Source organism: Variovorax sp. E3, from assembly GCF_016082275.1.
Taxonomy (GTDB): Bacteria; Pseudomonadota; Gammaproteobacteria; order Burkholderiales; family Burkholderiaceae_C; genus Variovorax.
This window is the reverse complement of the sequence record NZ_MOWM01000050.1, coordinates 1-46,115: the sequence shown is the minus strand read 5'-3', so window position 1 is coordinate 46,115 and position 46,115 is coordinate 1. Positions and strand designations below refer to the sequence as shown.

At 69.3% G+C, this 46,115-nt stretch carries 35 protein-coding genes and 7 pseudogenes; 9 read left to right on the top strand and 33 right to left on the bottom strand.

Annotation, left to right across the window (positions count from 1 at the left end; translation table 11 throughout):
- Positions 1–334 precede the first annotated feature (334 nt).
- Both mltB and BMG07_RS18730 read left to right on the top strand, forming a co-directional pair.
- Positions 335–1,294, top strand: a complete 960-nt coding sequence (gene mltB, locus BMG07_RS18735) for a lytic murein transglycosylase B (RefSeq protein ID WP_374221297.1) — start codon at positions 335–337, stop codon at positions 1,292–1,294.
- A gap of 5 nt (positions 1,295–1,299) precedes the next feature.
- On the top strand, positions 1,300–1,920 hold the full coding sequence (locus BMG07_RS18730; RefSeq protein ID WP_198085824.1) for an N-methyl-D-aspartate receptor NMDAR2C subunit: 621 nt from the start codon (positions 1,300–1,302) through the stop codon (positions 1,918–1,920).
- A 12-nt stretch (positions 1,921–1,932) separates the two neighbouring features.
- Here BMG07_RS18730 and BMG07_RS18725 read toward each other — a convergent pair whose 3' ends face one another.
- From BMG07_RS18725 to BMG07_RS18685, 10 genes are all read right to left on the bottom strand, one after another.
- Positions 1,933–2,421 carry a hypothetical protein gene (locus BMG07_RS18725; RefSeq protein ID WP_198085823.1) on the bottom strand — a complete coding sequence of 163 codons (489 nt, stop codon included), beginning with the start codon at positions 2,419–2,421 and terminating at the stop codon, positions 1,933–1,935.
- On the bottom strand, positions 2,418–3,488 hold the full coding sequence (locus BMG07_RS18720) for a beta-ketoacyl synthase N-terminal-like domain-containing protein (protein ID WP_198085822.1): 1,071 nt from the start codon (positions 3,486–3,488) through the stop codon (positions 2,418–2,420). The genes BMG07_RS18725 and BMG07_RS18720 overlap by 4 nt, the downstream gene beginning before the upstream one ends.
- Positions 3,485–3,760 (bottom strand): acyl carrier protein, encoded by a 276-nt coding sequence (locus BMG07_RS18715; protein ID WP_198085821.1) that lies wholly within the window; start codon positions 3,758–3,760, stop codon positions 3,485–3,487. Before BMG07_RS18715 ends, BMG07_RS18720 begins: the two co-directional genes overlap by 4 nt.
- A complete protein-coding gene (locus BMG07_RS18710) occupies positions 3,757–4,914 on the bottom strand; it encodes an ABC transporter permease (protein WP_198085820.1) in 1,158 nt (385 codons plus the stop codon). Before BMG07_RS18710 ends, BMG07_RS18715 begins: the two co-directional genes overlap by 4 nt.
- A gap of 6 nt (positions 4,915–4,920) precedes the next feature.
- Positions 4,921–5,829 carry an ABC transporter ATP-binding protein gene (locus tag BMG07_RS18705; protein ID WP_198085819.1) on the bottom strand — a complete coding sequence of 303 codons (909 nt, stop codon included), beginning with the start codon at positions 5,827–5,829 and terminating at the stop codon, positions 4,921–4,923.
- Positions 5,830–6,146: 317 nt separating this feature from the next.
- Positions 6,147–7,127 (bottom strand): BtrH N-terminal domain-containing protein, encoded by a 981-nt coding sequence (locus BMG07_RS18700; RefSeq protein ID WP_198085818.1) that lies wholly within the window; start codon positions 7,125–7,127, stop codon positions 6,147–6,149.
- Positions 7,124–7,519 (bottom strand): hypothetical protein, encoded by a 396-nt coding sequence (locus BMG07_RS18695; protein ID WP_198085817.1) that lies wholly within the window; start codon positions 7,517–7,519, stop codon positions 7,124–7,126. The genes BMG07_RS18700 and BMG07_RS18695 overlap by 4 nt, the downstream gene beginning before the upstream one ends.
- 2 nt (positions 7,520–7,521) lie before the next feature.
- Complete coding sequence (locus tag BMG07_RS42390) at positions 7,522–7,875, bottom strand: 3-oxoacyl-[acyl-carrier-protein] synthase III C-terminal domain-containing protein (protein ID WP_307867005.1); 354 nt, start codon at positions 7,873–7,875, stop codon at positions 7,522–7,524.
- Entirely contained in the window at positions 7,797–8,657 is an 861-nt protein-coding gene (locus tag BMG07_RS18690; protein WP_269759146.1) for a hypothetical protein, read from the bottom strand. The genes BMG07_RS42390 and BMG07_RS18690 overlap by 79 nt, the downstream gene beginning before the upstream one ends.
- On the bottom strand, positions 8,647–9,657 hold the full coding sequence (locus BMG07_RS18685) for a dialkylrecorsinol condensing enzyme (protein ID WP_374221296.1): 1,011 nt from the start codon (positions 9,655–9,657) through the stop codon (positions 8,647–8,649). Before BMG07_RS18685 ends, BMG07_RS18690 begins: the two co-directional genes overlap by 11 nt.
- 140 nt (positions 9,658–9,797) lie before the next feature.
- On the opposite strand from BMG07_RS18685, the gene BMG07_RS18680 reads away from it, so the two are divergent.
- Positions 9,798–10,532 (top strand): tetratricopeptide repeat protein, encoded by a 735-nt coding sequence (locus tag BMG07_RS18680; RefSeq protein WP_198085816.1) that lies wholly within the window; start codon positions 9,798–9,800, stop codon positions 10,530–10,532.
- 6 nt (positions 10,533–10,538) lie between these two features.
- Here BMG07_RS18680 and BMG07_RS18675 read toward each other — a convergent pair whose 3' ends face one another.
- From BMG07_RS18675 to glpD, 8 genes and pseudogenes are all read right to left on the bottom strand, one after another.
- Complete coding sequence (locus BMG07_RS18675; protein WP_198085815.1) at positions 10,539–11,246, bottom strand: hypothetical protein; 708 nt, start codon at positions 11,244–11,246, stop codon at positions 10,539–10,541.
- A 53-nt stretch (positions 11,247–11,299) separates the two neighbouring features.
- Positions 11,300–13,030, bottom strand: a complete 1,731-nt coding sequence (locus BMG07_RS18670) for an ABC transporter substrate-binding protein (protein ID WP_198085814.1) — start codon at positions 13,028–13,030, stop codon at positions 11,300–11,302.
- Between the two features lie 93 nt (positions 13,031–13,123).
- A complete protein-coding gene (locus BMG07_RS18665; protein WP_198085813.1) occupies positions 13,124–13,432 on the bottom strand; it encodes a DUF2160 domain-containing protein in 309 nt (102 codons plus the stop codon).
- A gap of 12 nt (positions 13,433–13,444) precedes the next feature.
- Positions 13,445–14,256: pseudogene (locus BMG07_RS18660) on the bottom strand (carbohydrate ABC transporter permease).
- Positions 14,253–15,143, bottom strand: coding sequence for a carbohydrate ABC transporter permease (locus BMG07_RS18655; RefSeq protein WP_198085812.1), 891 nt, complete (start codon positions 15,141–15,143; stop codon positions 14,253–14,255). Before BMG07_RS18655 ends, BMG07_RS18660 begins: the two are co-directional and overlap by 4 nt.
- 84 nt (positions 15,144–15,227) lie before the next feature.
- Positions 15,228–16,297 (bottom strand): annotated as a pseudogene (locus BMG07_RS18650) (ABC transporter ATP-binding protein).
- 1 nt (position 16,298) lies between these two features.
- Positions 16,299–17,372: an ABC transporter ATP-binding protein gene (locus BMG07_RS18645; RefSeq protein ID WP_198085811.1), complete on the bottom strand. Its 1,074-nt coding sequence runs from the start codon at positions 17,370–17,372 to the stop codon at positions 16,299–16,301.
- Positions 17,373–17,400: 28 nt separating this feature from the next.
- Positions 17,401–19,050, bottom strand: a complete 1,650-nt coding sequence (gene glpD / locus BMG07_RS18640) for a glycerol-3-phosphate dehydrogenase (RefSeq protein WP_198085810.1) — start codon at positions 19,048–19,050, stop codon at positions 17,401–17,403.
- Positions 19,051–19,172: 122 nt separating this feature from the next.
- Between glpD and BMG07_RS18635 the strand changes: the two genes are divergently transcribed.
- Both BMG07_RS18635 and glpK read left to right on the top strand, forming a co-directional pair.
- Positions 19,173–19,943, top strand: a complete 771-nt coding sequence (locus BMG07_RS18635) for a DeoR/GlpR family DNA-binding transcription regulator (protein ID WP_198085809.1) — start codon at positions 19,173–19,175, stop codon at positions 19,941–19,943.
- A gap of 25 nt (positions 19,944–19,968) precedes the next feature.
- Positions 19,969–21,465 carry a glycerol kinase GlpK gene (glpK, locus tag BMG07_RS18630; RefSeq protein WP_198085808.1) on the top strand — a complete coding sequence of 499 codons (1,497 nt, stop codon included), beginning with the start codon at positions 19,969–19,971 and terminating at the stop codon, positions 21,463–21,465.
- Positions 21,466–21,496: 31 nt separating this feature from the next.
- Here the strand turns inward: glpK and BMG07_RS18625 are convergent, their stop codons facing one another.
- Positions 21,497–21,928: an SH3 domain-containing protein gene (locus tag BMG07_RS18625; RefSeq protein WP_269759144.1), complete on the bottom strand. Its 432-nt coding sequence runs from the start codon at positions 21,926–21,928 to the stop codon at positions 21,497–21,499.
- Between the two features lie 268 nt (positions 21,929–22,196).
- Here BMG07_RS18625 and BMG07_RS18620 point away from each other — a divergent pair, with 268 nt between their 5' ends.
- Positions 22,197–23,864 carry a sulfatase-like hydrolase/transferase gene (locus BMG07_RS18620; RefSeq protein ID WP_198085806.1) on the top strand — a complete coding sequence of 556 codons (1,668 nt, stop codon included), beginning with the start codon at positions 22,197–22,199 and terminating at the stop codon, positions 23,862–23,864.
- Between the two features lie 3 nt (positions 23,865–23,867).
- Here BMG07_RS18620 and BMG07_RS18615 read toward each other — a convergent pair whose 3' ends face one another.
- From BMG07_RS18615 to BMG07_RS18590, 6 genes are all read right to left on the bottom strand, one after another.
- On the bottom strand, positions 23,868–24,410 hold the full coding sequence (locus tag BMG07_RS18615) for a hypothetical protein (protein WP_198085805.1): 543 nt from the start codon (positions 24,408–24,410) through the stop codon (positions 23,868–23,870).
- Entirely contained in the window at positions 24,400–24,939 is a 540-nt protein-coding gene (locus BMG07_RS18610; RefSeq protein ID WP_269759142.1) for a 2OG-Fe(II) oxygenase, read from the bottom strand. The genes BMG07_RS18615 and BMG07_RS18610 overlap by 11 nt, the downstream gene beginning before the upstream one ends.
- Before the next feature lie 35 nt (positions 24,940–24,974).
- The gene (locus BMG07_RS18605; RefSeq protein ID WP_108139233.1) at positions 24,975–25,931 is read right to left on the bottom strand and encodes an alpha-E domain-containing protein; all 957 of its coding nucleotides are present in this window, start codon (positions 25,929–25,931) and stop codon (positions 24,975–24,977) included.
- Between the two features lie 14 nt (positions 25,932–25,945).
- On the bottom strand, positions 25,946–27,439 hold the full coding sequence (locus tag BMG07_RS18600; protein WP_198085804.1) for a circularly permuted type 2 ATP-grasp protein: 1,494 nt from the start codon (positions 27,437–27,439) through the stop codon (positions 25,946–25,948).
- A 56-nt stretch (positions 27,440–27,495) separates the two neighbouring features.
- The gene (locus BMG07_RS18595) at positions 27,496–28,398 is read right to left on the bottom strand and encodes an oxepin-CoA hydrolase, alternative type (RefSeq protein ID WP_198085803.1); all 903 of its coding nucleotides are present in this window, start codon (positions 28,396–28,398) and stop codon (positions 27,496–27,498) included.
- A gap of 152 nt (positions 28,399–28,550) precedes the next feature.
- Positions 28,551–30,635 (bottom strand): acetate--CoA ligase family protein, encoded by a 2,085-nt coding sequence (locus BMG07_RS18590; RefSeq protein ID WP_198085826.1) that lies wholly within the window; start codon positions 30,633–30,635, stop codon positions 28,551–28,553.
- Between BMG07_RS18590 and BMG07_RS44170 the strand changes: the two genes are divergently transcribed.
- Positions 30,634–30,777, top strand: a complete 144-nt coding sequence (locus BMG07_RS44170) for a hypothetical protein (protein ID WP_307867006.1) — start codon at positions 30,634–30,636, stop codon at positions 30,775–30,777. The genes BMG07_RS18590 and BMG07_RS44170 overlap by 2 nt on opposite strands.
- Here BMG07_RS44170 and BMG07_RS18585 read toward each other — a convergent pair.
- The 8 genes and pseudogenes from BMG07_RS18585 to BMG07_RS18550 form a co-directional block, all read right to left on the bottom strand.
- Positions 30,769–31,467, bottom strand: a pseudogene (locus BMG07_RS18585) (oxepin-CoA hydrolase, alternative type); the annotation flags it as partial. The gene BMG07_RS44170 and the pseudogene BMG07_RS18585 sit on opposite strands and share 9 nt — an antisense overlap.
- 2 nt (positions 31,468–31,469) lie before the next feature.
- Positions 31,470–32,479, bottom strand: a pseudogene (locus tag BMG07_RS18580) (tripartite tricarboxylate transporter substrate binding protein).
- A gap of 30 nt (positions 32,480–32,509) precedes the next feature.
- Positions 32,510–33,391: a MaoC/PaaZ C-terminal domain-containing protein gene (locus tag BMG07_RS18575; RefSeq protein ID WP_198085802.1), complete on the bottom strand. Its 882-nt coding sequence runs from the start codon at positions 33,389–33,391 to the stop codon at positions 32,510–32,512.
- 4 nt (positions 33,392–33,395) lie between these two features.
- Positions 33,396–34,306: pseudogene (locus BMG07_RS18570) on the bottom strand (tripartite tricarboxylate transporter substrate binding protein).
- A 135-nt stretch (positions 34,307–34,441) separates the two neighbouring features.
- Positions 34,442–34,831: a Zn-ribbon domain-containing OB-fold protein gene (locus tag BMG07_RS18565; protein ID WP_198085801.1), complete on the bottom strand. Its 390-nt coding sequence runs from the start codon at positions 34,829–34,831 to the stop codon at positions 34,442–34,444.
- Positions 34,828–35,985 carry a thiolase family protein gene (locus BMG07_RS18560; protein WP_198085800.1) on the bottom strand — a complete coding sequence of 386 codons (1,158 nt, stop codon included), beginning with the start codon at positions 35,983–35,985 and terminating at the stop codon, positions 34,828–34,830. Before BMG07_RS18560 ends, BMG07_RS18565 begins: the two co-directional genes overlap by 4 nt.
- A 2-nt stretch (positions 35,986–35,987) precedes the next feature.
- Positions 35,988–36,842, bottom strand: coding sequence for an IclR family transcriptional regulator (locus BMG07_RS18555; RefSeq protein ID WP_269759141.1), 855 nt, complete (start codon positions 36,840–36,842; stop codon positions 35,988–35,990).
- A 149-nt stretch (positions 36,843–36,991) separates the two neighbouring features.
- Positions 36,992–39,441 (bottom strand): annotated as a pseudogene (locus tag BMG07_RS18550) (DNA internalization-related competence protein ComEC/Rec2).
- Between the two features lie 141 nt (positions 39,442–39,582).
- Here BMG07_RS18550 and BMG07_RS18545 point away from each other — a divergent pair.
- Together BMG07_RS18545 and BMG07_RS18540 are read left to right on the top strand one after the other, a co-directional pair.
- Complete coding sequence (locus BMG07_RS18545; RefSeq protein WP_198085799.1) at positions 39,583–43,107, top strand: DUF2126 domain-containing protein; 3,525 nt, start codon at positions 39,583–39,585, stop codon at positions 43,105–43,107.
- 64 nt (positions 43,108–43,171) lie between these two features.
- A pseudogene (locus BMG07_RS18540) lies at positions 43,172–45,938 on the top strand (circularly permuted type 2 ATP-grasp protein).
- Positions 45,939–46,115 lie beyond the last annotated feature (177 nt).

The window sequence follows — 46,115 nt, the reverse complement described above, 5'->3', positions numbered from 1 at the left end:
GGCCCCGCCGCGCACGCCGTGCGCGACTGGCTGCTGAAGCTCGAGGCGCAGCGCTACGCACCGGCCACGCCGGGCTCCCTGTCCGCGCTGCGCGCCGAGTTCCGCCGCCTCGCATGGCCCGCCGCCAAGCCGCGCGGCTGAAACCACATGTGTCCCCGGGAAAGGCCCGAGCGGGCGGACGGCACAATGGGCCCATGCGATTTTTCTTCCCACGCCATCCCGCGCCGCCGCGGCAGCCGCCCTTCTCGCCGCCTGCTGCGCCTGGTCCACGGGGGCTGTAGCACAGAAGTCTTCCAATGCACGCGGCGCGGCGGTCACGCCGGTGCGCGGCAGCGTGCCCTACGCCACGCGCGACGACGCCATGCAGTTCGCCGACGACGTGGCCGCGCGCCGCGGCCTCGACCGCGAATGGGTGCGCGCCACCATCGGCGCCGCGCGCTTCCTGCCCAACGTGCCGCGGCTCATGCTGCCGGGCCCGGTCGGCACCGTGAAGAACTGGCAGACCTACCGCAGCCGCTTCATCGACCCCGTGCGCATCGCGGCCGGCGTGCGCTTCTGGCGCGCCAATGCCGACACGCTGGCACGCGCCGAGCAGGTGTACGGCGTGCCGGCGGAAATCATCGTCGGCATCATCGGCGTGGAGACCATCTACGGCCGCAACATGGGCAACTTCCGCGTGATCGACGCGCTGGCCACGCTCTCGTTCGACTTCCCCCAGGGCCACCCGCGCGCGGCCGAGCGCCAGGCCTTCTTTCGGGGCGAGCTCGAGAGCTTCCTGAGCATCGAGAGCCGCACCGCCGACGACCCGCTCACGCCGCTGGGCAGCTATGCCGGCGCCATGGGCATGCCGCAGTTCATGCCCAGCAGCATGGCCAAGTACGCGGTCGACTTCGACGGCGACGGCCGCATCGACCTCGTCAACAACCCGGCCGACGTGATCGGCTCGGTGGCCAACTACTTCAAGGCCTTCGGTTGGCAACCGGGCGTGCCCGCCATCTACCCCGTCCATTTCGAGGAAGCCCGGCTGCAGAAGGCGATCTTGCTGGCGCCCGACATCCTGCCCACCTTCAGCGCCGACAGCTTCGTGGCCGCCGGTGCGGTGCCCGAAGGCGACGGCATCAAGCACAAGGGCCTGTTCGCGCTGATCGAACTGCAGAACGGCGCCGACGCACCGCCGACCTACGTGGCCGGCACGCGCAACTTCTACGTGATCACGCGCTACAACTGGAGCAGCTACTACGCCATGTCGGTGCTCGACCTCGGCCAAGAGGTCAAGGCCGCGATGGAGCAGTGAGCGCCATGACGCCCGAGGCCCTGCGCGAGAACTGGAACGCGGCCTGGCATGCGCTGGGCGTCGCTTCGCCTGATGCGGCGCTGTGCGACGAGCTGCAGCGCCGCTATGGCGAGCCGCAACGCCACTATCACACGATGCAGCACCTGGGCGAATGCCTTGCCTGGTTCGAGCGCGAGAAGGCACAGGCCGAGCGCCCCGCCGAAGTCGCGCTCGCGCTGTGGTTCCATGACGCCATCTACGACGTGCACACGCACGACAACGAAGCGCGCAGTGCCGACTGGGCGCGGCAGGCCTTGCTGGAAGCAGGCGTGAACACGAACGCGGCCGAGCGGGTGCACGCGCTCGTCATGGCCACGCGCCACGATGCGGTGCCCGAGGGCCGCGATGCCGAACTGCTGATCGACATCGACCTGTCGATCCTCGGCGCCGCACGTGCGCGCTTCGACGAATACGAGCGCCAGGTGCATGCCGAATACGCGTTCGTGCCTGAAGAGATACGCCTGCCGCGCCGCCGCGAGATTCTTCAGCGCTTTCTCGACCGCAAGGCCATCTACGCCACGCCGCGCATGCATGCGCAGCTCGAAGCGCAGGCGCGCACCAACCTGCAGCGTTCGATCGCCGGCTGAACGACGGCGGCGTCAGGCCGGCACCAGCCGCCACCACTCGGTGCACTGCGGCTCGTCGTCACGCGCTTCCTCGACGGTGCCGAACAACAGCCCGCCGCGCCCGGCGCCGAGCTGCGACAAGGCCCGCAGCCGCTGCGCGTCGCGGCACAGCATGAAGCTCGCGTCGCCCTGCCATTCGAGGCAGCGGCCGACCTCGGCCAGCATCAGCGCGGGCTGGCTCTGCATGAAGGTGAAGGGCATGGGCAGCCCCGCATCGAGCTGCGTGAGACCGGCCTGCGTGGCGCCCCATGCGCCGCGCAGGCTCGCCACGCGCAAGCGCGCATTGGCAGGCAACGCGGCCTCGCCCGCCGCGTCGAGGCAGCAGCGTGCGCCGTACATCGCGAGCTCGGTCCACAGGCCGACACGGCGCGGCCTTCTGCCGATGCGGCGTGCGAGGTCATCGCGCCACTCGGCCGGCGGCGGATGCGCCACGAAGTGCGCGGCGGTGCGCCATGCCGTCATGCCGCGCAGTCCTTCAGCACCAGCGACGCATGCCCACCGCCGAAGCCCACCACGTTGAGCAGGACGTGGCGCAGCTTTCGCGGCGCCTGCGCGCTCAGCGCAATGCCCAGCGATGCGTCGAGCGGATAGTCCACCACCGGCCACGCGTCGCCTTCGATGCAGCCGACCAGCAAGGCCAGCTCCGCCGCCCCCGCCGCACCGAGCGTGTGGCCGATCGCAGACTTGAGCGACACCAGCGGCGGCAGCGGGTCGAACACCTGCTTCAGCGCCTCCACCTCGATGGCGTCGTTGACCGGGCTGCCGGCCGCCTGCACCTTGATGAGGTCGATGTCGCCCGGTTGCAGTCCGCTTTGCGCCAGCGCGGCGCGGCACATCGCATGCACGGCCGTGGCCTCGGTGCCCGAGGGGTTGCGCCCGTCGACCACGTTGGCGCCGCCCGTGACCTGCCAGCGCGCGGGGCGTGACTGCAGCCGCAGCGCGGCCACGGCCTCACCGAGCACCAGCCCCTTGCGCGCCGCGCCGAAGGGCTGCGCGCAGTCGGGCGCCAGCAGCTGCATGGCGCCGAAGCCGGCGGCCGTGAAGCGATTGTCCAGCTCGGCGCCGATCACCAATGCGTCTTCGGCCTCGCCACCGCGAATCAGGTCGGCGGCGGCCAGCACGGCGTTGAGCGCCGAGGTGCAGGCCGTCGAGACGGTGAACACCGGCCCTTGCCAGTCGAGCGCGCCGGCCACGACTTCGGCGAAGTCCTGCAGATCGCCGCCGAGCCGCTGCGCTTGCGCCGTGTGCTCCATGAAGCCGATGTCGAGCGACGACGACGCCACGAACAGCGGCGCGGTGCGCGCGCCCCAGTCGCCGGTCTGCGCGACCACGTTGCGCACCGTGCGGCGCAGGCGCTGCGTCCAGTCGCCCTCTTGCTGCGGCAGCGTGTAGACGGGCCACCGCACATCGGCCGTGACGGACACGGGCGTCGGCGCCACGCCGCCGCGCCGCAGCGCTGCCAGCGCGCGCGGCATGTCCTCGCCCAGCGCACAGGCCAGCCCGATGCCGGCCAGGTACACCTCGCTCATGCCTTGCCCGCTTGCGCTAGGTGTTCGGCCAGATGCGCGACGGACGTCAGCGCGCGCCGCGTCTCCTTGCTGTCGGGCATGCGCACGCCGAAGCGCTGCTGGATCGTCATCGACACCTGCAGCGCATCGAGCGAATCGAGGTCGAGCCGCGCCTCGGGGCCGAACAAGGGCTCGTCGTCGCCGAGGCCGCCAGTGGGCGCTTCTTTCTCGACGGACTCGAGCACCATCGCCTTGAGGCTGGCAATGAATTCAGGGGTGACGGTGGTGCTCATGGGACGCGCCTGCGAAACAGAAAAACAGCGACGACGAACATCACCGCCGCGAACACCACCAGCCGCCCGATCTGCGGCAGCGCATCGGCCACGCCGCCGCCGCGCAGCAGCACGGTGAGCAGCGCCTCAAGCCCCCAGTTCATCGGCGAGACCTCGACCAGCCGCTGCATGAAGCCCGGCATCACGAACTTCGGCACCATGATGCCGCCGGCCGCGGCCATCAGCACATTGACCATCGGCCCGATGGTCGCGGCCTGCGCATGGCTGCGCACCAGGCAGGCCAGCGCCAGCGACAGGCTCACCGCCGCAAGGCTCACGGCCGCGAGCGACAGCAGCAGCGCCCCCCAGTGAATGCCCGCGAGCGACAGCGCGTCGCCGCCGATCAGCGGCATGAACCAGATGCCCGCCGCGAGCATCAGCACCGCCTGCAGCGCGTTCACGCCGAGGTACGGCAGCGCCTTCGACGCGAGCAGCATGGTGCGCGACACGCCCAGGCTCTGCAGCCGGCCGAGCGCGCCCGAGCTGCGCTCCTGCACGAACAGGCTCGACAGCGACGCGACGACGAAGAACATGCCGAAGACCAGCCACGCGGGCACGTTCTGCTGCACCGAGGTCGGGCGCGGGCCGGCGGTGGAAAAACGCTCGGCGCGCACCATCGCCTGAATCGAGGCGTCGGCCGCCGGGCTGGCCGTGCCCGGCACCGCCAGCGCCAGCCGCGCCTTCAGTTCGCCCGACGCGCCGATGAGTTCGGCGCGCAGCGCGTTGAACAGGTTGGCGTCGATGCCGGGCTCGGTCAGCAACTGGATGCGCGCCTGCGTCGACAGCGCGGCCGACTCCAGCTCTTCCGACAGGCCCGGCTCCAGCACGATCACGTACTTGAGCGAGCCGTTGCGCAGCCGCGCCTGCCAGTCGTCGCCCAGCGGCTGCGGCGCGCCGTGGTTGCGTTGCCAGAGCTGCTTGAGCCACTGCGCGGGCGTGGCCGTGTCGCGCATGTGGATGGCGTAGCTCAGCTCGGCCAGCGGCGGGCGGTAGATGTCCTTCAGCGTGAGCGACATCAGCACGATGAAGACCATCGGCATGAGGAACAGCGCGGCCAGCCCGTGCATGTCGCGCACGAGGGCGAGCAGTTCTTTCTTGATGAGCGCGAGGAGCATGGGAAATCAGTCGCGCAGCGAGCGGTGGGTGAGCGCCATGAAGAGCTGCTCGAGGTCGTGGCGGCCGAACTCGGCGTGGCGCACTTCGATGCCGTCCGCTTCGAGCGCGGCCAGCACCGGGCCGGGGCCGATGCCGCGGTCCAGGTGAATGCGCCAGTGCACGCCCCCCTGCTCCACCGTGCCGAAGCGCGAGAGCATGCCGGCATCGAGCCCGTCGGCCGCCAGCGTGAGCAGCATCGCGCTCTTGGACAGCAGGTCGTCGAGCGCGCCTTCGCGCAGCACGTGGCCCCGGTCGAGAATGGCGACACGGTCCGCAATGGCCTCGATCTCTTCCATGTAGTGCGAGGCGTAGATGACGGCGGCGCCCTGTTGCGCGAGGCTCTTGATGGCGTCGAGGATGAAGGCGCGCGACTGCGGGTCGACACCCACGGTGGGCTCGTCGAACAGCATCAGCTCGGGTTCGGGCAGCAGGGCAATGGCGAGGTTCAGGCGTCGTTTGAGGCCGCCCGACAGCCGCTCGGCACGCACGCCGGCAAACTGCTCCAGTTGCGCGAACTCCGTACAAGTCGCGATGCGCTCTTTCTTCCGTGCGCCGGACAGGCCGCCGGCCGCAGCGAAGCACGCCAGGTTTTCCGCGACGGTGAGCATCGGATAGAAGGCCTGCTCCTGCGGCGCCACGGCAATGCGTGTCGGGGTCTTGGCCCGCACCTGTTGCAGCGGCTGTCCGTCGATGCGAATCTCGCCCGCCTGCACGGCCAGCGCGCCCGACAGATGCGAGATCAGCGTGGTCTTGCCAGCGCCGTTCGGCCCCAGCAGGCCGAGCACGCAGCCCCTTGGCACTGTCAGCGACACGTTGGCCAGCGCGGCCGCATCAGCGTGCGGATAGCGGTAACTGAGCTTGTGCAGCTCAAGCATTGGGGCACCTGGGCTCGCTGTTCAGGGCGCGTGCACAGGACACCGGGTGTCTCCCTCCGCGAATGTCCCCCGGGCTTCGCCCTCCTCCTTTATTTCGCTGCGGGAGACACCCAGTGCCCTGCGCACCTGGGCACGCTGCTGGCTCGCAGTCGATCAACGTCCGCACCTCACAACGCTCACGTCGGCGGTGTGCTCTGCGCAGCGAAATAAAGGAGGAGCCCGAAGGGCGGGGGACATTCGCGGAGCAGAGCACACCGTCGGCGGGAGCGCGCCCCGAATGCCCCATGCAGCACCGAATCGAAAAGCAGGCCGTCATTTCAGGCAACAGCCGCCTTCAGGTCGCGAAAGAAATTCTCTTCCTGCTGCGCCTGCTCACGCAGCTTCACGGCCAGCGCCGCCGGGTCCACCGCCTCGCGCCCCTTCACCATGCGCGCCGCCTTGAGCGCGAACGCGCGCCAGCCGTCGCCGATCGCGATCAGCCGTTCGGACATCTGCTGCAGCTGCGGCTTGTCGAGCAATTGCGCGGCCTCTTGCAGGAAGCCCGCGTAGATGAAACGGAAGCCCGCGCCACCGGTGCCGATTTCTTCCTGCATCCGCACCAGGTGGCCGATGAAGTCGACACTGCGCGGGTCGGTCGGCGACAGCTTCTGCATGCGCTTGGCCAAGGTGCGCATGCCGCGCACGCCGACGATCGGAATCGGCGCCAGCATGTTGCGTACCGTCTTGCGGATGGCCTTGACGACCGAGGTCGCGTCGACCGCCTTGCGGTCGATGGCCTGCGGGTAGTACATCAGCCCCTTGGGCGCGAGCACGCCCTTGGCGAAACGCGCGCGCGCCAGGTCGTCGCTCGGGCAGCGCACGGGCGCCTCGAACACCGGGTCGCTGATCAGGTAGTCGTCGCCGTCCTTGCCGTACACCAGCAGGTTGTGCGCGTTGAAGTGAAAGCGCATGTTCGGCGGAAAGTACGGCAGCCAGTACACCGAGGTCTGCAGGCCCACCAGTTGGCCCTCGGCCAGCAGCGCGTCGAGCCGCTGCTGCCCGGCCTCGGGGCTGCGGAAGGTCTCGAAGCGAAAGCGCGCGGCCATCGGCGCCAAGAGGCCCTTGATGATGGCCTTGGGCGGCATGCGGTACGAGATGAGCGGCAGGCCCGACAGCTTGATGAAGGGCAGGTACGCGAACGAAATGGCGGACGACAGGCCCAGCGCCATGCTCTCGCTCATCGGCGCGCCGTGGTGGCGCATCAGGCTCGAGATGACGCCGCTTTCGCAATGCGCCGCCTGTTGGTGTTCGAATTTCACGGCAGGCCTTGTAAGGTGGAAACGGGCAGGCCCAGCGCTTCGCTGTAGCGTGCGAGCTGCGCCGGCGACAGCGCGGCGAAATGGCGCGGCTGCAGGTGGCGCCGCACGCGCCATTGCCAGAAGCCGCTGGTCTGCGAGAGCAGCGCCACGTCCATGCGGCGCTCGTACATCCAGTATTCGAGCGGCGACGCCAGGCCGGCCTTCACGCGCTGCTTCGCGGCCTGCGCCTGCTCGACCAGCACGTCGACCGCATGGCTGGTGACGATTTCTTCCGCCTCCCAGCCGCGCGAGGTGGTGGTGACGACGCGGCCCTGCGCGTCGCGGGCGTACATCAGCTTGGAATGGCCGTCGAGGGTGGCGTTGCCCTCCTGCGGGACCGCGTCCAGATCCATGGCTACACCGCCTCCATGTAGATGAAGCCGCTGGAGAAACGGCCGCTCTCGGGCACGAACATCAGCAGCTTCTGGCCGGGCTTCACGCGGCCCGAGCGGAACAGCTCGTCCAGCATGATGTACGGCGACGCCGAGCCCGTGTTGCCCTTGCTCGCGAGGTTGCTGAACCAGCGCTCGCGCGGAATCGGCAGGCCCAGCGCCTCGAGGCACTGGCTCACCGGCTCGACGAAATACTGCGATGACAGGTGCGGCAGGAACCAGTCGATGTCCGCCGCCTTCAGCCCGCGCCGCTCGATGATGGCCGCGAGCGGCTCGCCCAGCGTGGCGCGCACGATGTTGTCGTTGAGCAGGCGCACGTCCTGCTTGACTGCGAAGGTCGACTCGCTCTGCCATTCGGCCGGCGACTTGCGGCCCCAGCCGTCGAGGCCGCCCTCGGCGTTTTTCTCGGCACCGGCGTACATGCACACCGGCAGCTCGTGCGCGGCAGACGACAGGTCGATCCAGTCGACGCGCAGCGACAGCGGGCCGCGCGGCTCGCGCTCCAGCAGCACGGCACCGGCGCCGTCGGACAGCATCCAGCGCAAAAAGTCTTTCTCGAGGCCAGCTCGGGCCGGGCCTCGAGCGCTTCGAGCTTGTGCTCCAGCTCGGCCTCGAAGCGCGAGCCGCGCATCACGGCCGACGCCAGCTCGGAGCCCGTGGCCACCGCGCGCCGCGCGTCGCCCGCGCGCACCGACAGCCACGCGTGCTTGAGCGCCGTGGCGCCGGCCAGGCAGATGCCCGCGCAGGCCACCACTTCGAGGCGCGGCCAGCCGAGCTCGCCGTGCACCATCACCGCATGGTTGGGCATGAGCTGGTCGGGCAGCGAGGTGCCGGTGACGAGGCAGTCAACCGGCCCCAGGTCGTCGCCCAGCGCGCGGATCGCCGACGCGGTGAGCTGTGCGTTGCTCATGGCCAGCGCGCCGGTGGCGCGGTCGATGGCGTAGTGGCGCGACTGGATGCCGTTGCTGCGCAGAATCAGCCGCCGCGCGCGCGAGGCCTTGCCGCCGATGCGGCCGAGCACGTCCTCGATGTCTTCGTTGCTGACCGGGGCAAAGGGCAGGAAGGCGGCGGTGCGGGTCAGGAAGACATCAGTCGTCATAGAGATGGGAGCGGTCCGTGGCGGAGCCCGACGGGCACTCGAATTGGGCGGTCATTCTAGTCAGCCACCCTCTCAGCAACGGCCGCAGCAGCGCCTGCAAGCTCAGGCTCACGGGCACCACCGTGATGATCAGTACCAGCAGAAACAGAACGTACAGCAGCAGCAAGGGCTTGCGCTGCCAGGCGCCGGGCGCGCCGGCCGCCATGATGAGCTTGCCCCAGAGAAAGAAACTGCGCGTGCCGGCCTTCTCGCTGATGAGCAGCCGGGCGTTCGCTTGTACCGCCCCGAGACCGGCCAGCAGCGGCTGCGTGCCGCGCTCCTGGTCGTTGTGCAGTGCGTCACGCAGGGCGCGGCCGAAACGGGCGCTGCCGCGGATCTGCTCGCTGCTCAGCCCCGCGTCGGGCATGCCCCAGAAGCCGCGCTTGCGGCCCCAGATCAGCCAGGCCGGGGTGGTGAAGAAGGTGGCGAGCGTGGGGCCGGGGTCGGTCAGCACCACGTTGTCGATCAGGCGCGCGCCCACGTCGTCGAGCATGCCCTTGAGCTTTTCGTGCGCCATGAGCCACATGTTGCGGCAGCCGATGACGGTGACCACCGGCTTGCCCTCGAGCAGGCGCGCCGCCACCGGGTGCTTCAAAAATGCGGTCACGGGCTGCGACGGCGCCAGGAACCACACCTGGTAGGGCAGGATGACAAGGTCGAATTCTTCATCGCCCGTGAGCGACAGCGGCGCAAGCGGCTGCGGCTTCATGTGGGCCGACTCCGGAAAGGCGTCGAAGAAGGTCAGGAAGGGCCAGGGAAACGGATGGGGCCGCAGCGGGCGCAGTGTTTCCTCATGCAACCGGATCGACGGGTCGGCGCGCAGCGGTGCCACGATCTGCTCGGCCACCTGGTCGAGCTGGCCGGACTGCGAGTAGCGCAGGACCAGCACGCGCTTGATGTTGCGGGGAGCGGCGACGGGGTCTAGGGGACGAGAAAAGCTGGAGGTCACTGGCGGTGGCATTTCGAGGGCCGTCGAATGTAAGCGAAGCAAGCGCCAAAAGCATCTGCCATAGGTCATGTCGTCGCATCAATCTGACGGTCGTTGTGTGCACTACGGCCGACGGGAGACGCTACATTCATTGCACCGCGCCACCTCACGCCATGCCTGCCCCGCCCGCCTCCGTCGAACAGCTGCTCGAACTCGCGATCCGCCTCGTCAACGCGGGTCAGGCGTCGCATGCGCGACAGCTGTGCGAACACGCGCGCACGCAATACCCGCCCCACCCGGCGGTACTTCAGCTTCTGGCGCGGTTGCAGATGGCGGACGGTGCGCTGGCCGAAGCCGACGCGGCCATCGCCGAAAGCCTTGCGCTGCGCCCCGGCCACGGCCCCACGCTGCTGCTGGCGGGCGACGTGGCCCGGGCCGCCGGCGACCTGCCGCAGGCCCTTCGACACCACGCGCAGGCCGTGGCGCTGCTGCCCGGGCGCGAAGAGCCGCTGCTCGCGCTGGGCCTGACGCTCAAGGCCGCCGGCCGCGCCGCCGATGCGGCGCATGCACTGCGGCAGGCCGCGGCCCTGGCGCCCGCGCACGGCGGCCTCTGGTTCGAGCTGTCGCTGCTGCTGCAAGACCTGGGCGACTTCAACGGTGCGGCCGATGCGCTGCGGCAGGTGCTGCGCGTGTCGCCGCCGCGCGCCGAAGTCGAGGTCAACCTGGGCATCGTGCTGCAAGAGGCCGGCCACATGGACGAGGCCATGAACGCCTACGGGCGCGCCTACCGGCTGAACGCGGAGACCTTCGGGCGCATCGCGCATGCGCTGTCGACCGCGCCGACCGGGCGCCTGTGGCTCGACCTCGAAGACCTGCGCGCGGCGTTGCTGGCGGCCGCGCCCGCCTGAGCAGGCTCAGCCCGCGCCGCGCTTGCTGCGGAATCCCTTGCGGTAGACGCCGGGGCCGCCCATGATTTTTTCGGCGAGCTGCGCATAGCCCTGCACCTGCGCGCCGGACATGGGCTCGCAAGACAGTGCCAGCGGCGCGCGCGGCACCGGATAGCACTGCGCCACCGGCGTGCCGCGCGGCAGCACGCCGTTGAAACCGTCATCGGTCCAGATGGCGGGAAAGTTGATGCCGACCTCGTTGAAGCGGTCGGCGTCGACCAGCCCCGTGACGAGCCGGAACGGCAGGTCGTCGCGATTCACCGGATGCACCGCCATCAGCGACCACCCTTCGTCGATCTCGACGGTCCAGAAACTGTTGAACTTGATGGCCGACCGCGCGCCATGCGCCAGCGGCGAGCCCGCGATCTGCTCGGGCACATGAAAACTCAGCGGCGCGCGCGGATGCCCCGGCACCGACAGCGCCGGCAGCGGCCAGTCCCAGCTGAAGCGCCCCGACTCCACCCGCACGTCGCAAGGCAGCAGCACCATGAAGCCGTGCGTCATCGCATCGACGAACGGCGGGCACTGCTTGACCGTGCGAATGCTGCGCTGATGCACCGCCGACGGCGCCCGGGGCGCCATCTGCCGCAACCAGTCGGGCAGCGCGGCCTTGGCCGGCACCGGGCGCGGCAGCAGGTCGAACAGGGCGGGATCGCAGCGGAATCGGATGTTCATGGGCCGCCCATTGTCTTTGCTCCCTCCCCCTTTCGGGGAAGGGAGCGAGGGCCTTACCTGACCCGACCTTCCTTCCAGGCGGTCAGCAGCTTGTCGTAGGCCACGGTCTCACCCTTCGGCTTCTCGTTGGCCAGCTTCTTCCACGGGGCATGGTCGCTGCTCAGCCACTTGTTCGGGTCGCCCTTGGCATTGAGCTTGGGCGGGCAGCTGGCCATGCCCGCGCGCTGCAGGCGGCCCATCACGTCGTCCATCTCGTTGGCCAGGTTGTCCATGGCGGCCTGCGGCGTCTTCTCGCCTGTCACGGCCACGGCCACGTTCTTCCACCACAGCTGCGCGAGCTTGGGGTAGTCGGGCACGTTGTTGCCGGTCGGGGTCCAGGCCACGCGCGCGGGGCTGCGGTAGAACTCGATCAGGCCGCCGTACTTGGCCGCGTTCTTGGTGAAGTAGTCGGAGCGGATGTCGCTGTCGCGAATGAACGTGAGGCCGACGATCGACTTCTTCAGCGAGGTGGTCTTGGAGGTCACGAACTGCGCGTAGAGCCAGGCGGCAGCGGCGCGGTCGGGGTCGTTGGACTTCAGGAAAGTCCACGAGCCCACGTCCTGGTAGCCGTTCTGCATGCCGTCCTTCCAGTACGGACCGTGCGGGCCGGGCGCCATGCGCCACTTGGGCGTGCCGTCGGCGTTCACCACGGGCAGGCCCTGCTTGATCATGTCCGCCGTGAAGGCCGTGTACCAGAACACCTGCTGCGCGATCTGCCCTTGCGCCGGCACCGGGCCCGACTCGCCGAAGGTCATGCCCATGGCTTCCTTGGGCGCGTACTTCTTCATCCAGTCGATGTACTTGGTGAGCGCGTAGACGGCCGCGGGCGAGTTGGTCGCACCGCCGCGCGACACGGCCGCGCCCACGGGCGTGCACTTGTCGTCGGCCACGCGGATGCCCCACTCGTCGATCGGCAGGCCGTTGGGAATGCCCTTGTCGGCGGCGCCGGCCATCGACAGCCACGCGTCGGTGAAGCGCCAGCCCAGCGACGGGTCTTTCTTGCCGTAGTCCATGTGGCCGTAGATCGGCTTGCCGTCGATGGTCTTCACGTCTTCGCTGAAGAAGGCGGCGATGTCCTCGTAGGCCGACCAGTTGATCGGCACGCCCAGGTCGTAGCCGTACTTGGCCTTGAACTTGTCCTGCAGGTCCTTGCGCGCGAACAGGTCGGCGCGAAACCAGTACAGGTTGGCGAACTGCTGGTCGGGCAGCTGGTACATCTTCTTGTCGGGCGCCGTGGTGAAGCTGGTGCCGATGAAGTCCTTCAGGTCCAGGCCCGGGTTGGTGTAGTCCTTCCACGCGCCGTTCATCTGGTCGGTCAGCGCGAGCGCCGTGCCGTAGCGGTAGTGCGTGCCGATGTGGTCCGAGTCGTTGATCCAGCCGTCGTAGATCGACTTGCCCGACTGCATCGAGGTCTGCAGCTTCTCGACCACGTCACCCTCCTGGATGATGTCGTGCTTGACCTTGATGCCCGTGATCTCCTCGAAGGCCTTGGCCAGCGTCTTCGATTCGTACTCGTGCACGGTCAGCGTCTCGGACACGACCGAGATTTCCTTCACTCCCTTGCCCTGCAATTTCTTGGCCGCGTCCATGAACCACTTCATTTCCTCCATCTGCTTGTCCTTGGACAAGGTAGACGGCTGGAATTCACTGTCGATCCATTTTTTGGCTTCGGCCTCGCCAGCCCAAGCGCCGTGCGTGGCGAACATCGCCGCCGCCATTGCCAGTGCCGTGTAGCGCATCTTCATGACTGTGTCTCCTCGGTTGGTGCTTCCCCGGTGTTGTCTGATCGCGGCTCCGGGGAGGCGGAGAGCCGGACGCCTGTCGAAGAACCGGTGCGATCAGCCCTTGCGCATGACCAGCGCAAGGACCGCCATCGAAATCACGAAGCTGATCCAGATCGAAGGCTCGGCTTCCAGGCTCATCCACTCCTGGAACTTGCCCGCCAGGCCGACGAAGGCCAGGTTGATGTAGGCAGCCGACAGCAGCCCGATGAAGAGCCGGTCGCCGCGCGTGGTCTCGATCGGCAGCCAGCCGCGCCGCATGGTGGTGGGCGACTTGAACTCCCACACGGTCATGCCGACCAGCATCAGCGCGATGCACGCGAAGAACACGGCCACCGGGGTGGTCCAAACCATCCAGTTGAACATGTGGTTCCCTCCTTAGACACGGCCCATCGCGAAACCCTTCGCGATGTAGTGACGCACGAACCAGATGACGATGCGCCCGGCACGATGGTGAGCACGCCGGCCGCGGCCAGCGTGGCCCAGTCCATGCCCGAGGCGCTCACGGTGCGCGTCATGGTCGCCACGATCGGCTTGGCGTTGACGCTGGTGAGCGTGCGCGCCAGCAGCAGCTCGACCCAGCTGAACATGAAGCAGAAGAACGCCGCCACGCCCACGCCGGCCTTGATGAGCGGCAGGAAGATGCGCACGAAGAAGCGCGGGAACGAGTAGCCGTCGATGTAGGCCGTCTCGTCGATCTCGCGCGGAATGCCGCTCATGAAGCCTTCGAGGATCCACACCGCCAGCGGCACGTTGAACAGCAGGTGCGCCAGCGCCACGCCCAGGTGGGTGTCCATGAGGCCGACGGTGGTGTACAGCTGGAAGAACGGCAGCAGGAACACGGCGGGCGGCGTCATGCGGTTGGTCAGCAGCCAGAAGAACACGTGCTTGTCGCCCAGGAACGAGTAGCGCGAGAACGCATAGGCCGCGGGCAGCGCCACGGTGAGCGAGATGACCGTGTTGATGGCCACGTAGATCAGGCTGTTGATGTAGCCCGAGTACCACGACTCGTCGGTGAAGATGCGCGCGTAGTTGGCCCACGTGAAGTGCTGCGGGAAGAACGAGAAATGCGACAGGATTTCCTCGTTCGTCTTGAAGCTCATGTTGATCATCCAGTAGATGGGCAACAGGGCGAACAGGATGTACAGCACCAGGAAGATGCTGCGCTTGTGGAATCGCTTGTCGTTCATTTCTCCACCTCGGCTTCTTGTGTTCCCACTCGCTGCATCCAGTTGTAGAGCACGAAGCAGAACAGCAGGATGATCAGGAAGTAGATCAGCGAGAACGCGGCCGCCGGCCCCAGGTCGAACTGCCCGACAGCCTTTTGCGTGAGGTACTGGCTCAGGAACGTGGTCGCGTTGCCGGGCCCACCGCCCGTCAGCACGAAGGGCTCCGTGTAGATCATGAAGCTGTCCATGAAGCGCAGCAGCACCGCGATCATCAGCACGCCGCGCATCTTGGGCAGCTGGATGTAGCGGAACACCGCGAACTTGCTCGCGCCGTCGATGCGCGCGGCCTGGTAGTACGCATCGGGAATGGAGCGCAGGCCCGCAAAGCACAGCAGCGCCACCAGCGGCGTCCAGTGCCACACGTCCATCACCAGCACGGTGATCCATGCGTCGGAAGCGCTGCCCGTGTAGTTGTATTCGATGCCCATGGCCTGCAGCGCATGGCCGAACAGGCCGATGTCGGTGCGCCCGTAGATCTGCCAGATGGTGCCCACCACGTTCCAGGGGATCAGCAGCGACAGCGCCACCACCACCAGCACCGCCGACGACTTCCAGCCCTTGGCCGGCATCGACAGCGCGAGCGCGATGCCCAGCGGAATCTCGACCAGCAGCACCGACAGCGAGAAGCCCAGCTGGCGCAGCAGCGCCTCGTGCAACTCGTCGTCGCGCATCACCGCGGCGAACCACTCGGTGCCCACGAACACGCGGCGGTCGGGCGAGATGATGTCCTGCACCGAATAATTGACCACCGTCATCAGCGGCACGATGGCCGAGAAGGCAACGCAGACCAGCACCGGCAGGATCAGCCACCAGGCTTTTTGATTGATCGGTTTGTTCGTGGCGTTCATGGGTTGGCTCCGTCCCCCACCCCCGCCCTCCCCCGGAAGGGAGGGAGAAAGACAGGGGAGCGGGGTTGAACGGAATCAGGTTGTTCATGCGACCAGCTCCTCGTCCTTGTAGTAGCAGGTGTGCGTGTCCAGCACGCGCAGCCACACGGTGTCGCCCACCAACGGCGGCTTGTCGTCGGAATGCAGCCGCACCTTCAGCGGGCTGCCGTCGGCCTCCACGCCCAGCATCACGTGCGTGCCCACGTCCTGCACCTGCTTGACCACCGCCGGCACCGCGCCGGCGGCGCCCGCGCTCGACAGGCGCAGGTACTCGGGGCGGATGCCGATCTTCAGCGGCCCCTGCGGCAGTTCGCGCGTGGGCACCAGCGGCGTGCCCGCCACTTCGATGGTGCCGTGGGCGCTTTGCGCCGACAGGAAGTTCATGCCCGGCGAACCGATGAAGTGGCCGACGAAGGTGTGGGCCGGCCGCTCGAACAGCGCCTCGGCGCTGCCCACCTGCACGGCCTTGCCGCGCGTCATGACCACCACCTCTTCGGCGAAGGTGAGCGCCTCGACCTGGTCGTGCGTGACGTAGATCAGCGTGAGCTTCAGCTCGCGGTGAATCTGCTTGAGCTTGCGGCGCAGCTGCCACTTCAGGTGCGGGTCGATCACGGTGAGCGGCTCGTCGAACAGCACCGCCGACACGTCGCTGCGCACCAGCCCGCGGCCCAGCGAGATCTTCTGCTTGGCGTCGGCCGCCAGGCCCGCCGCGCGCTGGTTGAGCTGGCCGCTCATGTCGAGCATCTCGGCGATCTCGCGACGCGCTTCTTGATCTGGTCGGCCGGCATCTTGCGGTTGCGCAGCGGAAACGCCAGGTTCTCGGCCACGGTCATGGTGTCGTAGATCACCGGGAACTGGAACACCTGCGCGATGTTGCGCTCCTGCGGCGTGGCCTGCGTCATGTCGCGGCCGTCGAAGCTCACCGTGCCCTGCGAGGGCACCAGCAGGCCCGAGATGATGTTGAGCATGGTCGTCTTGCCGCAGCCCGAGGGGCCGAGCAAGGCATACGCGCCGCCGTCCCGGAAGCTCATCTTCAGCGGCAGCAGCGCGTAGTCGCTGTCCTGCGTGGGGTTGGCGCGGTAGGCGTGCGCCAGGTCCAGGTCGATGCGGGCCATGTCAGTTTCCTTTGCGCCACGCGGGCGCGAGGGCCAGCTTTTCGCCGGCATCGAACACATAGGCTTGCGCCGCGCTGAAGTACAGCGTGATCGAAGCGCCCAGCTCGAAGCGGTGCACGCCGGTGAGCTGCGCCACCAGTTCGCCCACCGCGGTCTCGACGTGCACGAAGGTGTCGGAGCCTGAAATCTCGGCCAGCTCCACCTTGCCGGGCAAGGCGATGTCGCCCTCCCCCGCGTTGACGTTCAGGGCGCTCGCGCGCAGGCCGATCGTGACCGCGCCCGCCGCGCCTTCGGGCACGGCCAGCGCCAGCACGGGACCGCCGGCCAGTTGCACCTTGCCAGCGGCGGCCGTGGCGGCCAGCAGGTTCATCGGCGGGTCGCTGAAGGCGCGCGCCACGCGCAGCGACTGCGGCGCATGGAACACCTCGGCGGTCGGGCCGTATTGCAGCAGCTCGCCGGCATCCATCACGGCCGTGTAGCCGCCCAGCAGCAGCGCTTCGCCGGGTTCGGTGGTGGCGTAGATGACGGTCGAGTCGCCGCTGGCGAAGAGTTGCGTGAGCTCTTCGCGCAATCCCTCGCGCAGCTTGTAGTCGAGGTTGACCAAGGGCTCGTCGAGCAGCATCAGCGGCGCGTTCTTGGCGAGCGCGCGCGCCAGCGCCACGCGCTGCTGCTGGCCGCCCGACAGCTCGGCCGGGTAGCGGTCCAGGAACATGCCGATGTGCAGCTTGTCGGCCAGCGCCTTCACCCGCGCCTCGATGTTCTGCTCGCCGCGCAGCTTGAGCGGCGAGGCGATGTTGTCGGCCACCTTGAGCGAGGGGTAATTGATGAACTGCTGGTACACCATGGCCACGTTGCGCTCGCGCACCGGCATGCCGGTGACGTCCTGCCCGTCGACCAGCACCTTGCCGGTGGTGGGGGTGTCCAGCCCCGCCATCAGGCGCATGAGGCTGGTCTTGCCGGCCTGCGTGGCGCCCAGCAGCACCGTGACGGCGCCGCCGCGGGGTGCAATGCTCTGCTCGTAGAGCCAGGTTTGCGCGCCCACTTTCTTGGTGACGCGCTCCAGAGTCAGCTGCATTGTCTCGCCCCCTTTTTTATTCAGATGTTCAGTTGTTCTTCGGGTGGGTCTGCAGCCAGAGCGCGACCTGTTCGCGCTGCGGGGCCGTGTAGTGCAGCCCCAGCTTGGACCTGCGCCAGAGCACGTCTTCCGCGCTCACGGCCCACTCGTTGTCCTGCAGGAAGCGCAGTTCGCGCTCGAACAGGCCCGGCGCCACTTCGGCCCCCAGGTCGGCAAAGGACCTGGCGTCGCCCAGCACGTCCGCGATGCGCGCGCCGTAGGCCCGCGCCAGCCGCCGCGCGAGCTGGCCGTAGAGCCAGGGGTGCTTGGCCTGCACGGCCGACACGAAGCGCTCGAAGTCGTCGTCGGGGCGCCGGGCCGCGCCGATCCAGCCCGACAGGTCGCCGCCCGCCAGGAAGGCGCCGTCGGTCCAGGCCGGGCGCTGCGCGTTCGACTGGCCCAGCATCTTGCCGACCTCGTCGGCCGCGTCCTCGGCCAGCTTGCGGAAGGTGGTGATCTTGCCGCCCCACACCGACAGCAGCGGCGCGGCGGTGGTGTTCGACTCGAGCATGTAGTCGCGCGTGACCGCCGACGGGTCGCCCGAGGCGTCGTCCAGCAGCGGGCGCACGCCCGAATAGGTCCACACCACGTCGGCCGGCACGATGGGCTTGTCGAAGTAGCGGCTGGCCTGGGTGCAGAGGTAGTCGATCTCTTCCTGTGCGATGCGCGCGGCGCCCGGGTCGTCGCCGCTGAGCTCGATGTCGGTGGTGCCGATCAGCGTGAACTCGTCCTGGTAGGGAATGGCGAAGATGATCCGCTTGTCGGGGTTCTGGAAGATGTAGGCGTGGTCGTGCTCGAACAGGCGCGGCACCACGATATGGCTGCCCTTGACCAGCCGCAGGCTCTTGGTGGCCAGCGCCTCGCCCTTGGCCGACTGCGCCACGCCGCGCAGGAAGGATTCGGCCCACGGCCCCGCCGCGTTGACCACGGCGCGGGCGCGCAGCGTGCGCTTCGTGCCGTCGGGGCCCAGCAGGTCGGCGGTCCAGCCGTCGGCGTCGCGCTGGGCTCGCACGCAGCGCGTGCGCGTCAGCACCTCGGCGCCGCGCGCCTTGGCGTCGAGCGCGTTGAGCACCACCAGGCGCGCGTCGTCGACCCAGCCGTCCGAGTAGATGAAGCCGCGCTTGTACTGGTCCTTCAGCGGCTTGCCGGCCGCGTGGCGGCGCAGGTCGACGCTGCGCGAGCCGGGCAGCACCTCGCGCCTGGCCAGATGGTCGTACATGAACAGGCCGATGCGGATCATCCAGGCCGGGCGCATCGACGGGTCGTGCGGCATCACGAAGCGCAGCGGCCACATGATGTGCGGCGCGCTCTTGAGCAAAACTTCTCTCTCCTGCAGCGCCTTGCGCACCAGCGAGAACTCGTAATATTCGAGGTATCGCAATCCACCGTGGATCAGCTTGGTGGACGACGACGAGGTGTGCGAGGCAAGATCGTCCTTTTCGCACAGCACCACGCGCCAGCCACGGCCCGCGAGGTCGCGTGCGATGCCGCAGCCGTTGATGCCGCCGCCGACGATCAGCACGTCGCAATCGGCAGCTGGCGCAGGCGAATGGAGGGAAGAATCGCTCACTGGAATAGGTTCCATTGATCCGTGACTTTGGTCACCAACGGCGGCCATTGTATTTTCGAGATTTTTCATTTAGCTTCCTTTTAGCGCGATTTTCCTCCGAGTTTTCCCTTACCCGGATTCGTTTTCTTTCGTTTTAAAGTGACGCGCACTGTACCCTCAGTCGCAGTCTTCCTGCTCTCCACGACGCCCCTGTGAACTCCAACCCGCGACAGATCAATCTCCTGGAGACCGTGCGCACGCGCGGCTCCGTCACCGTCGAACAACTGGCCGACATGCTCGGCGTGACGCTGCAGACCGTGCGGCGCGACGTGCAGCGGCTGGCCGACGAAGGATTGCTGACCCGCTTTCACGGCGGCGTGCGGGTGCCCAGCTCGACCACCGAGAACATCGGCTACCAGCAGCGCGAGACCCTGCACGCCGAGGGCAAGGCGCGCATCGCCCGCCGCGTGGCCGAGCTGGTGCCCAACGACTGCTCGCTGATCCTGAACATCGGCACCACCACCGAGGCCATCGCCAAGGCGCTGATGCGCCACACCGGCCTGCGCGTGATCACCAACAACCTGAACGTGGCCACCATCCTGAGCGGCAACACCTCGTGCGAGGTGATCGTGGCGGGCGGCTCGGTGCGCCCGCGCGACCGGGCCGTGGTGGGCGAGGCCACCATCGACTTCATCCGCCAGTTCAAGGTCGACATCGCGCTGATCGGCGTGTCGAGCATCGAGGCCGACGGCTCGCTGCGCGACTTCGACCTGCGCGAGGTGAAGGTGGCGCAAACCATCATCGCGCAGGCGCGCGAGGTGTGGCTGGCGGCCGACGCCAGCAAGTTCAACCGGCCCGCGATGATCCAACTGGGCACGCTCTCGCAGATCGACCAGCTGTTCACCGACGCGGAGCCGCCGGCGCCCTTCCCCGACCTGCTGCTCGCGGCGCAGGTGCGGCTCGAGATCGCGCGCGAGAACTGACGGCCAGAAAAAAACCGGAGACCGGATGACGACCTACCTGCTCGCCCTGGACCAGGGCACCTCCAGCTCGCGCAGCATCGTGTTCGACCGCGAGGGCCACATCGTCGCCATCGCGCAGAAGGAGCTCACGCAGATCTACCCGCAGCCCGGCTGGGTCGAGCACGACCCGATGGAAATCTGGCGCAGCCAGCTCGCCACCGCGCGCGAGGTGCTGGCCAAGGCCAAGCTGCAGGCCGCCGACATCCACGCCATCGGCATCACCAACCAGCGCGAGACCACGGTGCTGTGGAACCGCCAAACGGGCCAGCCGGTGCACCACGCCATCGTCTGGCAGGACCGCCGCGCCGAGCCGCTGTGCGCGCGGCTGCGCGACGAAGGCATGACCGACACCATCCGCGAGAAGACCGGACTGGTGATCGACGCCTATTTTTCCGGCACCAAGCTGCGCTGGCTGCTCGACAACGTGCCCGGCGCGCGTGCGCAGGCCGAGCGCGGCGAGCTGGCCTTCGGCACGGTCGACAGCTGGCTCATGTGGCAGCTCACCGGCGGCAAGGCGCACGTGACCGACGTGAGCAACGCCTCGCGCACCATGCTCTTCAACGTGCACGACAACGCATGGGACGCCGACCTGCTCAAGGCGCTCGACATTCCCGCCGCGCTGCTGCCGAAGGTGCAGCCCTCGAGCTCGCACTTCGCCGACACCGACGCCGCGTTGCTGGGCCATGCGCTGCCCATTGGCGGCGTGGCCGGCGACCAGCAGAGCGCCCTCTTCGGCCAGGCCTGCTTCGAGGCCGGCATGGCCAAGAACACCTACGGCACCGGCTGCTTTTTGCTGATGCACACGGGCGGCGCGTTCCAGCCCTCGCACAACGGCCTGCTCGTGACCAGCGCCGCGCAGGCCGATGCCACGCCGCAGTACGCCATGGAAGGCAGCGTGTTCGTCGGCGGCGCGGTGGTGCAGTGGCTGCGCGACGGCCTGAAGGCCATCAAGGGCAGCGCCGAAGTGCAGTCGCTGGCCGAGAGCGTGCCCGACGCGGGCGGCGTGATGATGGTGCCGGCCTTCACCGGCCTGGGCGCGCCCTACTGGGACGCCGACGCGCGCGGCACGATCACCGGGCTGACGCGCGGCACCACGGTCGCGCACATCGCGCGCGCCGCGCTCGAAAGCATCGCCTACCAGAGCGCCGCGCTGCTGCAGGCCATGAGCCGCGACGCGGTGGCCGCGGGCGGCAAGCCCGTGGCCGAGCTGCGCGTGGACGGCGGCGCGAGCGTGAACGACCTGCTGATGCAGTTCCAGGCCGACCTGCTGGGCATTCCAGTGGTGCGGCCCGAAGTCATCGAGACCACAGCGCTCGGTGCCGCGTACCTCGCGGGGCTGTCGACGGGCGTCTACAGCGACGCGCGCCAGCTGTCGAAGCTCTGGAAGATCGAGCGCCGCTTTCTCCCGACCATGGGCCGCGCCCAGGCCGAGGAATCGATGGCGCGCTGGGAACGCGCCGTGCGCCAGGCCACGGCGACCTGAGCGTTCTCGTTCTACCTGCGCGGCGGCGGGGCTACCAGCCCCAGGTCAGCCGCTTCTGAACCCAGCCGGTGGTGCCGCCTTCGTGCCGCACCTTGATCCAGTCGCCACGGCGCTCCAGGGTGCGCAGCACGTCGCCGTAGCCGGCCTTCTTCATGACGGGACTGCGGGGGTTCGGCGCGCGCCGCAGGTTGGCCACCTGCGCCTTCACGACGTGGTGCGGCGTCTTGTTGGTCATCGAGCGGAACACCCAAGCCTTGTCGCCCTCGAAGTCGCTGACGCGGAGCCAGTCGCCCTTGCGGCCGATCACCTTGAACGGATAGCCCTTGCTGACGGTCCAGTGCGTCTCGTAGCGCGGGCCGGGGCCGGTGCGCATGTTCAGCGTCTTGACGGCCACGCTGACCATTTGCTGCTGATGCTGCTGCGGTTGATGTTGCCGCGCGGCAAAGGCGGACGGCAGGGCCATCCACGAGAGTGCGAAAGCAAGCAGGAGGGCGGACCATCGGCTGAATCTGACCATGGGGCGGAGGTTCCTTTTCTACAAAGAAGGGGTTGAGAGAATTCCCCGGCAATGCCGGCGAGCCCGTCTGGGCACCCGACGGCGAATAAGTTCCGTGGGGGATATCCCTGTGGCCGCATGCACCTCGAATGCACCTCGCGGCCATCGGGGCACTGGGGGCGGCGGTGCATGCCGCGGGGCAGAATCCGCTCGCCCCTCCCCTCGCGTTGCCAGCTTGACCACCCTTCCCCCCGAAGCCTCTGCGTCGCGCAGCGCATCCCGCCGCCGTGCGCTGCTTGCCTGCGGCGTGGTCGGCGCCACGCTGCTGGCACTGATTGCGCTGGGCCACGACGGCCGACGCACCGCGCAGCTCGCGGTGCTGGCGTCGCCGATGGTGCTGTGGCTCGCATGGCCGCTGCGCAGCGCGCGCATACAGCGCCTGCGCACGGCCCTCGTGTGGCTCTGGGCCATGGGCTTCGCGCTCGACGGCGCGGTGCGCGCCTACCTGCTCGACACCTACCAGGCCGCGCCCGACAGCGCCATGGTGCTGGGCGCGGCCGCCAACACCAACGCACGCGAAAGCTCCGAATACCTGTGGATGCACTGGCGCTCGGCGGTCATCTGGTGCGCCGCGCTGGTGGTGGCCGGCGTGCTGGTGGGCATGTTCGCGCGACGCGGCGCGGTGGCCGCCGCTGATGCATCGCGCGTTCGCGCAAGGCCGCCGGTCTGGGCCACGACGCTGATCGCGCTGCTGCTGCTCGTGGCCTGCGCGGCCTACGCGAGCAAGCCGTGGCGCCGGCTGCACCCCGCGATCTTCTGGACCCAGTGGGTCGGCTCGCTGCACACGCTGCAGGCCGCCTGGGCCGACCAGCAGAAGCAGCGCGACCGCCTGACGGCGCAGGCCCGGGCCATCGCGCCCGTCATCACGCAGGCCGGGCCGTCGACGGTGGTGCTGGTGATCACCGACAGCATCAACCGCGACAACATGGGCCTGTACGGCTACGGCCGCCCGACCACGCCGCGCCTGCAGGCGCACAAGGCGCAGACCGGCGAACAGATGGCCGTGCTGAAGAACGCATGGTCGGTGGACGCGAGCACCCTGCCCGCGTTGCGCAACATGTTCCACTTCGGCCTGCCCGACGCCGAGAACCCGCCGCACGTGCTGGCGCTGGCGCGCGCGGCGGGCTACAAGGTCTGGTGGATCAGCAACCACGACGACCTGGCCATCGAGCAGCAGCACGCGCGCTTGGCCGACGTGGTCGACATGGTCAACCGCACGCCGGGCCGCGCCAGCGCGTCACTCGACGGCGAGATCCTCGACTGCGTGCAAGAGGCGCTGGCCGACACCAGCACCGACCGCAAGCTCATCGTGGTCCACCTGATGGGCGCGCACCCGCACTACAGCCTGCGCTTTCCGGCGAATGCCAATCCCTTCGACGACGACGTGGACGCGGTCGAGAACGGCCTCGTGAAAGACGGCCGCTCGGCCTGGGTGCGACGCTTTCGCCAGGAGTACGACGCCGCGCTGCTGTACCACGACTTCGTGGTGTCCGAGTTGCTGCAGCAGACGCGCAGCGCGGGCAAGCCCGGCGAGTACCGCGCGTGGATGTACCTGTCGGACCATGGGCAGGAAGTGGGCCACGTCAGCGACCGCGCCGGCCACAGCCCGTCGACCGCCTCGGGCTATCGCATTCCGGCCGTGGTGTGGCGCAACCAGCAGCCGCTGCCCGGCACGGCGGCGCAGCAGCAACAGCCGTTTCGCGCGGACTGGACAGGCTGGACGCTGATGGACCTGCTGCGCATCGAGTGGAGCGGGCAGAAGCCCGAGCGCGACGTGCTGGGGGGTGCCTACCGGTGGCAGGCGCCGGAGATTCCGGTGGCGGTGGAGTCGTTCTCGCGCTGAGCGCTATCGAGTGTCGTCGACATCGGCTTGTCTGATCGGGCCGCCGAATGCTCCGTGCTTGTCTCCAGCGCCAACAGCCAAAATATGTCTGACCCTGGAAATGCGCTCCTGATCTTCGCTACCCAACAGGGAAGAAAGACCGTTCAGCACATCCAATTCGTTGCTGCCGAAATTCTCGACACTTTCAGAGGGTGATACGCCCGCTTCCTTGCAGGCATACAAGGCGGCAAGACCCATCGAGAGAAAGACGGCGGCCATGGCATGGGAAGCCACCGATCCTTCTGCATACAACGTGGACCTGAAAGGCAGGTTGATCTCACCGTCGATGTATTCACACAGATGAATCGGGCTGACTTCGCGCCCTTCCACCCAGCGCCACGCCAACTCCAGGCCCGCGAACACGAGTCCTTGATCTTCGTCGTTCAGACGGGCGTCGAGCAGAAATCTCCGTGCGATCAGCAGACCAACGGCCGTGCTCTCTCTCGGTGAGAAATCTCGCTGCGTTACGGGTGGCCAGGCGCCCGGGCCGCCGATGTCACTCTCCATACAACACATCCGAACGCAGCACGTACTTCACGCCCGCCTCCACCGCCGCGCCCTCATGCCACGTGTCGTGGACAAAGAGCAGTGCAGCGCCAGCCTCGGGCTTCACGCGGAACTCGCGAAAGTCGGTCTCCCCACCGGTGAAGCCGTCGTTCAAGTAGACCAGCAGCGTGAGCTGGCTCGTGAGCCCGTCCTCATGCCAAGGCCCGTCCTTGTGCATCTTGAAGCGCTGGCCGGGCGTGTATTTGTAGAAGCGCAGATCCTTCGGCAAGCCCTTGGGCGATTGGGCCGCCAGTTCGGGCAAGGCCACCTCGCCCAGCCGCTGCCACAGCAGGTCGACCCAATAGGGCGAAGGCAGCATCGCGCGCTCGTTGTTTCGGATGGCGGGCATGGGCTTCGGGCCGTCTGCCGTGCGCACGCCGGCGGAGGCAAAGCCCTCGGCCTCGGCCAGTGCGATCAGTTGCTCACACTCCTCGGGCTCGAGGAAACCCTGAATCGAGAAGGCGCGGGCCGAATGCGCGACAAGCCGCATGCGTCCGCGTTCTCGCTGGCCCGTCAATCAGTCTGTCAGTGCGCCGGAACCAGGAAGTCCTGGCTGATGCGCCCGCCCAGTTCGTTCACGCGATCGAGGAACTGCGTGAGGTAGGCGTGCAAACCCGTGGCCAGGATCTCGTCGACCCGCGCGTACTGCAGGTCGGCCAGCAGCTTGCCGGCGCGGCGCTGCGTTTCGGCGCTCTGTTCGTTCTGCACCTTCGCCAGGTTGTTGACCACCTCGACCAGGCTCGCGTGCAGCGAGCGCGGCATGTCCGCGCGAAGAATCAGCAGCTCGGCCACGCGCTCGGGCTTGATGACGTCGCGGTACACCTTGCGGTAGACCTCGAAGGCCGAGACGCTGCGCAAGATCGCGCTCCAGTGATAGAAGTCGTATTCCTGGTCTTCCTCGGTGGCGGCGCCGAAGAACTCGCTGTTGAGCGCGTGGAACTTCACGTCGACCAGCCGCGCCGTGTTGTCGGCGCGCTCCAGGAAGGTGCCCAGGCGCGAGAAGTAGAAGGCCTCGTCCTGCAGCATGGTGCCCAGCGTCACGCCGCGCGACAGGTGCGAGCGGAACTTGACCCACTCGAAGAACTGGCCCGGGTCGCGCTCGAAGTCGCCCGAGCGCAGCATGCGGTTCACTTCGAGCCAGGTGGTGTTCTGCGTTTCCCACGCTTCGGTGGTGAGCGCGCCGCGCACGGCACGCGCGTTTTCGCGCGCGGCCTTCAGGCAGGAGACGATCGACGAGGCGTTGCTCTCGTCCTTGACCATGAACTCCATCACCTCCTTGGGTGCGATCTGGTCGTACTTCTGGTTGTACCAGGGCAGCAGCTCGCTGATGGACAGCACGCCCTGCCAGCCGTACTTGGCGACTTCGGCGGACTGCGGCAGCAGCGAGGTCTGGTAGTTGACGTCCAGCATGCGCGCCGTGTTCTCGGCGCGCTCGGTGTAGCGGGACATCCAGTAGAGATGGTCGGCGGTGCGAGACAGCATCGTGGGTGCTCCTACTACGATTGGCTTTGCGACTGCGCGGGCGCCTTGGGCTTGGGCGCGCGGTCGGCTTCGAGAATCCAGGTGTCCTTGGTGCCGCCGCCCTGCGACGAGTTGACCACCAGCGAGCCCTCCTTCAGCGCCACGCGCGTGAGGCCGCCGGGCACCATCTGCACTTCGCTGCCCGAGAGCACGAACGGGCGCAGGTCGATGTGGCGCGGCGCGATGCCGGCGTCCACGAAGGTGGGCGAGGTCGACAGGCTCAGCGTGGGCTGGGCGATGTAGCCGTCGGGCTTGGCGATCACGGCCTTCTTGAAGTCCTCGATCTCGGCCTGCGTGGCGGCCGGGCCGATCAGCATGCCGTAGCCGCCGGCGCCGTGCACCTCCTTCACGACCAGGTCCTTCATGTTGTCGAGCGTGTACTGCAGCTCGTCCTTGTTGCGGCACATGTAGGTCGGCACGTTCTTCAGGATCGGCTTTTCGCCGAGGTAGAACTCGATCATCTTCGGCACGTAGGGGTAGATCGACTTGTCGTCGGCCACGCCGGTGCCCACGGCATTGCAGATCACGACGTTGCCCGCGCGGTAGGCGCGCATCAGGCCGGCGCAGCCCAGCGTGGACGTGGGGCGGAACACCTCGGGGTCGAGGAAGTCGTCGTCCACGCGGCGGTAGATGACGTCGACGCGCTTGGGCCCGCGCGTGGTGCGCATGTAGACGAAGTCGTCCTTGATCAGCAGGTCTTGCCCCTCGACCAGCTCGATGCCCATCTGCTGCGCCAGGAAGGCATGCTCGAAGTAGGCGCTGTTGTACATGCCGGGCGTGAGCACCACCACCGTGGGCTCGGCCGTGGCCGGCGGCGCGCTGGCGCGCAGGGTCTCGAGCAGCAGGTCGGGGTAATGGGCGACCGGCGCGATGCGGTTCTGGTTGAACAGCTCGGGGAAGAGCCGCATCATCATCTTGCGGTTTTCGAGCATGTAGCTCACGCCGCTGGGCACGCGCAGGTTGTCTTCGAGCACGTAGTACTCGCCGTTGCCGTCGGCATCGGGGGCGCGCACGATGTCGATGCCCGAGATGTTCGAGTAGACGTTGTGCGGCACGTTGACGCCCATCATTTCGGGTCGGAACTGCGCGTTGTTCAGGATCTGCTCAGCCGGAATGATGCCGGCCTTGATGATTTCCTGGTCGTGATAGACGTCATGCAGGAAGCGGTTGAGCGCCGTGACGCGCTGCACCAGCCCCTTTTCCATGCTGTCCCACTCGTGGGCGGGAATGATGCGAGGCAGCAGGTCGAACGGAATGAGCCGCTCGGTGCCGGAGCCGTCTTCGTCCTTCGCGCCGTAGACGGCGAAGGTGATACCGACCCGGCGGAAAATCATTTCCGCCTCTTCGCGCCGCGAACGCATCACCTCACCGGGTTGCTTCGCGAGCCATTGGTCGTAGCGCTTGTAGTGCTGTCGGATCGCAGCCCCCGCATAGGGCAACTGCTCATACATCTCATCGAATTTGTGCATGGAACGACCAATCTCCTTGAGCCATAGCTTAGCAAGTTCAGGGCCAGTAGAACCCCTTATGCGAAGCCCGCGGACGGGTCGGAGGTCTTTTTTTCGCGACTACTGCACGGGCCTTCGCCGGCCGGCGGCTGGGGCTTCTTGCGGGGCGAAAGAAATTCCTTGATGCGCTCCCCGCTCTCGTCGCTGTAAAGACTGGCGACGAAGGACTCGCGCTCGGCGTCGAGTTGCTCGCGCCGGCTGCGGCCCCGGGCCGAATGCACCAGCTGCTTGATGCGCGCCTGCACCTCGAAGGGCCCGCGCGACAGTTGCTGCGCCCACTCGAGCGCCGTGGCGCAGGCACTGCCGCGCGGCACCACCTTGTTGACCACGCCCCAGTCGTGCAGCCGCTTCGCGCTGCAGGGCGTGCCGTCGAGCAGCATTTCCAGCGCGGCCTGCGGCGGCAGGCCGCGCATGAGCGAATCGGTGCCGCCGCCGTCGGGCGTGAGGCCGACGTTGACGTACGACATGGCGAAGCGGGCGTCTTCGGCCGCCACGATCAGGTCGCAGGCCAGGCACAGCGAGAAGCCGCCGCCCACGGCCGCGCCCTCGACCGCCGCGATGACGGGCTGGGGCGCCTCCTGGATCGCCATGATCCATTCGTGCAGCGCGTCGATGTGGCCGTACTGCTCGGCCTCCGGCAGCTTGCGTTGCCGCACCAGCCGGCGCAGGTCGCCGCCGCCGCTGAAGTGCTCGCCCTCCCCGCACAGCACCACGGCGCGCACCGTGCGAAAGCCCGAGCTGGCCCGCAGCGCCTTGGCCGCGGCGCGATAGACCGAGGGGTTGAGCGCGTTGCGCGCGGCGGGGTTGCTCAGGGTCAGCACCAGCACCGGGCCTTCGCGGTGCATCTTGAGCCGCGCCCCCGCGGCGCCGTGGGCGCCGGACGCGCTCGTGCTCGTGATGGCCGGAACGGCGGTCGTCATGGCGTAGGCCCGAATGGCCGGCCCCACCGGAAGCTGCTGCGGTCGTGCATGGTGTCCCCTTCGTGTTGTTTCAAGACGATACAACGCATCGGACACGCATGGACGCGACCTGCAAGGGGCCTTTCGGCCTACTTTTAACAATTAATTCACAGTTAGGCCGCGCGCTCGACCAGCGCGTCCACCACCATCGCGCCCTCGCCCCGGGTGCCGACCATCACCGGGTTGACGTCGATCGACGCGATCCGGCCGGGCGCGGACGCCATCAGTCGACCCACCGCGACCACCACCTCTGCCAGCGCGTCGACATCGAGCGGCGGCTCGCCGCGCACGCCTTCGAGCAGCGGCGCGATGCGCAGCGTCTTCAGCGCCGCTTTCACGTCGGCGGCCGCGAAGGGCGGCAGCAGCACGGCCACGTCCTGCAGCGCCTCGACGTACTTGCCGCCGTCACCCACCACCACGACCGGCCCGAACACCGGGTCTTGCCGCGCGCCGACCATGAACTCGTGGCGCCCCTTGTGCATGGCCGCGACGATCACGCCCTCGCGTGCCGCGCCCAGTTCCGCCAGCTTGGCCCACTGCGCGTCGAACAGCGCGCCGGCGGCCTCGGCGCTCTCCACGCGCAGCGCCACCAGGCCGTGCTCCGACTTGTGCGGCACGTCGGCCGAGCAGGCCTTCACGACCGCCGGCCCGCCGACCACGCCCCAGGCATCGCGCGCCTCGGCCGCCGAGCGGCACAGCCGGTGCGCCACCACGGGCACGCCATGCGCCGCCAGCAGGTCCAGGCTCTGCGCCTCGTTGAGAAAACGCCCGCTGCCCTCGGGCAACGAAGGCGGCTGCGCTGGCGGCCACGGCGCATGCGACTGCCGCATCAGCGCCGTGTGCGAAGCCAGTTGCGCCAGCACGCCCAGGGCTTGCGTCTCGTTGGCGAAGGTCGGAATGCCCCGCGCCTTGAACGGTGCCGCCACCGATTCCTGCCATGCGGCCACCACCACCGGCTTGCCCGTTGCGGCCTCGAACTTCGCGGTGTCGGCCGCGAAGGCCTCGACGTCGTAGCCCGCGCCCGCCACCGGGATGTTGATGAAGAACAGGTCGGCCGCGGGGTCCTGCGCCACGGCGGGCAGCACGTCGCCGAACAGGCCGCTGTTCGACAGCAGCGCCGCCGTGATGTCGATCGGGTTCGTCGCCGTGGCAAAGCCCGGCAGCCGGTCGGCCACGCCCTGCCGCGTTTGGGCCGACAGCGCCGCAAGCGGCAGGCCGAATTCTTCGGACGCGTCCGCGCCCATCACGCAGCTCGCGCCCGAATTGCTGATGACCACCAGCCGCCGCCCCTCGGGCCGCCAGCCCTTCAGGTACGCCTCTGCCGCGAGCGCCTGTGCATGCGGGTCGCGCACGCGCCAGATGCCGTGATGCCTGAAGAAGGCGTCGACCGCGCGGTCTTCGTTGGCCAGCGAGCCGGTGTGCGACGACGCGGCCTTCTGCCCGCTCTCCGAGCGCCCCGCCTTCACCGCGATGATCGGCAGGTCGCGCTCACGCGCATAGGCCGCCGTGCGCGCCAGCAGCTCGGGGTTGGCGATGTTCTCGAGGTACAGCAGCAGCAGCTTCACGTCGGGGTCGTGCGCCACGGCCCAGGCCAGGTCGGACACGGTCACGTCGGCCTCGTTGCCCGTGGCATGCACATGCCGCACGCCCAGGCCGCGCCCGCGCAGGAGGCCGTATGCCATCGCGCTCATGCCGCCGCTCTGGCTCACCACGCCGATGGGCCCGTCGGCCGGCGGCACCTCGACGAACATGGTCGAGAAGCCCGCGATGGCGCCGTTGCCGAAGTTGGCCAGGCCCTGCGTGTTGGGCCCGTACAGCCGCATGCCGGCGGCGCGTGCCCGCGCGGTCATGGCCTGCTGCACTTCGCGCCCCTCTTCGCCGGCCTCGCCGAAGCCCGAGGCGATGACCACCGCCGACTTCACGCCGCGCGCCGCGCACTCGTCCACCGCGGCCACGGCCTTGTCGCCGCCGACGATCACCAGCGCGAGGTCGGGCGCTTCGGGCAGCGCCGCGAGCGAGGCGTAGCTCTTGAGGCCCTGCACTTCGTCGCGCCCCGGATTGATCGGGTAGATGCGCCCGGCAAAGCCGTGCTTTTGCATGTAGTGGATCGGCCGCCCGCCGATCTTGTGGATGTTCTCGGACGCGCCGATGACGGCGACGGATTGCGGGTTGAGCGCGGATTCGAGCAGGTCGGACATGGACTCTTTCTTCATCATCATCTTCTTCAGGATTTCGGACGCTGGCGCGCGGACAGGAAGGCTTCGATGCCCGCGCCGCATTCGTCGCTGTAGAGGCTTCGACAAAGCCGTCGCGCTCGGCGTCGAGCTGTTCGCGGCGTGAGCGGCCGCGCGCGGCATGCACCAGTTGCTTGATGCGCGCCTGCGCGTCGAAGGGGCCGGCGGCCAGTCGTTGCGCCCACGCGAGCGCCGTGGCCAGGGCCTCGCCGTGCGGCACGACGCGGTTCACCACGCCCCACTCGCGCAGGCGGTTCGCACTGCACACGCCGCCATCGAGCAGCAGCTCCAGCGCGGCCTGCGGCGGCAGCGCGCGGGCCAGCGAATCGGCGCCGCCGCCGTCGGGCGACAGCGCGAGCTTGACGTAAGACATGACGAACTTCGCGTCCTCGGCCGCCACGATCAGGTCGCAGCCCAGGCACAGCGAAAACCCACCGCCGGCCGCCGCGCCTTCGACCGCCGCAATCACCGGCTGCGGCGCATCGTGCATCGCCATCACCCAGTCGTGCAGCGCGTCGAGGTGCGCCATCTGTTCTTCACGCGGACGCCGGCGCTGGTCGGCCAGCCGCTTGACGTCGCCGCCGCCGCAGAAGTGCTCGCCCTCGCCGGTCAGCACGATGGCGCGAACGGTCTTGTCGAGCGCCGCCTCGCGCAGCAGCGTTGTGGCCGTGCGGTAGAGCGACGGGTGCATGGCGTTGCGCGCGGCCGGGTTGCTGATCGTCAGCACCAGCACCGCACCCTCGCGCCGCGACAGCAGCCGCGCGGCCGTGGGTGCTTGTTCTTGCTGCGGGCTCATCGTCAGTCCACCTGGATGTTGGCGGTGCGCACCACCTGGGTCCACTTCGCGATCTCGGCGTGCAGCGTCTTGCCGAAGGCCTCGGGCGTGCCGGGCGCGGCCTCCGCGCGACCTCGAAGAGCCGCTGCTTGACCTGCGGATCGCTCAGCGCGCGGCCGATGTCGGCACTGAGCCGCTGCACGATGTCCTTCGGCGTGCCGGCCGGCGCCATGAACGCGGCCCACGAGTAGGCCTCGTAGCCCGGCAGGCCCGACTCGGCCACGGTCGGCACGTCGGGCAGCAGCACCGAGCGGCGCGCGCTCGCCACGGCAATGGCGCGCACCTTGCCGCCCTTGATCTGCGGAATGGCCGTGGGCGCGTCGGCGAACATCAGCTGCACCTGGCCGCCGAGCAAATCGGTCATGGCCGGCGCGCTGCCCTTGTACGGCACGTGCAGCAGCTTGGTGCCCGCCTGCATGTTGAAGAGTTCACCCGCCAGGTGCGTGCCGCCGCCGTTGCCGGCCGAGCCGAAGCTCAGCTTGCCGGGCGACTTCTTGTCGAGTGCGATGAGCTCGGCCACGTTGCGCGCCGGCACCGACGGATGCGCCACCAGCACCACCGGGAACATCGCGCCGAAGCTCAGCGGCACGAAGTCGCGCTCGATGTCGTAGGCCAGCTTGGGCCGCAGGCTCGGCAGCACCGAGTGGTGGATGCTGCACACCAGCACGTTGTAGCCGTCGGCCGGCGAACGCGCGACGTTCTCGGCGCCGACGATGCCGCCCGCGCCCGCCCGGTTGTCGACGATGGCCTGCTGCCCCCACAGCTCGGTGAGCTTCTGCGCCACCGCGCGGCCCGTGGTGTCGACCGGCCCGCCGGCCGGGAACGGCACGACGAAGCGCACCGGCCGGCTCGGGTACGGCTGCTGCGCAAGCGTTGGCAGCGCCAGCGTGGCCGCCGCGGCCGCGCCGCCGGCAAGGCACAGGCGGCGCGTGAACAGCGGGCCGCGTTGCGTTTCGATGTCCTGCTTTTTCATTCGGATGTCTCCTGGCTGGATTTCTTGAGATCAGGCGTCGATGCGCGCGTGGCCGTGGTCGAGCACGGTGCGGTCGCGCGCGGGCACGCGGGCCCGGAAGTACAGGTCGTGCGGGCCTTCGCGATGCATTTCGACGCGCAGCGTCTCGCCCGGGAACACCGGCGCCGAGAAGCGCGCGAACAGGCTCTTCAGGCGCGCGGGGTCGTTGCCGCAAGCGTGGGCCAGCACCGCATGGCCCGCGATGCCCCAGGTACACAGGCCGTGAAGAATCGGCCGCTCGAAGCCGGCGGCGCGCGCCACCTCGGGGTCGGAATGCAGCGGGTTGCGGTCGGCGCACAGGCGGTAGAGCAAGGCCTGCTGCGGCAGCGTGGGAATGTCGACCACCATGTCGGGCGCGCGCTGCGGCACGGGCCTGGACGCCTCGGGCGCCGCGTCGCCCGGCACGGCCTCGGTCGCGAAGCCGCCGTTGCCGCGCGCGAAGGTCGTGTGCGTCACGGTCGCCAACGGCTCGCCGCTGGCCTGGTCGAACAGGACCTTGTCGTAGGTGACGGTGGCGCCGCGCCCCGGGCCCTTGTCGACGATGCGCGTCACGCGGTGGCGCGCCACCACCGTGCCGGACGCGGGCAGCGGCCGGTGCCACACCACCTTTTCTTCGCCATGCACGATCTGCGCGAAGTCGATGCCGGTGGCCGGGTCCTGCATCCACGAGCCCGGAAAACCCAGCACCACCGCGAGCGTGGGCAGCGCCAGCGGCATGCCGGCCACGGTGTCGTTGACGAACTTCAGCTGCGCCGCGTCGGTCGGGTCGCGGCCCAGGCCCAGTGCGAGCGCATAGCGCAGCGTGTCGTCGGTGCCGTAGCTGTGAACGATATCGGCGAAGGCCCAGGCCTTCAGCTTCACGGGGTCGATCATGGCGTCAGTCCAGCGTGGCGCCCGAGACCTTGACCACCTGCGCCCATTTCAGCACTTCGGCGTTCATGAAGTCGCCGAAAGCCTCGGGCGTGTTCCATGTCGCGGCAAAGCCTTGCGCGTCGAACTTGTCCTTCACCTCGGGCAGGGCCAGCGCTTTCTTCAGCTCGGCGTTCAGGCGCGCGATCACCTCGGGTGGCGTGCCGGCAGGTGCGAGCAGGCCGTTCCAGGCGATGGCCTCGTAGCCCGGCAGGCCCGACTCCGCCACGGTCGGAATGTCGGGTGCGGCGGGCGAGCGCCTGGCGCTGGTCACGGCCAGTGCCTTGAGCTTGCCGCCCTTCACGTGCGGCATGGCCGAGAGCATGGTGTCGAACATCAGCTGCGCCTGGCCGCCCATCACGTCGTCAGCGCGGGGGCGCTGCCCTTGTACGGGATGTGCGTCATCTTCACGCCCGCCATCGAGGCGAACAGCTCGGCCGACAGGTGCGTCGACTGGCCGTTGCCCGACGACGCGAAGTTCAATTGCCCCGGCTTGGCCTTGGCCAGCGCGATCAGCTCGCCGACGTTCTTCGCGGGCAGCTCGGGGTTGGCGACGATGACGAGCGGGCCGCTGGTGAGCAGCGAGACCGGCGTCAGGTCCTTGGTGAGCTTGTAGCCCAGGTTCTTGAACAGCGAGGGGTTGATGGCATGCGCCGTGGTCGCGACCACCAGCGTGTAGCCGTCGGGCGCGCTGCGCGCCACGAACTCGGCGCCGGTGTTGCCGCCCGCGCCGGGCCGGTTGTCGACGATGAACTGCTGGCCCGTCTGCTCCGACAGCTTCTGCGCGACCACGCGTGCAACGATGTCGGTCGGCCCGCCCGGCGGGTACGGCACGACCAGCTTCACGGGCTTGTTGGGGTAGCCCTGTGCATGGGCCATGGGAACGGCCGCGAGGCAGACCGCGGCGCCCAGCGCGCTCAACAGCTGCCGCCGGACGGAAGATCGGAACGAACGCATGCTTTGTCTCCTGCTTTGTGGTTGTCTTGATTGCGGTGGCGAATGCGGGGCGGGCGCTCAGCCTGGCGCTGGCGCGAAACGCACGAGCACATGACCCGCGTGCGCGAAGTAGCCGGCGCTCACGCGGTCGCCGATGCGCACGCCGGGCTCGGCATGCGCCATGAGGCGCGGCCCCTCGTCGAGCGTGACCAGCACCAGCGTGTACGGCGCGAGCGCGCGGAACTCGTCGGACGGCGCGCGCGAGACCACGGTGACGGCGTGCACCGTTGCGGTGCCGCGCGCGGTCTGCCATGCCAGGCGCGTGCTGCCGCAGTGCGCGCAGGCGTAGTGCGCCAGCGTCTGGGCATGGCCGCAATCGCTGCACGACTGGAAGCGCAATTCGCGATCCGCCAGCCCTTCGACGAAAGGCGCAGCCAATGCGCTGGAGGCGGCAGGCGCGCTGCTCATGCCGACACCTCGCGCGACAGGATCAGGCTCACGTGCGAGGACATGACGCCGCCGTCCGCATGCACGAACGCGTGCCGTGGCCGCCGCGACAACTGCCGCGCGCCGGCCTGCCCCGTCATCTGGCGGAAGGCCTCGACCGTGTGCGCCATGCCGCCCGCCACGCCGCAATGGCCGAAGGACAGCAGGCCGCCGTGGGTGTTGAGCGGCAGCGGGCCGTCGGGGCGGAAGTCGCCGTTGCGCACGCGCTGCGCGGCGCCACCGCGCGGCGCAAAGCCGATTTCTTCGAGCAGCATGGCCAGGGTGATGGTGAAGGAGTCGTAGATGCCCAGGCAGTCGATGTCCTCGACGCGCAGGCCCGCTTCGTCGAAGGCGCGCCGGGCCGCTTCGCCCGCGCCGCACTGCATGACGTCGGCCATTGCGCTCAGGTGCTGATGGCGGTGCGCCTGCCCTGCCCCGGCCATCGCGACGCTCGCCTCGCCGTGGGGCGACGCGGACACGACCAGCGCCATCGCGCCGTCGGAAATGGGGCAGCAGTCGAGCAGCTTGAGCGGCGCGGCAATCGGCTTGGAGGCGAGCACGTCGTCGAGCGAGATCGCCGTTTTCAGGTGCGCGTCGGGGTGGCCCGCTGCGTTGGCCCGCATCAGCACCGCGAGCTCGGCCAGGTCGGCTTCGCGCGTGCCGGTCTCGTGCATGTAGCGCGAGGCGAGCAGGCCGTAGTAGGCCGGCACCGAGGCGCCGTTGGGCACTTCGAAATCGGCGTCGCCCACCTGCGCGAGCGTCTGGATGGCGCTGTCGCGCGACTGGCCGCTGAGGCGGTTCTCGCCGGCCACCACCAGCACGTTGCGACAGCGCCCGGCGCGCACCAGGTCGCGCGCCAGCATCAGCATCGCGGAACCGGTGGCGCCGCCCAGTTGCAGGCTGTGCGCGTAGGCGGGCTTGAGCGAGAAGCGCTCGCAGAACAGCGTGGACAGCATCAGGTGCGGCAGCGTGGTCGCGTAGCCGCAGAGCACGCCGTCGATGTCGGCGCGGCGCAGGCCGGCCGTGTCCAGCGCCTGTTGCGCGGCTTCGGCCATCAGGTCGAGCGCGCCGCGGCCTTCGTGGCGGCCGAAGGCGGTGTTGCCGGCGCCGGTGAGGTACGTAGGGGAGTCGGTCATGGTCATTCAGTGAACGGCGGCGCGGCGGCCCGCGCCGCGCGAGGCTTGCGTGCTCTGGTGGGCGGCGCCGCTCCACAGCACTTCACAGGTGGCGCATTCGCGCTTGAGCGCTTGGCGAGCTCGACCTCGCGCGAGGTGATGCGGTCGTTGAGCGCCGCGATGCTGATGGCCGCAACGGGCCGGCCGTCGGCGCCGAGGATGGGCGCGGCGATGCCGCCCATGCGCTCGACCACCACGTCGAGCAGCACCGCGTAGCCGCGCTCGCGGGCTTCGAGCGCGTGGGTCTCGAGCAGCTTGGGCGTGATGCGCGGATAGCGCTTGAGCTGCGGCGCGATGACGGCGAGCGCGGCCTGCCGCTCGGCTTCGGGCATCCACGCGAGCAGCGCGAGGCTGCCCGCGCCCACGCCGAGCGGGCGGCGGCTGCCGACCGACAGGTAATTGGCGCGGATCGGAAAGCGCCCCTCCTCCACGTCGACGCACAGCGACTCGATGCCGCTGGGAATCGACAGGATCACGCTGTCCTCGAAGTGGCCCGTGAGGCGCAACAGGCTCGGGCGCACCAGCGGGCGCGGGTCGAAGCGGGCCAGCGCGGCGGCGCCGAGCACCAGCAGTTCGGCGCCCAGGCTGTAGTGCTTGGTCTGCGCGTCGCGCACCACGAAGCCGTCGCGCATTAGCACTTCGACCAGGCGCAGCACCGTGGTCTTGTCCAGGCCGGTGGCCACGGCGATGTCGGTGAGGCGGGTCACGCCGGGGTCGGACAGCGCGCGCAGGATGCGGCAGGCGCGCTCGACCGACGAGGTCGGCTCGGTCGTGCTGTTGGCCAGCACGGAGGTCGCGGAGCGGGGGCGGAGGGCCATCGGTCTTGTCTCTTTGTTTCATTCAACGGAACCGCTATTGCAGCGCTATTGAAGGACTGGCGCCATGGCCGGTCAAGCAAACGCCAAAAAGTTACTGCCAGCGAAACTTTTTGAGGGAAAACCCGAAATGGCCCCGCGGCCGCGCGGCGTCAGGGCAGGCGGTGCTGCCAGTAGCGGGCCTGGCGCGCGCGTTCGCAGGCGACCTCGGCGGGGTGCGCGCTGGTCCAGTGCGCGGCGCCGCAGCGGGTGTTCTCGACCAGTTGCACATCGCGCTCGCCATACCGCGCCGTCACCTCGGCGGCAGGGTGGCCGAAGCGGTTGCGGTAGCCGGCCTGCACGAAGGCGATGCGCGGCTGCACCGCGTCGAGGAAGGCCGCGCTCGACGAGGTCTTGCTGCCATGGTGCGGCGCCAGCAGCACGTCGGCGCGCAGCGACTGCGGCACGCGCGCGACCAGCGCGGCCTCTTGCAGCCGCTCGATGTCGCCGGCCAGCAGCGCGGTCGCGCGCCGTTGCCGATGCGCAGCACGCACGACACGGCATTGGGCTTGGCGGTGAAGGTCTGGTAGTCGTCCGCCGAGGGGTGCAGCACCTCGAAGCGCACGCCGTCCCAGGTCCAGTGCTGCCCCGCTTCGCAACGCCGCGCGGGGCGCAAGGCCTGCAGCGGGTGCGTGGCCTCGATGGAACTGAGCAGCGTCGCCTCGGGCTGCATCGCGAGCACGGCCGGCGCGCCGCCCGTGTGGTCGATGTCGCGATGGCTCAGCACCAGCAGGTCGAGCCGCTCGTCGTGGGCGCGCAGCAGCGGCACGAGCACGCGGTGGCCCGCATCGCTTTCGAGGCTGTAGCGCGGGCCGGTGTCGTACAGCAGGCTGTGCGTGGCGGTGCGCACCAGCACGGCGTTGCCCTGCCCGATGTCGGCGGCAAGCAGCTCGAACTCGCCCACGGTGGGGCGCGGTGCCTGCCACAGCAGCACGGGCAGCAGCAGCGGCACGCCGAGCGCGCGCAGGGACCACGGCAGGCGCATCGCGAGCAGCGCGCCGCCCGCCACGCCGCAGGCCGCCATCCACGGCGGCGGCGCGGCCATCGACAGCGTGGCGAAGGGTAAGCCCGCGCACCATTGCAGCAGCACGGCCAGCACATGCACCGCCCACCCGGCCGCGTCCCACGACGGTGCGACGGCCACGCCGAGCATGGCCAGCGGCGTGACGACCAGCGTGACCCACGGAATCGCGACCGCATTGGCCAGCAGCCCGACCAGCGACACCTGCTGGAACAGAAGGAGGCTCAGCGGCGTGAGCGCCAGTGTGATGACCCACTGCTCGCGAAAGAACCCGAACAGCCGCGAAGACGCGCCCGCGCGCGGCGCGCCGGGCACCGACGCATCGGTGGCGAACAGCACGCCCACCGCCACGAAGCTCAGCCAGAAGCCGGCCTGCATCAGCGCCCATGGATCGACCGCGACCACCACCGCGGCGGTCAGCAGCCACACATGCGGCCACGGCCAGCGCCGGCCCGTGAGGCGCAGCAGCGCAACCGTCGCGAGCATCCACACCGTGCGCTGCGACGGCACGCCCCCGCCGCTGAAGAGCGCATAGAGCCCGGCCAGCAGCACGCCGCCGACCAGCGCGGCCTGCGGCGCGGGAACACGCAGCATGAGACGCGCGCTGCGCCGCCACAGCCAGCCGACGGCATGCGCCGCGAGCCACGCGAACATGGTCACGTGCAGGCCCGAGATCGACATCAGGTGCGCCACGCCCGTTGCGCGGAACACGTCCCAGCCCGCGCGGTCGATGGCGCTCTGGTCGCCCGTGACCAGCGCCGCGATCACGCCGGCCCGCGCGCGGTCGGGCACGCGCTCGAACACCGCGTCGCGAACCGCTTCGCGCGCGCGCTCGACCGGGTGCAGCCAGGTGACGGCGATGCGCTTGGGCGCGGTATCGCGCGCGCCGGTTCGCACGGAGCCGTTGGCATGCACGCCCTGCTCCCACGACCACAGTTCGCTGTCGAAGCCGAAGGGATTGATGTTGCCGTGCGGCGCCTTCAGGCGCACGGTGAACTGCCATCGCTCGCCGGCGTGCACGGCGCCGACTTCGGCAAGAGGCACGGGCTTGTCGCCGGACGCGCGGCCCCACGGGCCGGTGCTCTGCGCGTACCAGCCGAGGGCAATGCGGTCGGGCACGCGCAAGGCTTCGCCGATGGCCGGCTCGGCCCAGCGCGCAGCGTCGACATCCAAACGGAATCGTGTTCCGGACTCATTGCGCTGCGGCATCTCCGCGACGACGCCCGTGACCACGAGGTCGCGGCCTTCGACGGAGGGCGCGAGCGCACCACGCTCATAGGCCACCGCGCGCCAGCCGGCGAGCCCCGCGCCGGCCATGGCGCCGCACAGCAACGCGAGCGTCACGACGGGCAGGCGGCGCTCGATGAAGGAACGCCCTCGCCACAAGCCCATGGCGGCCACGAGCAGCGAGGCCGCGTAGACCCACGCCGGCCAAAGCACCGGCTGGCGCAATTGCAAGGCCGCGCCGAGCACCGATCCGGCCAGCGCGGCAAAGCCCCAGGCCCCGTGCACGGCATGGCCGGACGCGCGAAATCGCGTCACCGACGAACGTCCGAACCCATGATGCAAACCCTCCCCCAAGTCACGCTCAGTGGCGCGTTAATTGCTAAGCATCTGGGCTAGTATGCGTCTCACCAGAGACATCTTTTCGATGCAATCTGCCAGTACTGCACACAAAAACGCATGTCCATTCACGCCGCACTCCACCACGTCACCCACTACAAATACGACCGCCTGGTGCAGTTGGGCCCGCAGGTCGTGCGCTTGCGTCCCGCGCCGCACTGCCGCAGCAACGTCATCTCGTATTCGCTGCGCGTCGAACCCGCGGAGCACTTCGTCAACTGGATGCAGGACCCGTTCGCCAACTACCAGGCGCGGCTCGTGTTCCCCGAGAAGACACGCGAGTTCAAGGTCACGGTCGACCTCGTGGTCGAGATGGCGGTCTACAACCCCTTCGACTTCTTCCTCGAGCCCCAGGCCGAGAACTTCCCGTTCAAGTACACGGCCTCGCAGGCTGAAGAGCTGGCGCCCTACCTCGTCACCGAAACGCCCACGCCGCTGCTGCAGGCTTACCTCGACAAGATCGAGCGCAAGGAACAGCGCACCATCGACTTCCTGGTCGGCATCAACCAGCAGGTGCAGCAGGACGTCAACTACCTGATCCGCATGGAGCCCGGCGTGCAGACGCCGGAAGAAACGCTCGCCAGCGGCAGCGGCTCCTGCCGCGACTCGGGCTGGCTGCTGGTGCAACTGCTGCGCCACTGCGGGCTGGCCGCGCGCTTCGTCTCGGGCTACCTGATCCAGCTCACGCCCGACGTGAAGGCGCTCGACGGGCCGAGCGGCACCACGGTCGACTTCACCGACCTGCACGCCTGGTGCGAGGTGTTCCTGCCGGGCGCGGGCTGGATCGGCCTGGACGCCACCTCGGGCCTGCTGGCCGGCGAGGGCCACATTCCGCTGGCGTGCACGCCCACTTCGAGCGCGGCGCCCATCGAAGGCGGCGTGGACGAGTCCGAGGTCGAGTTCGGCCACGAGATGAAGGTCACGCGCATCTACGAATCGCCGCGCGTCACCAAGCCCTACACCGAAGAGCAATGGGCCGAGGTGCTGACCCTGGGCGACGCGGTCGACGCGCGCCTGAAGGCCGGCGACGTGCGCCTGACCATGGGCGGCGAGCCCACCTACGTGGCCACCAGCGACCGCGACGCGGCCGAGTGGAACACCGACGCGCTCGGCCCCACCAAGCGCGGCTACGCCACCGAACTCGTGCACAAGCTGCGCGCCGAATACGGCAAGGGCGGCTTCCTGCACTTCGGCCAGGGCAAGTGGTATCCGGGCGAGCAACTGCCGCGCTGGGCGCTGTCGATCTTCTGGCGCGCCGACGGCCAGACGCTGTGGCACGACCCCGAGCTGTTCGCCGACGAGCGCTTTCCCACGCACTACACCAGCGAAGACGCGCGCCGCTTCACCAACGTGCTGGCGCACAAGCTGGGCCTGACCGAGCGCTACATCCAGCCCGGCTACGAAGACATCTACTACTACCTGTGGCGCGAACGCCGCCTGCCGGTGAACGTCGACCCCTTCGAGTCGAAGCTGGACGACGAGCTCGAACGCGTGCGCCTGCGCCGCGTGTTCACGCAGAAGCTGGACGCGGTGATCGGCTACATGCTGCCCATCGAGCCCGGCAACGCCAACGGCGACGCCCCCGCGCTGGCCGGCCCGGCCTGGAAGACCGGCCCCTGGTTCCTGCGCGACGACCGCCTCTACCTGATTCCGGGCGACTCGCCCATGGGCTACCGCCTGCCGCTCGACTCGCAGCCGTGGGCCAGCAAGGGCGACTACCCCTACCTGGTCGAGCGCGACCCGACCGCGCCGCGCGGCGCGCTGCCCAGCGCGGCCGACTACCGCGCGCGCTACACCGCCACCACCACGGGCGCCTCGGGCGGCGCCGACCTGGGCGCCGTGCCTTACGCCTTCGGCACGCCGCCGGTCGTGCCCTCGTCGCTGCGCATGCAGTCGCCGGGCGCCGGCGGAAGCGATGGCGATGCATCCGCGGCCTCACGCAACAACGACGACACGGCCGACAACACCGCCGCCACGCGCCAGCCGCTGCGCGGCGAGTCGGCCCACTGGGTCACGCGCACCGCGCTGTGCGTCGAGGTGCGCGACCCGCGCCGCGCCAACGGCCCCGCGGCCGAGAAGAAGGGCAATGCCTCTGGCGTGCTCTACGTCTTCATGCCGCCGCTCGCGCGCCTGGAGGACTACCTGGACCTCGTGGCCGCCGTCGAAGCCACCGCGCGCGACCTGGGCATGCGCATCGTGATGGAAGGCTATCCGCCGCCGCGCGACCCGCGCCTGAAGATGCTGGCCGTGACGCCCGACCCGGGCGTGATTGAGGTCAACATCCACCCGGCCCACAACTGGAAGGAACTGGTCGACCACACCGAGTTCCTCTACAACGCCGCGTTCGAAACGCGCCTGTCGGCCGAGAAGTTCATGACCGACGGCCGCCACACCGGCACCGGCGGGGGCAACCACTTCGTGATGGGCGGCGCCACGCCCGCCGACAGCCCGTTCCTGCGCCGGCCCGAGCTGCTGGCCAGCCTGCTGCTCTACTGGCACAACCACCCGTCGCTGAGCTACCTGTTCTCGGGCATGTTCATCGGCCCGACCAGCCAGGCACCGCGCGTGGACGAAGCACGCAACGACCAGGTCTACGAGCTCGAAATCGCCCTGCAGGAAATTGCGAAGAACCGCGAGATCTACGGCCAGAACATGCCCGCGTGGCTGGTCGACCGCACGCTGCGCAACATCCTGATCGACGTGTCGGGCAACACGCACCGCAGCGAGTTCTGCATCGACAAGCTCTACTCGCCCGACTCCAGCACCGGCCGCCTCGGCCTGCTGGAGCTGCGGGCCTTCGAAATGCCGCCGCATGCGCGCATGAGCATCGCGCAGCAACTGCTGATCCGCGCGCTGGTGGCCCGCTTCTGGGACGAGCCCTACAAGGCGCCCGTCACGCGCTGGGGCACCGAGCTGCACGACCGCTTCCTGCTGCCGACCTTCGTGAAGATGGACTTCGACGACGTCATCAGCGAAATGCGCCAGGCCGGCTTCGCGTTCGATGCCGACTGGTTCGCGCCGCATTTCGAGTTCCGCTTCCCGCTGGTCGGCCAGATGCAGGCCATGGGCGTGGAGCTGTCGCTGCGCAACGCGCTGGAGCCCTGGCACGTGATGGGCGAGGAAGGCTCGGCCGGCGGCACGGTGCGCTATGTCGATTCGTCGCTGGAGCGCATCGAGGTGCGCGTGACCGGCCTGAACGAAAGCCGCCACGTCGTCACCGTCAACGGCAAGGTGCTGCCGCTGCAGCCCACCGGCGTGACCGGCGAGTTCGTGGCCGGCGTGCGCTACAAGGCCTGGAACCCGCCTTCGGCGCTGCACCCGAGCATCGGCGCGCATGCCCCGCTGACCTTCGACCTGGTCGACACCTGGATGAAGCGCTCGCTGGGCGGCTGCCAGTACTTCGTCGCCCACCCGGGCGGTCGCAACTACGACACCTTCCCGGTCAATGCCTACGAGGCCGAGAGCCGCCGCCATTCGCGCTTCACGCGCACCGGCCACACGCCCGGCCTCATGCGCACGCCGCCGGCCACCATCGAGCTGCCGGGCAGCCGCGAGTTCCCGTTCACGCTCGACCTGCGCCGCTGACGGGGATGCCTACCACACCGCCGCAGCGGCCTTGCCGTGACGGCGGTGTGACAATCCCCCTCCTGTGGAACCCTTGAACGAATCACTGTTCGGCGCCCAGGCACTGGAATTTCCAGCGGCCCTGGCGTCGGCGCTCGCCCCGGCCGCCCTGCCCGGACATTTCGACGAACTGCGCGGACAGGCCACGCCGGTGGCGCCGCCCCGGCCGGCGACAGGCGCTGCCGCCGCCCCGCAAGCGCCGCAGCTGTACGACGCCGCAGCGGAGCAGCGACTGCTGCCTTCGCAATCACAGTCCCAATCGCAAGCTGCCGGCCCCCAGTCGCAAAGCCAGTCCCAGTCGTCCTCGCAGGCCCAGCAGCCAGCCCCGCCCGGCGAGCAACCGCCGCTCACGCCCGCCTGGAACGACTTCTTCGAACAGCTCGGCCCGGGCGGCTTCACGACCTGCCCCGGCGCGCGCCAGCCTGGAGCGGCAGATCCGCGACAACGGCGTCACCTACAACGTCTACGCCGACGCCAACGGCCCGCAGCGCCCCTGGTCGCTCGACCTGTTCCCGCTGATCGTCTCCCCCGAGAGCTGGAGCCAGATCGAGCCGGCGTGCTGCAGCGCGTGCGCGTGCTCGACCGCGTGATGGCCGACGTCTACGGCCCGCAGCAGCTGCTGGCCGAAGGCCTGATTCCCCCGGCCTTGGTGCGCGGCCACCCCGGCTACCTGCGCGCGCTGCACGGCGTGAAGCCGCCCGGTGACACCTGGTTGCACATTGCCGCCTTCGACCTCGCGCGCGGCCCCGACGGCAACTGGTGGGTGGTGTCGCAGCGCACCCAGGCGCCCTCGGGCCTGGGCTACCTGCTCGAGAACCGGCTGGCCATCACGCGCCAGTTCCCGCAGGCCTTCGAGGCCCTGCAGGTGCAGCGCCTGGCCGCCACCTACAGCGCCATGATGGAAGGCCTGCAGCGCATGTGCCCGGCCGGCGTTCCGCCGCACATCGCGCTGCTCACGCCCGGCCCGTACAACGAAACCTATTTCGAGCACGCCTACCTCGCGCGCTACCTGGGCATCACGCTGGTCGAGGGCAGCGACCTCACGGTGCGCGACCAGCGCCTGTACCTGAAGACGCTGCAGGGCCTGCGCCCGGTGCACGGCCTGATCAAGCGGCTGGACGACCAGTTCCTCGACCCGCTGGAGCTGCGCCCCGATTCCACGCTCGGCGTGCCCGGCCTGCTGCAGGCCATTCGCGCGGGCAACGTGCTGGTGGCCAACATGCCGGGCTCGGCGTTCCTCGAGTCGCCCGCGCTGCTCGGCTTCCTGCCGGGGCTGGCGCGCCGCCTGATCGGCGAAAAGCTCAAGCTGCCCGCGCTGCCCACCTGGTGGTGCGGCGAGCGCGCCGCGCTCGAATCGGTGCTGCCGCAACTGGCCGACTGCGCCATCAAGCCCACCTACCCCGGCTTCGACGGCCGCGCCAGCTTCGACGCCGTGCTCGGTAGCCAGCTCGGTCGGCGCGAGCTCGACGAGTGGGCCGGCCGCATCGTGCGCGAGGGCGACGTCCACACCGTGCAGGGCTACCAGCCGCTGTCGCAGATGCCCACCTGGGCCAACGACATGGGCCCGGGCCACATCGCGCCGCGCGCCGTGATGCTGCGCGTGTTCGCGGTGAGCGACGGCGCGCAGTCGTGGCGCGTGCTGCCCGGCGGCCTGGCCCGGCTCGCGGGGCCCGATGCGCAGATCGCCTCCATGCAGCGCGGCGGCAGCAGCGCCGACGTGTGGGTGCAGACGCACGGGGAGGTCGACCGCACCACGCTGCTGCAGCCGCACGCCACGCCCGCCTCGCTCGCGCGGCACCGCGCGCCCGTCACCAGCCGCGCGGCCGAGAACATGTTCTGGCTCGGCCGCTACACCGAGCGCGCCGAAAACGCGGTGCGCCTGGCGCGCCTCACGCTCAATTTGCTGGGCGGCGAAGACCAGTCGTCGCGCCCGCTGCTCGAATGGCTGCACCGCATGGCGCTGCGCAACGCGCTGGTGCCGGCCGAGGCGCCGAGCGCGCCGCAGTCGCGCCGCGTGTTCGAGCGCGCGCTGATCGCCGAGCTGGGCGACGTCGAGCGCGGCGGCAGCGTCGGCTTCAGCCTGATGTGCATCCGGCAGGCCGCGGCCGCCGTGCGCGAGCGGCTGTCGCAGGACAACTGGAACCAGATCGTGCGCGCCGAGGCCGACTTCCTGCGCCGGGCCGCCGAGCAGGCCGGCGAAGGCAGCTTTGCCGCCAGCGCCGCGCTGCGCGCGCTCGAGTCCGCCAGCACCGCGCTGGCCGCCATGACCGGCGCGCAGACCGACCGCATGACGCGCGACGACGCCTGGCGCCTGCTGTCGATCGGCCGCCACATCGAGCGGCTGGGCTTCCTGTCGAACGCGCTGCAGGCCGCTTCGAGAACGGCGCCGTGCACGAGGTCGGCGGTTTCGAAGCCATGGTGGCGCTGTTCGACAGCACCATCACCTTCACGCGCGCTACCAGCAGCGCCGCGACGTCGCGACCATGGTCGACCTGCTGGTGCTCGACGCCGAGAACCCGCGCTCGCTGGCCTGGGTCACGCAGACGCTGCGCGGTCGCATCGCGCGGCTGGCCGGCAGCGCGCCGGGCAAGCTCACGGCCCTGTCTTACGAGTTGCCCGACCCGGCCACCTGGACGCTCGAACACCTGTGCGCCGCCGGGCCCGACGCCAACTACCCGGCCCTGGCCGAGCTGCTCGCCAGCTGCGAAACGGCCGCCTACCATGTGTCGGACGCCATCGGCACACGCTACTTCACGCTCACCTCGGAATCGCTTCGCTCGGTCGGAGCCTGATTCCCAAACAACGAATGTTCCAAGGAGGCAAATACATGTCAGGCATCGCCACAATCCATCGCCGCTTCGCACTCACCGCCGCCGCTGTGCTCGCGGCCCTTGCCATGGCGGGCTGTGGCAAGCAACCGGAAGCGGCCGCGCCCGCCGCCGCCAGCGCACCGCCCCCGCCGGCCGCCG

Excerpts from the sequence above, each read along its gene's own strand:
- BMG07_RS18665 (WP_198085813.1), bottom strand. The coding sequence starts at position 13,432 with ATGTTCAACTGGATGGTTTGGACCACCCCGGTGGCCGTGTTCTTCGCG.
- glpK (WP_198085808.1), top strand. The coding sequence starts at position 19,969 with ATGACGACCTACCTGCTCGCCCTGGACCAGGGCACCTCCAGCTCGCGC.
- BMG07_RS18560 (WP_198085800.1), bottom strand. The coding sequence starts at position 35,985 with ATGACCGACTCCCCTACGTACCTCACCGGCGCCGGCAACACCGCCTTC.
- BMG07_RS18670 (WP_198085814.1), bottom strand. The coding sequence starts at position 13,030 with ATGAAGATGCGCTACACGGCACTGGCAATGGCGGCGGCGATGTTCGCC.
- BMG07_RS18575 (WP_198085802.1), bottom strand. The coding sequence starts at position 33,391 with ATGATCGACCCCGTGAAGCTGAAGGCCTGGGCCTTCGCCGATATCGTT.
- BMG07_RS18595 (WP_198085803.1), bottom strand. The coding sequence starts at position 28,398 with ATGACGACCGCCGTTCCGGCCATCACGAGCACGAGCGCGTCCGGCGCC.
- BMG07_RS18565 (WP_198085801.1), bottom strand. The coding sequence starts at position 34,831 with ATGAGCAGCGCGCCTGCCGCCTCCAGCGCATTGGCTGCGCCTTTCGTC.
- BMG07_RS18685 (WP_374221296.1), bottom strand. The coding sequence starts at position 9,657 with ATGCCACCGCCAGTGACCTCCAGCTTTTCTCGTCCCCTAGACCCCGTC.
- BMG07_RS18555 (WP_269759141.1), bottom strand. The coding sequence starts at position 36,842 with ATGGCCCTCCGCCCCCGCTCCGCGACCTCCGTGCTGGCCAACAGCACG.
- BMG07_RS44170 (WP_307867006.1), top strand. The coding sequence starts at position 30,634 with ATGGACTCTTTCTTCATCATCATCTTCTTCAGGATTTCGGACGCTGGC.
- BMG07_RS18675 (WP_198085815.1), bottom strand. The coding sequence starts at position 11,246 with ATGAACATCCGATTCCGCTGCGATCCCGCCCTGTTCGACCTGCTGCCG.
- BMG07_RS18705 (WP_198085819.1), bottom strand. The coding sequence starts at position 5,829 with ATGCTTGAGCTGCACAAGCTCAGTTACCGCTATCCGCACGCTGATGCG.
- BMG07_RS18710 (WP_198085820.1), bottom strand. The coding sequence starts at position 4,914 with ATGCTCCTCGCGCTCATCAAGAAAGAACTGCTCGCCCTCGTGCGCGAC.
- BMG07_RS18695 (WP_198085817.1), bottom strand. The coding sequence starts at position 7,519 with ATGGATCTGGACGCGGTCCCGCAGGAGGGCAACGCCACCCTCGACGGC.
- BMG07_RS18605 (WP_108139233.1), bottom strand. The coding sequence starts at position 25,931 with ATGCTGTCTCGCACCGCCGACCATCTCTACTGGATGTCCCGCTACACC.
- BMG07_RS18715 (WP_198085821.1), bottom strand. The coding sequence starts at position 3,760 with ATGAGCACCACCGTCACCCCTGAATTCATTGCCAGCCTCAAGGCGATG.
- BMG07_RS18690 (WP_269759146.1), bottom strand. The coding sequence starts at position 8,657 with ATGACGACTGATGTCTTCCTGACCCGCACCGCCGCCTTCCTGCCCTTT.
- BMG07_RS18725 (WP_198085823.1), bottom strand. The coding sequence starts at position 2,421 with ATGACGGCATGGCGCACCGCCGCGCACTTCGTGGCGCATCCGCCGCCG.
- BMG07_RS18680 (WP_198085816.1), top strand. The coding sequence starts at position 9,798 with ATGCCTGCCCCGCCCGCCTCCGTCGAACAGCTGCTCGAACTCGCGATC.
- BMG07_RS18610 (WP_269759142.1), bottom strand. The coding sequence starts at position 24,939 with ATGCGGCTTGTCGCGCATTCGGCCCGCGCCTTCTCGATTCAGGGTTTC.
- BMG07_RS18590 (WP_198085826.1), bottom strand. The coding sequence starts at position 30,635 with ATGTCCGACCTGCTCGAATCCGCGCTCAACCCGCAATCCGTCGCCGTC.
- glpD (WP_198085810.1), bottom strand. The coding sequence starts at position 19,050 with ATGAAAAATCTCGAAAATACAATGGCCGCCGTTGGTGACCAAAGTCAC.
- BMG07_RS18655 (WP_198085812.1), bottom strand. The coding sequence starts at position 15,143 with ATGAACGCCACGAACAAACCGATCAATCAAAAAGCCTGGTGGCTGATC.
- BMG07_RS18720 (WP_198085822.1), bottom strand. The coding sequence starts at position 3,488 with ATGAGCGAGGTGTACCTGGCCGGCATCGGGCTGGCCTGTGCGCTGGGC.
- BMG07_RS18645 (WP_198085811.1), bottom strand. The coding sequence starts at position 17,372 with ATGCAGCTGACTCTGGAGCGCGTCACCAAGAAAGTGGGCGCGCAAACC.
- BMG07_RS18600 (WP_198085804.1), bottom strand. The coding sequence starts at position 27,439 with ATGCACAAATTCGATGAGATGTATGAGCAGTTGCCCTATGCGGGGGCT.
- BMG07_RS18615 (WP_198085805.1), bottom strand. The coding sequence starts at position 24,410 with ATGGAGAGTGACATCGGCGGCCCGGGCGCCTGGCCACCCGTAACGCAG.
- BMG07_RS18545 (WP_198085799.1), top strand. The coding sequence starts at position 39,583 with ATGTCCATTCACGCCGCACTCCACCACGTCACCCACTACAAATACGAC.
- BMG07_RS18730 (WP_198085824.1), top strand. The coding sequence starts at position 1,300 with ATGACGCCCGAGGCCCTGCGCGAGAACTGGAACGCGGCCTGGCATGCG.
- BMG07_RS18625 (WP_269759144.1), bottom strand. The coding sequence starts at position 21,928 with ATGGCCCTGCCGTCCGCCTTTGCCGCGCGGCAACATCAACCGCAGCAG.